At 73.1% G+C, this 56,123-nt stretch carries 48 protein-coding genes and 2 pseudogenes (2 of these 50 cut by a window edge); 24 read left to right on the forward strand and 26 right to left on the reverse strand.

The features are described from left to right. The 3 genes from ACLJWH_RS06060 to ACLJWH_RS06070 all read left to right on the forward strand — a co-directional run. Positions 1-718, forward strand: the 3' portion of a protein-coding gene (locus tag ACLJWH_RS06060; RefSeq protein ID WP_411140536.1) for a dihydrolipoamide acetyltransferase family protein. 551 nt of this gene lie to the left of the window's left edge; 718 of the gene's 1,269 nt are visible here — the last part of the coding sequence; the start codon falls outside the window, past its left edge; its stop codon occupies positions 716-718. Positions 719-792: 74 nt separating this feature from the next. Then, positions 793-1,989 (forward strand): methyltransferase, encoded by a 1,197-nt coding sequence (locus tag ACLJWH_RS06065; protein ID WP_411140537.1) that lies wholly within the window; start codon positions 793-795, stop codon positions 1,987-1,989. A gap of 290 nt (positions 1,990-2,279) precedes the next feature. After that, entirely contained in the window at positions 2,280-2,960 is a 681-nt protein-coding gene (locus ACLJWH_RS06070) for a Crp/Fnr family transcriptional regulator (protein WP_411140538.1), read from the forward strand. Between the two features lie 508 nt (positions 2,961-3,468). On the opposite strand, the gene ACLJWH_RS06075 is transcribed toward ACLJWH_RS06070, so the two are convergent. From ACLJWH_RS06075 to ACLJWH_RS06090, 4 genes are all read right to left on the reverse strand, one after another. Continuing rightward, complete coding sequence (locus tag ACLJWH_RS06075; RefSeq protein ID WP_411140539.1) at positions 3,469-4,353, reverse strand: PhzF family phenazine biosynthesis protein; 885 nt, start codon at positions 4,351-4,353, stop codon at positions 3,469-3,471. Positions 4,354-4,498: 145 nt separating this feature from the next. Then, complete coding sequence (locus tag ACLJWH_RS06080; protein WP_411140540.1) at positions 4,499-4,666, reverse strand: hypothetical protein; 168 nt, start codon at positions 4,664-4,666, stop codon at positions 4,499-4,501. Between the two features lie 149 nt (positions 4,667-4,815). After that, entirely contained in the window at positions 4,816-5,739 is a 924-nt protein-coding gene (locus ACLJWH_RS06085; RefSeq protein WP_411140542.1) for an SDR family oxidoreductase, read from the reverse strand. A gap of 126 nt (positions 5,740-5,865) precedes the next feature. Beyond that, entirely contained in the window at positions 5,866-6,804 is a 939-nt protein-coding gene (locus ACLJWH_RS06090) for a DUF4429 domain-containing protein (RefSeq protein WP_411140543.1), read from the reverse strand. Between the two features lie 245 nt (positions 6,805-7,049). Here ACLJWH_RS06090 and ACLJWH_RS06095 point away from each other — a divergent pair, with 245 nt between their 5' ends. From ACLJWH_RS06095 to ACLJWH_RS06105, 3 genes are all read left to right on the forward strand, one after another. After that, complete coding sequence (locus ACLJWH_RS06095; RefSeq protein WP_411140544.1) at positions 7,050-8,366, forward strand: multidrug effflux MFS transporter; 1,317 nt, start codon at positions 7,050-7,052, stop codon at positions 8,364-8,366. A gap of 56 nt (positions 8,367-8,422) precedes the next feature. Then, complete coding sequence (locus ACLJWH_RS06100; RefSeq protein WP_411140880.1) at positions 8,423-9,499, forward strand: serine hydrolase domain-containing protein; 1,077 nt, start codon at positions 8,423-8,425, stop codon at positions 9,497-9,499. A 151-nt stretch (positions 9,500-9,650) separates the two neighbouring features. Then, a complete protein-coding gene (locus tag ACLJWH_RS06105) occupies positions 9,651-10,607 on the forward strand; it encodes a small ribosomal subunit Rsm22 family protein (RefSeq protein ID WP_411140545.1) in 957 nt (318 codons plus the stop codon). 9 nt (positions 10,608-10,616) lie between these two features. On the opposite strand, the gene ACLJWH_RS06110 is transcribed toward ACLJWH_RS06105, so the two are convergent. Beyond that, entirely contained in the window at positions 10,617-10,805 is a 189-nt protein-coding gene (locus tag ACLJWH_RS06110) for a DUF6243 family protein (protein WP_411140546.1), read from the reverse strand. A gap of 163 nt (positions 10,806-10,968) precedes the next feature. Here ACLJWH_RS06110 and ACLJWH_RS06115 point away from each other — a divergent pair, with 163 nt between their 5' ends. Together ACLJWH_RS06115 and ACLJWH_RS06120 are read left to right on the forward strand one after the other, a co-directional pair. Then, a complete protein-coding gene (locus tag ACLJWH_RS06115) occupies positions 10,969-11,565 on the forward strand; it encodes a TetR/AcrR family transcriptional regulator (protein WP_411140547.1) in 597 nt (198 codons plus the stop codon). Positions 11,566-11,707: 142 nt separating this feature from the next. Continuing rightward, the gene (locus ACLJWH_RS06120; RefSeq protein ID WP_411140548.1) at positions 11,708-12,451 is read left to right on the forward strand and encodes a bifunctional DNA primase/polymerase; all 744 of its coding nucleotides are present in this window, start codon (positions 11,708-11,710) and stop codon (positions 12,449-12,451) included. Positions 12,452-12,560: 109 nt separating this feature from the next. Here ACLJWH_RS06120 and ACLJWH_RS06125 read toward each other — a convergent pair whose 3' ends face one another. From ACLJWH_RS06125 to ACLJWH_RS06155, 7 genes are all read right to left on the reverse strand, one after another. After that, positions 12,561-13,421, reverse strand: coding sequence for a hypothetical protein (locus tag ACLJWH_RS06125; protein ID WP_411140549.1), 861 nt, complete (start codon positions 13,419-13,421; stop codon positions 12,561-12,563). Next, positions 13,408-14,397 carry an iron uptake transporter permease EfeU gene (efeU, locus tag ACLJWH_RS06130; protein WP_411140550.1) on the reverse strand — a complete coding sequence of 330 codons (990 nt, stop codon included), beginning with the start codon at positions 14,395-14,397 and terminating at the stop codon, positions 13,408-13,410. The genes ACLJWH_RS06125 and efeU overlap by 14 nt, the downstream gene beginning before the upstream one ends. Positions 14,398-14,484: 87 nt before the next feature. Beyond that, positions 14,485-15,837 (reverse strand): iron uptake transporter deferrochelatase/peroxidase subunit, encoded by a 1,353-nt coding sequence (gene efeB, locus ACLJWH_RS06135; protein ID WP_411140551.1) that lies wholly within the window; start codon positions 15,835-15,837, stop codon positions 14,485-14,487. A gap of 36 nt (positions 15,838-15,873) precedes the next feature. Next, positions 15,874-17,028 carry an iron uptake system protein EfeO gene (gene efeO, locus ACLJWH_RS06140; protein ID WP_411140552.1) on the reverse strand — a complete coding sequence of 385 codons (1,155 nt, stop codon included), beginning with the start codon at positions 17,026-17,028 and terminating at the stop codon, positions 15,874-15,876. 210 nt (positions 17,029-17,238) lie between these two features. Then, positions 17,239-18,072: a heme ABC transporter ATP-binding protein gene (locus ACLJWH_RS06145; RefSeq protein WP_411140553.1), complete on the reverse strand. Its 834-nt coding sequence runs from the start codon at positions 18,070-18,072 to the stop codon at positions 17,239-17,241. 43 nt (positions 18,073-18,115) lie between these two features. Further along, positions 18,116-19,261 (reverse strand): FecCD family ABC transporter permease, encoded by a 1,146-nt coding sequence (locus ACLJWH_RS06150; protein WP_411140881.1) that lies wholly within the window; start codon positions 19,259-19,261, stop codon positions 18,116-18,118. A gap of 100 nt (positions 19,262-19,361) precedes the next feature. Then, a complete protein-coding gene (locus tag ACLJWH_RS06155) occupies positions 19,362-20,408 on the reverse strand; it encodes a hemin ABC transporter substrate-binding protein (RefSeq protein ID WP_411140554.1) in 1,047 nt (348 codons plus the stop codon). Positions 20,409-20,535: 127 nt separating this feature from the next. Between ACLJWH_RS06155 and ACLJWH_RS06160 the strand changes: the two genes are divergently transcribed. The 3 genes from ACLJWH_RS06160 to ACLJWH_RS06170 all read left to right on the forward strand — a co-directional run bounded on the left by ACLJWH_RS06160 (position 20,536) and on the right by ACLJWH_RS06170 (position 24,846). Next, positions 20,536-22,131, forward strand: coding sequence for an HtaA domain-containing protein (locus ACLJWH_RS06160; RefSeq protein ID WP_411140555.1), 1,596 nt, complete (start codon positions 20,536-20,538; stop codon positions 22,129-22,131). A gap of 162 nt (positions 22,132-22,293) precedes the next feature. Further along, entirely contained in the window at positions 22,294-23,865 is a 1,572-nt protein-coding gene (locus tag ACLJWH_RS06165) for an HtaA domain-containing protein (RefSeq protein ID WP_411140556.1), read from the forward strand. Between the two features lie 330 nt (positions 23,866-24,195). After that, positions 24,196-24,846, forward strand: a complete 651-nt coding sequence (locus ACLJWH_RS06170) for a PhzF family phenazine biosynthesis protein (RefSeq protein WP_411140882.1) — start codon at positions 24,196-24,198, stop codon at positions 24,844-24,846. A gap of 260 nt (positions 24,847-25,106) precedes the next feature. Here ACLJWH_RS06170 and ACLJWH_RS06175 read toward each other — a convergent pair whose 3' ends face one another. Continuing rightward, positions 25,107-25,796 (reverse strand): heme oxygenase (biliverdin-producing), encoded by a 690-nt coding sequence (locus ACLJWH_RS06175; RefSeq protein ID WP_411140557.1) that lies wholly within the window; start codon positions 25,794-25,796, stop codon positions 25,107-25,109. Positions 25,797-25,935: 139 nt separating this feature from the next. Beyond that, positions 25,936-26,793 carry a type I methionyl aminopeptidase gene (map, locus tag ACLJWH_RS06180; RefSeq protein WP_411140558.1) on the reverse strand — a complete coding sequence of 286 codons (858 nt, stop codon included), beginning with the start codon at positions 26,791-26,793 and terminating at the stop codon, positions 25,936-25,938. 67 nt (positions 26,794-26,860) lie between these two features. Between map and ACLJWH_RS06185 the strand changes: the two genes are divergently transcribed. Continuing rightward, complete coding sequence (locus tag ACLJWH_RS06185; protein ID WP_411140559.1) at positions 26,861-27,133, forward strand: hypothetical protein; 273 nt, start codon at positions 26,861-26,863, stop codon at positions 27,131-27,133. Positions 27,134-27,157: 24 nt separating this feature from the next. On the opposite strand, the pseudogene ACLJWH_RS06190 reads toward ACLJWH_RS06185, so the two are convergent. Further along, positions 27,158-27,699 (reverse strand): annotated as a pseudogene (locus ACLJWH_RS06190) (MFS transporter); the annotation flags it as partial. Between the two features lie 4 nt (positions 27,700-27,703). Further along, on the reverse strand, positions 27,704-28,393 hold the full coding sequence (locus ACLJWH_RS06195; protein ID WP_411140560.1) for a hypothetical protein: 690 nt from the start codon (positions 28,391-28,393) through the stop codon (positions 27,704-27,706). Positions 28,394-29,103: 710 nt separating this feature from the next. Here ACLJWH_RS06195 and npdG point away from each other — a divergent pair. Further along, positions 29,104-29,835, forward strand: a complete 732-nt coding sequence (gene npdG / locus ACLJWH_RS06200; RefSeq protein WP_411140561.1) for an NADPH-dependent F420 reductase — start codon at positions 29,104-29,106, stop codon at positions 29,833-29,835. Positions 29,836-30,004: 169 nt separating this feature from the next. Further along, entirely contained in the window at positions 30,005-30,247 is a 243-nt protein-coding gene (locus ACLJWH_RS06205) for a hypothetical protein (RefSeq protein ID WP_411140562.1), read from the forward strand. A 64-nt stretch (positions 30,248-30,311) separates the two neighbouring features. On the opposite strand, the gene ACLJWH_RS06210 is transcribed toward ACLJWH_RS06205, so the two are convergent. Beyond that, positions 30,312-31,130, reverse strand: coding sequence for a site-2 protease family protein (locus ACLJWH_RS06210; protein ID WP_411140563.1), 819 nt, complete (start codon positions 31,128-31,130; stop codon positions 30,312-30,314). Between the two features lie 247 nt (positions 31,131-31,377). Here ACLJWH_RS06210 and ACLJWH_RS06215 point away from each other — a divergent pair, with 247 nt between their 5' ends. Then, positions 31,378-34,965 carry an AfsR/SARP family transcriptional regulator gene (locus tag ACLJWH_RS06215; protein ID WP_411140564.1) on the forward strand — a complete coding sequence of 1,196 codons (3,588 nt, stop codon included), beginning with the start codon at positions 31,378-31,380 and terminating at the stop codon, positions 34,963-34,965. Between the two features lie 92 nt (positions 34,966-35,057). Here ACLJWH_RS06215 and ACLJWH_RS06220 read toward each other — a convergent pair whose 3' ends face one another. From ACLJWH_RS06220 to panB, 3 genes are all read right to left on the reverse strand, one after another. Beyond that, the gene (locus ACLJWH_RS06220; protein ID WP_411140565.1) at positions 35,058-35,888 is read right to left on the reverse strand and encodes an ABC transporter permease; all 831 of its coding nucleotides are present in this window, start codon (positions 35,886-35,888) and stop codon (positions 35,058-35,060) included. Then, positions 35,885-36,922 (reverse strand): ATP-binding cassette domain-containing protein, encoded by a 1,038-nt coding sequence (locus ACLJWH_RS06225; protein ID WP_411140566.1) that lies wholly within the window; start codon positions 36,920-36,922, stop codon positions 35,885-35,887. The genes ACLJWH_RS06220 and ACLJWH_RS06225 overlap by 4 nt, the downstream gene beginning before the upstream one ends. 169 nt (positions 36,923-37,091) lie before the next feature. Next, the gene (gene panB, locus ACLJWH_RS06230) at positions 37,092-38,054 is read right to left on the reverse strand and encodes a 3-methyl-2-oxobutanoate hydroxymethyltransferase (protein ID WP_411140567.1); all 963 of its coding nucleotides are present in this window, start codon (positions 38,052-38,054) and stop codon (positions 37,092-37,094) included. A gap of 153 nt (positions 38,055-38,207) precedes the next feature. Here panB and ACLJWH_RS06235 point away from each other — a divergent pair, with 153 nt between their 5' ends. The 5 genes from ACLJWH_RS06235 to ACLJWH_RS06255 all read left to right on the forward strand — a co-directional run bounded on the left by ACLJWH_RS06235 (position 38,208) and on the right by ACLJWH_RS06255 (position 43,815). Further along, on the forward strand, positions 38,208-39,827 hold the full coding sequence (locus ACLJWH_RS06235; RefSeq protein ID WP_411140568.1) for an MFS transporter: 1,620 nt from the start codon (positions 38,208-38,210) through the stop codon (positions 39,825-39,827). Beyond that, on the forward strand, positions 39,824-40,489 hold the full coding sequence (locus ACLJWH_RS06240; protein WP_411140569.1) for a TetR/AcrR family transcriptional regulator: 666 nt from the start codon (positions 39,824-39,826) through the stop codon (positions 40,487-40,489). The genes ACLJWH_RS06235 and ACLJWH_RS06240 overlap by 4 nt, the downstream gene beginning before the upstream one ends. Positions 40,490-40,897: 408 nt before the next feature. Further along, positions 40,898-41,818 (forward strand): endonuclease/exonuclease/phosphatase family protein, encoded by a 921-nt coding sequence (locus ACLJWH_RS06245; RefSeq protein ID WP_411140883.1) that lies wholly within the window; start codon positions 40,898-40,900, stop codon positions 41,816-41,818. Positions 41,819-42,203: 385 nt separating this feature from the next. Beyond that, entirely contained in the window at positions 42,204-43,439 is a 1,236-nt protein-coding gene (locus tag ACLJWH_RS06250; RefSeq protein WP_411140884.1) for an MFS transporter, read from the forward strand. Between the two features lie 40 nt (positions 43,440-43,479). Then, the gene (locus ACLJWH_RS06255; RefSeq protein ID WP_411140570.1) at positions 43,480-43,815 is read left to right on the forward strand and encodes a UTRA domain-containing protein; all 336 of its coding nucleotides are present in this window, start codon (positions 43,480-43,482) and stop codon (positions 43,813-43,815) included. A gap of 43 nt (positions 43,816-43,858) precedes the next feature. Here ACLJWH_RS06255 and ACLJWH_RS06260 read toward each other — a convergent pair whose 3' ends face one another. From ACLJWH_RS06260 to ACLJWH_RS06270, 3 genes are all read right to left on the reverse strand, one after another. Further along, a complete protein-coding gene (locus ACLJWH_RS06260; protein ID WP_411140571.1) occupies positions 43,859-45,691 on the reverse strand; it encodes an NAD+ synthase in 1,833 nt (610 codons plus the stop codon). A gap of 145 nt (positions 45,692-45,836) precedes the next feature. Beyond that, complete coding sequence (locus ACLJWH_RS06265) at positions 45,837-47,510, reverse strand: multicopper oxidase family protein (RefSeq protein WP_411140572.1); 1,674 nt, start codon at positions 47,508-47,510, stop codon at positions 45,837-45,839. Between the two features lie 91 nt (positions 47,511-47,601). Next, positions 47,602-48,183: a hypothetical protein gene (locus ACLJWH_RS06270; RefSeq protein ID WP_411140573.1), complete on the reverse strand. Its 582-nt coding sequence runs from the start codon at positions 48,181-48,183 to the stop codon at positions 47,602-47,604. Between the two features lie 329 nt (positions 48,184-48,512). Between ACLJWH_RS06270 and ACLJWH_RS06275 the strand changes: the two are divergent. Both ACLJWH_RS06275 and ACLJWH_RS06280 read left to right on the forward strand, forming a co-directional pair. Next, a pseudogene (locus ACLJWH_RS06275) lies at positions 48,513-49,199 on the forward strand (DUF998 domain-containing protein); the annotation flags it as partial. Positions 49,200-49,441: 242 nt separating this feature from the next. Then, complete coding sequence (locus ACLJWH_RS06280; protein ID WP_411140885.1) at positions 49,442-50,284, forward strand: alpha/beta fold hydrolase; 843 nt, start codon at positions 49,442-49,444, stop codon at positions 50,282-50,284. 102 nt (positions 50,285-50,386) lie between these two features. Here ACLJWH_RS06280 and ACLJWH_RS06285 read toward each other — a convergent pair whose 3' ends face one another. Genes ACLJWH_RS06285 through ACLJWH_RS06295 form a run of 3 tightly spaced genes read right to left on the reverse strand, consistent with a single transcriptional unit; the run spans position 50,387 to position 52,328 of the window. Next, complete coding sequence (locus ACLJWH_RS06285) at positions 50,387-51,031, reverse strand: hypothetical protein (RefSeq protein WP_411140574.1); 645 nt, start codon at positions 51,029-51,031, stop codon at positions 50,387-50,389. 26 nt (positions 51,032-51,057) lie between these two features. Further along, entirely contained in the window at positions 51,058-51,996 is a 939-nt protein-coding gene (locus ACLJWH_RS06290) for a WXG100 family type VII secretion target (protein WP_411140575.1), read from the reverse strand. Continuing rightward, a complete protein-coding gene (locus ACLJWH_RS06295; RefSeq protein ID WP_411140576.1) occupies positions 51,993-52,328 on the reverse strand; it encodes a hypothetical protein in 336 nt (111 codons plus the stop codon). Before ACLJWH_RS06295 ends, ACLJWH_RS06290 begins: the two co-directional genes overlap by 4 nt. A 330-nt stretch (positions 52,329-52,658) precedes the next feature. Here ACLJWH_RS06295 and ACLJWH_RS06300 point away from each other — a divergent pair, with 330 nt between their 5' ends. Beyond that, complete coding sequence (locus ACLJWH_RS06300; RefSeq protein WP_052860383.1) at positions 52,659-54,020, forward strand: glutamine synthetase family protein; 1,362 nt, start codon at positions 52,659-52,661, stop codon at positions 54,018-54,020. A gap of 23 nt (positions 54,021-54,043) precedes the next feature. After that, positions 54,044-56,123 carry the 5' portion of a bifunctional [glutamine synthetase] adenylyltransferase/[glutamine synthetase]-adenylyl-L-tyrosine phosphorylase gene (locus ACLJWH_RS06305; protein WP_411140577.1) on the forward strand. Its footprint extends 944 nt past the window's final position, so the window shows 2,080 of its 3,024 coding nt (coding positions 1-2,080); the start codon lies at positions 54,044-54,046; the stop codon falls past the right edge of the window.

The following is a 56,123-nucleotide window of genomic DNA, read 5'->3' on the forward strand; positions in this document are numbered from 1 at the left end:
GAGCGCGCGGGCACCGGCCGGGCCGGCAGCGGAGCGGCGCACGCCCCTGCGGGGAGTGCGCGCGGCCGCGGCGGAGAAATTCAGCCGCAGCCGCCGCGAGATCCCGCACGTCACGTGCTGGGTGGATGCCGATGCCACGGCCCTGCTCGCGGCACGGGAACAACTCGCTCAGGTCCCTGGACCGCGGCTCGGTCTGCTGGCCCTGCTGGCGCGGATATCCGTTGCGGCGCTGGGCCGGTTCCCGCAGTTCAACTCCCGGGTGGATACCCGGGCGGGTGAGATCGTACGGCTGCCGGAGGTCAACCTGGGCTTCGCCGCCCAGTCGGCCCGTGGACTCGTGGTGCCCGTCGTACGCGGAGCGGACCGGATGTCCACCGGCGGACTGGCCGCCGAACTGAGCCGACTCACCGCGGCCGCCCGCGACGGGGCGCTGCGCCCCACTGACCTGACCGGCGGCACGTTCACCCTCAACAACTACGGGGTGTTCGGCGCCGATGGCGCCACCCCGATCCTTGATCACCCACAGGCCGCGATGCTGGGTGCCGGCCGTGTCACGGCCAGACCCTGGGTCCATGAGGGCGGGCTGGCGGTCCGCCAGGTCGTGCAACTGTCCTTCACCTTCGACCACCGGGTGTGCGACGGGGCGGAGGCGGGCGGCTTCCTGAGATTCGTTGCCGACTGTGTGGAATGCCCGACGCTGCTGTTGCGCCACTGCTGACGCGATCACCTCGCGCCCTCCTTGCTGCGCCGTGTTCGAGAAGCGCTCACACACCTTCCGAGAAGGAGTCCGTCATGACCGCATCACCTTCTGTCTCACCCCTGTCCGCCGCCGCCCGGTCCGACGGGGCACGCCACGTCGGCGGCATGTCCTTCAGGGAAGACGACAGCATCCGACCGCTCGTCGACTACTCCAAGCTGTCCGCGGACGGAACCGGCGCATCGAAGATCCGCGCGGCGCACCAGGTGTACGAGCACTTGGTGTCGCTCTGGGCGCCGGCCATCATAGAGGCCGCCCACGACCTGGGCTTCTTCGCCGAACTCGCCACAGGGCCACGCTCGGTGGACGACGTCGCCACCGCACGTACCACCGACCGGCGGGCCACCCGCGTCATGCTTGACGCGCTGTATGCCTACGGCCTGGTCACCAAGTCGCAGGACGGACGCGAGCACCGGTACGCCCTGCCCGAGGCGTATCGCGAAGCCCTTCTGCCGGGAGGGCTCTTCAGCCTGGTCGGGAAGATCGCCCACGACCGGAACGTCGCCTGGAGCGCCTGGAGCAACCTGGCCCGAACGGTCCGTCGGGGTACGCGCGACGAGTCGGGCGACGACCGGGCGAACGGCATTTCCGAGACCGATTACGAGGATCTGGTCACCGGCATCAACTTCTGGGCGCCACCGATCGTGGACGTGCTCGCCAGCACCCTGACCGAGAACGGCTGGAAGGCCGGCGAACCGGTGTCCTTGCTCGATGTCGGCTGCGGAACCGGGCTGTACGGGCAGTTGCTTCTCGAACGCTTCCCGCACTGGCGGGCAAGGGGGATCGACGCCCCGCGGATCGTGCCGCTGGCCGATGCCCAGGCGGCGCGCCTCGGAGTCCAGGACCGGTTCAGTGGCGTGGTCCGGGACATCTGGCAAGGAGGCTGGGGGGAGGACGCCGACCTGATTTTGCTCAACAACATGATCCACTTGCAGACCGAGGAGTCCGGGCAGAAATTGTTGCAGGCGGCAGCCAACGCGCTTTCCGGGGATGGGCTCGTCTGCATCGCGGACCAAGTGGTGATTCCTGATGAGGAAGCACCGCAGAGTCGCTTCGCGATGCTGTTCGCCGCGTCCATGCTCGCGACCGGCGGCGGCGACGCGCATTCACTGGCGACGTGTGACCGATGGTTGGCGGCGGCCGGTCTGGAGCGGGCGGCGGTCCTGGACGCACCGATGCACAAGATTGTCCTCGCACGGCGCATCGGTCAGTCCGGGTTCCCGGCCGCCTGAAAGTCATCTGTCCCTTTCGTGTGGTGGCGTCTGAATCGAACCGGGCGCCACCGCGCGGCTGACGAATAGCGGATCTGGGGATTGCATCCTTCCGGTTCGGCCGGTGACCGCACAATGACCGATCGGTGCCAATGGATCTTGATGTCGAGTTAGTGGAGTGCTAGCATCGTGCAGCTTTTCACGCAGGAGGGTGTAATCGGAGGAATGGATTGCGTATCGTGGTGATGCGAATTCGCTGAATACTGACGCACTCGGTGCGAGTATTCCGGCGGACTGACACGGGGGATGGGATGGGTCAGACGCTTAGTCTATTCGAGCGCGTGAAATTATATTTCGACAGCGAGGGGCTCGTGGCACCTCTGCTTCGACTGGAGAAGAATCAGTTCCTCTACACCTACGGTGCCAAAGACCGAAGCATATACGTGGTGGCCGCAGGCGGGGTGAAAACACTGGGGATCGCCAGCAACGGGAAGACCTGCTTCTTGGACATACACCTTCCTGGCGACCTGCTCGGGGAGTCCTGCCTGGTACACGAGGAGCGGACGGAGTCCGTGGTCGCGATGACGTCGCCCACGCTCCTGCACCGGTTCCCGCGCGAACACTTCTTACAGGCACTGACGAACCAATCACTGCATGAGCAATTCATGCAGCACCTCGCTCTGAATCTGTGCGAACAACAGAAACGGATCTCTCAACTGGTCACCATGGACAGCAAGCAGTGCCTGGCCGAGACGCTGCTCAAGCTTTCCCGGCGGGCCGGCGTAAGGAAGGGGGAGGTGGTCTACATAAAATGCAGAGTGACGCAGGGAGAACTGGCCGAGATGGTGGGGACCACGCGATCCCGCGTAGGATACTTCCTCAAGCAGTTCCGCAGCGAAAGAATCATCTGCTTGACGGAGGATCACCTGCTCGCCATTAATTTGCGAGAAATCGATACCTATCTCCGGGCCGGGCTTCCTTCGCGATGCTGAACTTCCGGAGCCCAGGATTCCCGGCACGCGCCCGCGGCGCCCTGGGAGCCGGTGACGGTGCGAGCGGAGAGCCTCTGCCGCGGTGGCCGGACTCCCACAGTGGGACGGTCGGGACGCGGGCCATTCCGTCCGTCTCCTGTGGAGCGCGGAGACCGACTGCAATTCGCTCCTGCGCCGTTCGTCTCTCGTCCCAGCCTTTGGGCGGTGATGCGGAGGAGTCGGGCCCTCGTCGATCTTCCGATATCCATGCATACGTGTTCACCCCCGTTTCCCGTGTCCCGCGCATGCCGGCCCCGGCGAGCGCCGCAGTGCCTTGGGCACCTTCTCCGATGCCGTCGGAACGAGGCGCTGATCTGCATTCCTCTGCATGCGCCGGCCCGATGGTCCGCACTCCGCAGGGGGCGTGACACACGATGGCCCGGCCGCGGAACCGGCGGTCAGGGCCGAGGGCAACCGTCCGGACCGGCCCGGCGGCGCAGCCGGGCCGGTCCCGCCGGCGGCCGGGCCCTCACCCCGTGATCGCCGTGGCCGTGCCGCCGACGTGGGAGCGGGGGTCGCCGGCGCGGAGTTCGACGGTCAGGCGGCCGGGGCGGCCGAGGTCGTGGCCCTGGTGGAGGGTGAGGGTGGTGGGGGCGGTGACCAGGCCCAGGGTGCGGGCGTACGCGCCGAAGGCGGCCGCTGCCGCGCCGGTCGCCGGGTCCTCGATGACGCCGCCGACGGGAAAGGGGGCGCGGACGTGGAAGACCGATTCGCTCTCCCGCCAGACCAGTTGGAGGGTGGTCAGGTCCAGGCGGCGCATCAGGGTGGCCAGCCGGTCGAAGTCGTAGTCGAGCCGCGCCAGCCGCTCACGGGTGGCGGCGGCCAGGACGAGGTGACGGGCGCCGGCGTACGCGATCCGGGGCGGCAGGGCGGGGTCGAGGTCGGCGGCCGGCCAGTCGAGCGCGGCCAGCGCCTCGGTGACGTCGGCGGGGGAGACGCCGGTGAGGTGCGGCTCGACGCTGGTGAGGGTGGCGCGCAGGGCGGGGCCGTCCTCGGTGACGGTGACCGGGACCGGGCCCGCCAGGGTGGCGAAGACCAGGTCGCCGGGGCCCGTGCGCTCGGCGAGCGCGACCGCCGTGGCCACCGTCGCGTGCCCGCAGAACGGCACCTCGGCGAGCGGGCTGAAGTAGCGGATGGTGAAGGCGCGGCCCGGCTCGCCCAGCCCCTCGGGCGGCGCGGTCAGGAACGCGGTCTCGGAATAGCCGAGCCCGGCCGCGATGGCGAGCTGCGCGGCGTCGTCCAGGCCGGCCGCGTCCAGTACGACGCCGGCCGGGTTGCCGCCCTCGGGGTCGTCGGAGAAGGCGGTGTAGCGCAGGACCTCGGGGGTGCTCCGGGCGGTGTCAATGAGCGTCATGGCCTGCGCAACCGGGAGATCCGGCGGGCTATTCCCGGAGGGGGAGAAGGGCGCCCCGCGCCCCTCGGAAGCGATGCCCCCTTGGTCGCACCACTTGATGCCTCCTTTGGGGGCGCCCTCTTGGAGAGGCCGTGGCGGCTCAACCTCAACCCCGGCCGATGTACGGCATGTTCGTCGCCGTCACCGTCGCGAACCGCACACTGGCCTCCAGGGGCGGCGCGGCCATGTGGACGGCCATGTGGACGGCCGTGCGGGCGACATCGGCCGCGGCCGTGCCCATACCCGTCGCGGCCACTGCCGCGGTCGCGGCCACGACCGCAGCGATGCGGCGAAGGGTTCTGCGCCGGATCGCCTCCCGGCCCGGTGCGGCGGGGCCTCCCCGGCCGTACCGCGTCGCAGGGCGCGAACCGCTCCGCGGTGCGAGTGGTCGGACAACCGCCCCGTACGCCGGGCGCGGCGGGCTCAGCCCCGCCCGATGTACGGCATGTTCGTCGCCATCACCGTCGCGAACTGCACATTGGCCTCCAGCGGCAGCGCGGCCATGTGGACGACCGTGCGGGCGACATCGGCCGCGGCCATCACCGGTTCGGCCGCGGTCCGGCCGTCCGCCTGGCGGATGCCGGTCCGCATCCGGCCGGTCATCGCGGTCGCCGCGTTGCCGATGTCGAGCTGGCCGCAGGCGATCCGGTAGGGACGGCCGTCCAGGGACAGTGACTTGGTCAGGCCGGTCATCGCGTGCTTGGTGGCGGTGTACGCGACGGAGTCCGGCCGCGGGACATGCGCGGAGAGCGAGCCGTTGTTGATGATCCGGCCGCCCTGCGGGTCCTGCGCCTTCATCGTGCGGAACGCGGCCTGGGCGCAGAGGAAGGCGCCGGTGAGGTTGACGTCGACGACCGACTGCCAGTCGTCGTAGGTCAGTTCGTCGAGCGGTGCGGACCGGCCGAACGTGCCCGCGTTGTTGAAGAGCAGGTCCAGTCGGCCGAAGCGGTCGCGGACGGTGGTGAAGAGCGCGTCGACCTCGGCGGGGCGGGTGACGTCGGTCGGCACGCGGATGACGGCGGGGCCGTCCGGGTCGCGGAGCCCCAGCAGCCGGGCGGTCTCGGCCAGGGCTTCGGCGCGCCGGCCGGCCAGGACCACGTCCCAGCCGGCGGCGGCCAGCGCCTGGGCGACCGCCCGCCCGATGCCGGAACCGGCGCCGGTCACCACGGCCACCTTCCCGGCGACGGGCGGCACCCCGTCGTCCGGTGCGTCCTGCCCTGCGTTCTGCCCTGCGCTCTGCCTTGTGTCCGGCTGTGTGTGCCGCGCTTCCTGCGTCGCCTGTGCCGTCCGCGCCGCCGCCCGTCCGTCCGCCGCCTGTCCGTCCTGTCCGTCCGCTGCCTCTCCCATGGCGGCAGCGTAGGGCCTACCGGGAGGCAGACGTGCGGGGAGGACGGACGCGTACGGGAGGTGACGGACGCGTACGGAGAGCGCACCTGCACGCGGGACGCAGAGCCGCCCCCCGGCCGCCCCGCCTCAGTCGCCCGTGCGGAACTGGTCGAGGACGGCTGCCTTCGTGGTGGTGAACTCCTCGTCGGTCAGGATGCCGTCGCGGTGCAGATCGCCCAGTTCGCGCAGTCGGCGCAGCAGGGCGTCGTGGTCCGGGGCGGGGGCCGGTCCGGACGTCCGGGGAGCGGCCGGGGCGGCGGGCGCGAGGCCGGCGGCGGGCGTGCGCGCCGGGGTCTCGGTGAGTGCCGGTCCCGTGCCGCCCGACGGATGCGGCAGCCGGGCCGCCACCGCCGCCGCCAGCAGCGCTGTCGCGCCGCTCTGCTTCTTGAAGCCCCACAACTCGATGGCGTTGGGGTCGTGTTCCGGCTTGAGGATCGGTGTCGCCGGCCCGTGCGGACGGAAGCGCAGGAAGCCGGATTCGAGGCCGACGGCGGGCCGCCACTCCACGCCCGCCAGGTCGGCCAGCGCGAAGTCCCGGGCACCCGCGTGCTTCTTGCTCTCGCTGGTGCTCCAGAGCCAGTCGATGTGCACCCGCTCACCGTCGAAGGTGGCGGTGCCGTCCACCCCGGTGGCCGAGAGCGGTACGGCGGGGCCCGGCAGCAGATAGCGGTCGGTGGGGCCGTCCGGGATCTGCTCGATGGTCAGGGCCTGCCGCACCTCGTCCGCGAAGTACTCGGCGACGCCGGCCCGGCCGGGCTCCACGGCCACCTGGAACGGGTTCGCGTCGTCGGGCAGGCCGCCGCCGGTGACGTGCAGCAGCGGGTCCGCGCCGGCGCGCAGCCGCAGCCGCAGCCGGCCGCCCTTGCGGCCCGGCTCGTACGCGATACCGGCCAGCGCGGCCAGCGGCACCGCGATCTCACCCAGCTCCTGGCGCAGCTTGTGCACCCCGCGGTCGCGCCCCGGCACGATCCGTACCACGTCCGCCTCGAAGGTCCAGTTGCCGTCGCGCCCCATCAGTTCCGCCATGCCCGAATTCTACGGAGCGCCCGGTGCGGACCCCGGCGCCACCGCCCGGTGACCGCACGCCGGCCGGCGGCCCGGGTCCGCCCGTACCACCGGGGCGGCGGGTGCCGGGACCGGGGAGCGGGGCCGGGGCGGAACCACGGGGGAGGGCCCCGGGTCGTAGGTCGAATGACCTGGTCCGGACCGGGCCGCGGGCCATTCCGTGCATGGCACCATGGTGCGGCCATCAATGAACCGTGGAGACACTCATGACGGACTCCGGCGCCGCCGAGACCAAGGACCTGCCCGCGATATCCGAGCGGGGCGCGGCAGCAGCACCGGCCGCGTCCCGCCGCACCAGCCTTCTCGTCACCCTCGTCCTCGGCGGTCTCACGGCCGTCCCGCCGCTCTCCATGGACATGTACCTCCCGGCCCTGCCGGAGGTCACCACCGCGCTGCACAGCCCGGCCGCCACCGTCCAGCTGACGCTGACCACCTGCCTGGCGGGCATGGCCCTGGGCCAGATGATCGTCGGCCCGATGAGCGACAGGTGGGGGCGCCGCCGCCCGCTCCTCGTCGGCATGGTGATCTACGTGCTGGCCACCGCGCTCTGTGCCGTCGCCACCAACGCCGAACTCCTCATCGCCTTCCGCCTGTTGCAGGGGCTGGCGGGCGCGGCCGGGATCGTCATCGCCCGTGCGGTGGTCCGCGATCTGTACGACGGGGTGGCGATGGCCCGGTTCTTCGCCACCCTGATGCTGATCTCCGGGGTGGCGCCGGTCGTCGCTCCGCTGATCGGCGGCCAGATCCTCCAGGTCACCGACTGGCGCGGCGTCTTCGTCGTGCTGACCGTCGTCGGGGTGCTGCTCACCCTCCTGGTCTGGCGCAAGCTGCACGAGACCCTGCCGCCCGAGCGCCGGCACTCCGGCGGCCTCGGCCAGACCCTGCGCACCATGCGCGATCTCCTCGCCGACCGGGCGTTCTCCGGCTACCTCCTCGTCGGCGCCTTCGCCTTCGCCGCCCTCTTCGCGTACATCTCCGCGTCGCCGTTCGTCGTCCAGGAGATCTACGGGGCCTCCCCGCAGGTCTTCAGCCTGCTGTTCGGCATCAACTCCGTCGGGCTGGTCGCGGTCGGCCAGCTCAACGGCAAGGTGCTGGTCGGCCGGGTCAGCCTGGACAAGGTGCTGGGCATCGGCCTGGTGCTGATCGCGGTCGCCGCGGCCGGTCTGCTGCTGATGTCGTCGGGGGTCTTCGGCACGGTCGGCCTGGTGCCGATGGCCGCCGGGCTCTTCGTCCTGATGTCGGCCATGGGCCTGGTGATGCCCAGCACCAACACCCAGGCGCTGCTGCGCACCCCGCACGCGGCCGGTTCCGCCTCCGCGCTGCTGGGCACCTCCACCTTCCTGCTCGGCTCGGTGGCCTCCCCGCTGGTGGGCATCGCGGGCGAGCGGACCGCCGTGCCGATGGCCGTCGTACAGCTCTCCTGCGCTGTTTTGGCGCTGCTGTGCTTCCTGGGAATGTGCCGCCCGTGGCAGCGTAGGGGGGAGACCACCACGGGCACCACGGGCGAGAGGACCAGGCTCTGAACGCACCGAGACTCAGACAGGGCACACCGGCCCAGGCGGGACTCGATCCCGCCTGGCTGGAACGGCTGGTCCGCGGGGTGCGGACGCTGCCCGAGGGCCGTCCGGCGTGGTGCTCGGGCGCCGTCGTACTGGCCGGCCGCGGCCCGGTCGTCGCCGCCGAGGCCGCCGCGGGCTGGGCGCTGCGCTACCGCGGCTACGACCCCGGCCGGGACCGCGGCGTCGAACTGCCGCGGGACCGCTGGGAGCCGATGCGGGTCGGCACCGTCTTCGACCTCGCCTCGCTCAGCAAGCTCTTCACCGCCATCGCCGCGATGCAGCAGACCGAGCGCGGGCGGCTGGATCTCGACGGTGAGGTCCGCGAGCTGCTGCCCGCCTTCGCCGCGGGCATCACCGTCCGCCGGCTGCTCACCCACACCTCCGGGCTCCGCCCCGAGCTGCCGTTCCACAGCCGGCGGGGGCGGGCCGCGCAGCTGGCGCTGCTGTGGGCGGAGGCGGCGGACCCGGCGGGCCGCCCCGGCGGCGCGTACCGCTACTCCGATCTCAACCTCATCACCCTCCAGCTGGTCCTGGAGAAGATCACCGGGCGGCGGCTGGACGCCCTGGTCCGGGAGGGCATCACCGCGCCGCTGGGGATGTCCAGTACGTCCTACGGCCCGCTGGCGCCGCACGGGGTGGCGGCGACCGAGGACCAGCGGCTGCCGTGGGCCAAGGCGGACCGCGGCATGGTGCGCGGCGCGGTGCACGACGAGAACGCCTGGGCGCTGGGCGGCGTCGCCGGCCATGCCGGTCTCTTCTCCACCGCCCAGGATCTGGCCGTCCTGTGCCGCGCGCTGCTCAACGGCGGTGCGTACGGCACCGCCCGGATCCTCGGCCCCGACGCGGTCGCCGCGCTGCTGGACCCGCCGGGCCTGGGCTTCGGCGTCGACCAGCCGTACTTCATGGGCGAGCTGGCGGGGCGGGGCGCGGCCGGCCACACCGGCTTCACCGGCACCAGTCTGGTCCTGGACCGCGCGACGGACACGTTCCTCGTCCTGCTCGCCAACACCGTCCACCCCCGCCGCACCGACGGCGGCAGCGCCCCGCGCGCGGCGGCCGCGACCTGTCTGGCGCACGCGGCGGCCCGCGGCGGCTGAGGGGGAGCGGGCCCGGCGCGCGGGGGCCTGCCCGGCCACGCCGGGTTCCCCCGCGGCGGTACGGCCGGGCCGCACCCCGCCGCGGGTACGGCGCCCGCGCCCGTTCCGCGGCCGGACCGCGCGCCGTACCCCGCCCCGTAAACTCTTCCGAATGCACGACGAACTCCGCGCCGCCCTGGCCGGCCTGCTCGACGGCCTGCCGCCCAAGCAGGCCGCGCAGGCCGTCGACCGGCTGATCGCCAACTACCGGGGCCGTACGCCCACCGACGCCCCGGTGCTCCGGGACCGGGCGGATGTCGCCGCGTACGCCGCCTACCGGATGCCCGCGACCTTCGCGGCGGTGCGGGCCGCGCTGACCGCCTTCGCGGACCGGGTGCCGGACTGGTCCCCGGCCACCCATGTCGACATCGGCGGCGGCACCGGCGCCGCGACCTGGGCCGCCGCGGCCACCTGGGACGGACACCGCAGCACCGTCCTGGACTGGGCGCAGCCCGCCCTCGACCTGGGCCGCGAGCTGGCGGACCGGGTGCTTCCGGAGACCCGGTGGCAGCGGCAGGTCATCGGCGAGGGGCTGACCGTACCGGCCGGCACCGATCTGGTGACCGTCTCGTACGTCCTGGGCGAACTGACCGAGGCGGCCCGCCGGGCGGTGGTGGACGCGGCGGCCGCCGCGCAGGCCGTCGTCCTGATCGAACCGGGCACCCCGGACGGCTACCTCCGCATCCGCGAGGCCCGCGACCGGCTCATCGGTGCCGGTCTGCGGATCGTCGCCCCGTGCCCGCACGGCGGCGCCTGTCCGATCGTCCCCGGCGAGGACTGGTGCCATCTCGCGGCCCGGGTCAGCCGCTCCTCCCTGCACCGTCAGGTCAAGGGCGGCTCCCTCCCGTACGAGGACGAGAAGTTCAGCTACGTGGCCGCCACCGCCCTCCCCGCCGCCCCGTCCCCCGCCCGGATCGTCCGCAAGCCCCAACTCCGCAAGGGCCAGGTCCTGTTGGACCTGTGCACCGCGGAGGAGGGGCTGCGGCGCGACACGGTCACCAAGCGTCACGGCGACCGGTACCGCCAGGCCCGGGACGCCTCCTGGGGCGACGCCTGGCCGCGTTCCTGACCGGCGGGGTCACTCCGCCTTTCCGGTGCGGGCCGCCCGTTTCTCCTGGAGCCTGCGCAGCAGCTCGCGCCGTTGCGCCTGCGGATCGGGGCGTCCGCCGCCGTCACCTCCGGCGGCGCCGCCGCGCAGCGCGCCCCGGGAGAGGGTGCTGCGGGTGCCACCGACGCCGAGCATGCCGCCCGCCTTGTTCTTGCCCATGGGGTCCGTCCCTTCCGTAGCGGTCGAAAAGCCACCGGCGAGACGTTCCGTCTTGCCGGGTGACGGAGATCAGCATGTGGCGAGACGATGCGTATCGTCAAGGGATTTTGGGGGTACATCGAGACGATACGTCTCGCCTCACCCTCTCGATAGAATCCGGCCCATGGCCAACAAGACAGCCCCCGACTCCGCCCGCCGCAGCGAACGCTCCCGCCGTGCGATCTTCGACGCCGCCCTGGCACTGGTCGGCGAGGTCGGCTACGACAAGCTCACGATCGAAGGCATCGCCTCCCGGGCCGGTGTGGGCAAGCAGACCATCTACCGCTGGTGGCCCTCGAAGGCCGCCGTCCTGCTGGACGCGTTCACCGCCGACGCGGACACCTACCAGGGCGATCTCCCGGACACCGGTGACGTGGCCGCGGATCTGAAGTCCGTGCTGCGGGCCACCGTGGACGAGTTCAACGACCCGGCGTTCCAGGCCCCCTACCGCGCGCTCGCGGTGGCCGGGGCGAGCGACGAGGAACTCTCCCGCACCTTCGTCGCCCGGCTGCTGGAGCCCGGTATCGGCTGCTACACCGACCGGCTGCGGATCGCCCGGGAGGCGGGCGAGCTGGCCGCCGGGACCGATCTCCGGCTGGCCGCCGAGATGCTGCTGAGTCCCTTCTCACAGCGCTGGCTGATGCGCACCGGCGAACTGACCTACGCGTTCGTGGACGCCCTGGTCGACCAGGTGCTGCACGGTCTGCGGCCGCGTGGCTGAAAGCGGGCAGGGCTCGCCGGCGATGGCGCGAATTGCCCCTGTTCACCCGCAGCTCGTTCACCCCGGATCCGCACACCGGTCACCCGAGGCGCAGGATGGTGGCAGCATTGATCCCAGACCACCGCTCGAAGTGAGGGGATAGATGGAACGCAAGAGCAGGTTCTCCCAGTGGCTGCGCCGGCCGAAGAACGGATCGGACGACGGCGATACGGACACGGGATCGGCGGCCGCGCGCGGCCGCGAGGACCTGCTGCTGGCAGCGGTCGACGCGGGTTTCCCCGTCGCGCCGGCGGCACACCCCGCCGGCTACGGCTGTTCCTGTGAACGCATCGGCTGTCCGACCCCGGCCCAGCACCCGATCTCCTTCGGCTGGCAGACCGTCGCCACCACCGACCGCGACAAGGTCACCGCCTGGGTCCGCACCCTCCCGCAGGCCAACTTCATCACCGCCACCGGCATCGCCCACGACGTCCTCGACGTCCCCGTCGAAGCGGGCCGCAGCGCGCTCGGCCGGCTGGACGGCGCGGGCGTCGACGTCGGGCCCATCACCCTCGCCGGCGCCGGTTTCGGCGAAGGCCGGATGCTCTTCTTCACCGCCACCCGCGGCACCCCGGACGACGAGGACGAATGGTGGCCCTGTGAGCTGGACTGCCACCCCGAGACCATGGACGAACACCCGGGGCTGCGCTGGCACTGCCGCGGCAGCTACGTCCTCCTGCCGCCCTCGCGGCTGCCGGGCGAGCAGCCCGCGGTGACGTGGCTGCGCGGCCCCGAACTGCCGCTGCCCGACCCGCTGACGCTGCTGGAGTCGCTCACCGACGCCTGCGCGGAGTTCATCGACCGGCAGCCCGACCACGAGACGACGGCCTGGCCCATCGGCCGCTGAACCGTTTCGTGCCCGCCCGGCACCCGTAGACACACCGACGGCGGCGGGCCACCGGACATCCGGTGGCCCGCCGCCGTCGGTGTGCGGAACCGGCGCGTACCGGCCGCGCCTACAGGGCCTTCGCCGAGGTCTTCGCCTCGATGCGGTTCAGCACGGTGACCTTGCCGCCGGACCCCTTGGCGGGCACCTTGACCGCCTGTCCGGAGATCGTGGTGAAGGCCATCTTGTCGGTCTTCTTCGCCGGCCCTTCCAGGATCCCCCGCAGGCCCTCCGGCACCTGGATCGCCGATCCCTGGGCCACCGTCTTGCGCTGGTGGTAGTAGGTCGAGAAGAAGACCAGCGCGCCGCCGTCCTTCGTCCGCAGCGAGACCGGCGGGAAGTCCGCCACCTGGTCCTCCCACTGGATGCGCGCGCCCGGCTGACGGGCGGCCTTGGCGCGCTCCGCCCGCCAGCCGTCGGTCTCCGGACCGGACGCGAAGACGCCGCCCTTGCCGGTGTTGAGATAGTCCGCGTACGTCCGGCTCAGCGCGCCCGGGTCCACCGTCAGCCCCGACGCGCCGCCGGCCGGTACCGCCTCGGCGTAGCCGTCCCGGTCCGTCCGGAACTGCGGGACGTCCTTGGGGGCGAACGTCGCCAGATACACCGCCCGCCACTTCGCGTCGGCGCCGTCCCGGCCGAACACCAGGAACCAGCGGGTGTTCTTGCGGTTGCTGACGGCGTCCGCGAGGAAGTACTTGGGCCAGCCCGCCTGCTTGGGCACGGTGAAGTGCGCGTCCGTGAACGCCAGCGGGACGAAACGGGGGTTGCCCTGCGGGGTGAGGGCGCGGGCCGCCTTGAGCCCGGCCTGGTCGATGGCGAGCAGCGACCCCGCCTCGAAGGCGGGGTTCATCGTCGGATCGAGCTTGCGGTTGGCCGCGTTGAAGCCGTCGGTGAACTGCTGGAGCGCCTTGGCCCCGTCAGCCTTCGACACCGCCGGCAGGATCTCCCGCTCGCCGTGCACCGTCACGCACCCGCTGAGTATCACCAGCGCCGCCGCTGCCGACGTCAGTGTGAGGGGCACCCGGAACGGCGACCTGCGTGTCATGGGGCTGGGGCTCCTTCGGGGCGACCGGGGCGGACGAGGCCGCCGGGGTGGCACGATTCGGCGCAACCCTACCGGGGGCGAAGAAGAACGCGAGGGTGGGGATCAGATACAGCGCCCACACCGTGACCTGAAGGACCGTCGGGTCCGGCTGGAAGTTGAAGACGCCCTTCAGGAGGGTGCCGTACCAGCTGTCCGCCGGGATCTGCTCGCTGATGTCGAACGCCTGGCTGGTCAGCCCCGGCAGGAAGCCGGCCTCCTGGAGGTCGTGGAAGCCGTACGCGAGCACGCCCGCGGCGACCACCACCAGCATCCCGCCCGTCCAGGTGAAGAACTTCGCCAGGTTGATGCGGACCGCGCCGCGGTAGAACAGCCAGCCCAGCAGCACCGCCGTCAGCAGGCCCAGCAGCGCCCCGACCAGCGGCCGGACGCCGTCGTTCGCGGACTGCGCGGCGGTCCAGACGAACAGCGCGGTCTCCAGGCCCTCGCGGCCCACCGACAGGAACGCGGTGATCACCAGCGCCGTCGTGCCCATCGCCAGCGCCGCGTCCAGCTTGCCCTGGAGTTCGCTCTTGAGATGGCGGGCGGTGCGCCGCATCCAGAAGACCATCCACGTCACCAGGCACACCGCGATGATCGACAGCGAGCCGCCGAGCGCCTCCTGCGCCTGGAACGTCAGCGTCTGCGAGCCGAACTGGAGCGCCGCACCGAACGCGAACGACAGCACCACGGCCAGCGCGATACCGATCCAGACCGGACGCAGCGCCTCCCGCCGGCCGGTCTTGACCAGGTAGGCGATGAGGATGCAGACCACGAGGCTGGCTTCCAGGCCCTCGCGCAGACCGATCAGGTAGTTTCCGAACACGTCGGTTCCTTTCCTTCCTTCATGCCGGATCTCGGGGTGTGCCCCGGGGACCGGGTCCCCGGGGCGGTGTCACGGGGGACCACGGAGTCAGGCGAACAGCGCCCGGCCCCACCAGTCGCCGGAGTCCCGGACGCCCGGCGGGATCGCGAAGACCGCTGAACCCACGTGCTGGATGTACTCGTTGAGCGCGTCGTGCCGCGCCAGTTTCTGTTGCAGCGCGACGAAGCCGTGGCGTACGTCCCGCTGGTAGGCGAGGAAGAACAGCCCCGCGTCCAGCCGCCCCAGGCCGTCCGTGCCGTCGGTGAAGGAGTAGCCGCGGCGCAGGATGTGCACCCCGCCGTTGGCGTCCGGGTGCGCGAGCCGGACATGCGCGGTCGGCAGCATCGACGGCAGATGCGGGGTGTCCCGCTCGTTCTTCTTACCGGCCGACGCGCCCTCGCCCTTGTCCCGGCCGAAGATCTCCTCCTGCTCCTTGAGCGAGGTGCGGTCCCAGGTCTCGATGTGCATCCGGATGCGGCGGGCGACGAGGTAGGAGCCGCCGGTCATCCAGTCCGCACCCCGCTTCGCGTCGGCCTTCCCGTCCGCGGCCGAGACCCACACATGCCGGTCCAGCGCGGCCGCGTCGTCGCCCGAGACGTTCCGGGTGCCGTCCTTGAAGCCGAACATGTTGCGCGGCGTCTGCGCGTCCGGCGTCGTCGAGGACGTCTTGCCGAAGCCCAGCTGCGACCACCGGATGGCGACCTTGCCGAAGCCGATCCGGGCCAGGTTGCGGATCGCGTGCACCGCGACCTGCGGATCGTCGGCGCATGCCTGCACGCACAGATCGCCGCCGCTGCGCGCCCGGTCGAGGTTGTCGCCGGGGAACTGCGGCAGCTCGATCAGCGCCTCGGGGCGCCGGTCCTTGATGCCGAACCGGTCCTTGCCGTCCTTCTCGAAGAGCGTCGGGCCGATGCCGAAGGTCAGTGTGAGCCGGGACGGCGGCAGCCCGAGCGCCTCACCGGTGTCGTCCGGCGGCGCCTCGGCGAGCCCGCCCACCGCGCCGTCGCCGACCGCGTCGCCCGCCGTCATCCGCGCCGCCGCCTTCGTCCACTCCTTGAGGAGTGCGATCAGCTCGTCGCGGTCGTCGATGGTGACGTCGAACGCGGCGAAGTGCAGCCGGTCCTGGACGGCGGTGGCGATCCCGGCCTGGTGCGGGCCGCGGAAGGGTACGGCCGCCGAGGACACGTCCGCCACGGCCGGTGCGGCGTCGCCGCCGGTGCGCAGCGCCACGGCCGTACCGCCGGCCGCGACCGCGCCGAGCGCCAGCCCCGCACCGCCCCAGCCCAGCAGCGCGCGCCGCGACGGGACCCGCCCGTCGGCATGCCCGGCGGTGGCGGCCGGCGCGTCTTCGCCCGCCGTGCCGTCCGCCGGCCCGTTGTTCTTCGTACCGTCGCCAGTCATCCTCGTGATCCCTTGTCTCGCTCGTCCCGCGACGGACTACTTGCCGGTGGCCACGGCGGCGGCCAGCTTCGACAGCGGCTCGGCCAGCGCGTTGACGCCGTCCGACAGTTCCTTGCGCGCGTCCTTGCCGACGGTGTCGTACGAGGCGAAGCCGTCCGCGGAACCGCTGTCCCGGTGCTTGTCCAGCTGGGCGCGGATCGCCGCGAACTGCTTGTCCAGCTCCTTGGCCAGCGCCGGGTCGCTCTTGGCGACGACCGGCTTGAGCAGCTCGTAGGCGTGCTGCGCGCCCTCCACGTTGGCGTGGAAGTCGAGCAGGTCGGTGTGGCTGTAGCGCTCTTCCTCACCGGTGACCTTGCCGGTGGCGACCTCGTCCAGCAGCTCCTTGGCGCCGTTGGCCATGCTGGTCGGGGTGATCTCGGCGGTGCCGACCCGCTTCTGCCAGTCCTCCAGGTCGGTGATGAGCTGCGCGGCCAGCTTCTTGTCGTCCTCGGAGATCTTCTTCTCCTCCCACAACGACTTCTCCAGCCGGTGCCAGCCGGTCCACTTCTGCCCGTCTTCCAGGCCGTCGGCCCGCACATCGACCTTCGGGTCGATATCGCCGAACGACTCGGCGACCGGCTCGGTCCGCTCCCAGCCGACCCGCGAGAGCGCGTACGTCCGCTGGGCGGCCGCCACGTCACCGGCCTTGACGGCGTCGGCGAACTTCCGCGCCGCGGGGAGGGTCTGGTCGGCCTGCTCCTGGACGTACTTGCGGTACGCGGCGACCGCGGCGTCCAGCCGGGGGTCGCGCTTGGCCTCCGCGCCCTTGCCGCTGGCGGTCACCTTCTGCCGGATGCCGTCGCCCTTCATCCCGGGCTTGCAGGCGACCTCGTAGGTGCCGGCCTTGATCTCGGCGGTGATCTCCGCCTTGGTGCCGGGGCCGATGTTCTCCCGCTCGGTGACGATCCGGTCGCCGGGCGCGTAGACGTAGACCTCGGTGACCTTGGAGCCCTTGTTCTGCACGGAGAACTGGACGTGCCCGGCGGGGAACGACGTCGCGGAGACCTCGCAGCCGGTGTCCGTCGCGGTCACCTCGATCACACCCTTGCCGTCGGCCCCCTTGGCGTCGCTCTTCTGGGCACAGCCCGAGACGGCGGTGAGGGTCGCGGCCACCGCGACGGCGGCGACGGTGGTGGAGCGAAGCGCTCGCATGGGGGTTCTCCAGGCTGGCTCGGGCGGTCCGGAAACGGAGGATCGGAAACCGGATGTCGGGTATGAGTTACTAAGGCAGCCCTAACTTATCCGAGGCTTACCTCATTTCTGCCCACGTTTCCCCGTGATCCGGCTCTCACGCACTACGGCACCGTCACGAATCGGCGGCGGCCCGGTCGCGGTCGGGTCATGGGCAGGTCAAGGTAAGGGTCATGCCTCGCGGTGAGGCATGACCAGCGGAATACCGGTCCGCGGATGCCCGAACACCTCGACCGGCTGCCGGTAGACCCGGGAGAGCAGCTCCGCCGTGAAGACCTCGGCGGGCGGCCCCTGCGCGGCGAGCACCCCGTCGTGCAGCACCGCCGCCCGGTCCGCGTACGCCGCGGCGAGCCCCAGATCGTGCAGCACGGCCACCACGGCGTCCCCGGCCGCCGCCCGCTCCCGGCAGATCCCCAGCACCAGCTCCTGATGGCGCAGGTCCAGCGCGGCGGTCGGCTCGTCGAGCAGCAGCAGCGGGGCGCGCTGCGCCAGCACCCGGGCCAGCGCCACCCGGGCCCGCTCGCCGCCGGACAGCGCGGAGAACGGCCGCCCGGCGAAACCGGCCACCTCGGTCGCGGCCATCGCCGCGGCCACCGCGCCCTCGTCCGCGTCCGCGTCCGGCGTCCCGGCCCACGGCGCCCGGCCCATCCGGACGACCTCCGCCACCGTGAACGGGAAGGACAGTGCGGCGGACTGCGGCAGCACGGACCGGCGCAGCGCCAGTTCGGGCGCCGACCAGTCGCCGGCCGGGCGGCCGTCGATGCGCACCGCGCCCGCGGCGGCCGGCAGATCGGCGGCGAGCGCGGCCAGCAGGGTCGACTTCCCCGCGCCGTTCGGCCCGACGAGCGCCAGCACCTCACCGGCCCGCACCGTCAGCTCCACCCCGCGCAGCACCGTGCGGCCGCCCAGCCGCACCGTCAGCGCCTCGGCCCGCGCGTACGGCTGCCCGGCGGCCGTTCCCCGGGGCAGCCGCCTGCCCCGCCCGGCGAACAGCTTCCCGATCATCGACGGCCTCCGGTGGGGGTGTGCGGGCGGGCGGTACGCGGGCTCATGCCCAGCCGCCCTGTTTGCGGCGGGTCCTGCGCAGCAGCCAGAAGAAGAACGGGCTGCCGAAGAGCGCGGTCAGCACGCCGAGCGGGAGTTCGGCGGGCTGCGCGACCGTACGGGCCGCGAGATCGGCGACGACCAGGACCAGCGCGCCGCCGAGCGCGCTGCCCGGAATCAGGAAGCGGTGCCCGGGGCCCGCCGCCATCCGCAGCAGATGCGGCACCAGCAGCCCGACGAAGGTGATGACACCGGCCACGGCGACCGCCGCGGCGGTCAGCAGCGCGACGACCAGCACCAGGGCCATCCGCAGCCGTTCGACCTCCACCCCCAGATGCCGGGCGGGCCGCTCGCCGAGCGCCAGCAGATCCAGCCGGCGCGCGTAGAGCGGCGCCACCGCCAGCCCGGCGAGCGCGCACGGCAGTACGGCCAGCACCTTCGGCCAGGTTGCCTGGGAGAGCGAACCGAGCTGCCAGAAGGTGATCTGGGAGAGCTGCGCGGTGTCCGCGAAGAAGAGGAACAGGCCGATCAGCGCCCCCGCGAACGCGTTCACCGCGATACCGGTGAGGATCAGGGTCACGACCTCGGTACGGCCGCCGGAGCGGGCCAGCGCGTAGACGATCAGCACGGTGAGCAGCCCCGCGGCGAACGCGCAGGCCGGCACCGTCCAGTTGCCGAGGAAGGTCAGCCCGAGCGCGAGGGCGCCGACCGCGCCCACCGCCGCGCCGGACGAGATCCCGATGACGCCGGGTTCGGCCAGCGGATTGCCGAACACGCCCTGCATCAGCGCGCCCGCGCACCCCAGCGATCCACCGACGAGCACCGCCAGCACCACCCGCGGCAGCCGCACCTGCCACAGCACGCTCTCCCCGACCCGGTCCAGCGCACCGCCGCCCAGGCGCAGTTGATGCAGCAGTGAACCGACGACATCGCCGAGCGGGATCTCGTACGCGCCGGTCCCGGCGGACAGCAGCGCGGCCAGCAGCAGGGCGAGCGCGAGACCCAGGGTGAGGGAAGCGGTGCGGGTGGCGGTCCGGCGGGGGTGGGGCGCAGGAGGGGCTGCGGGGTCTATGGGAGCTGCGGGAGCAGTGGGTTCTGAGGGATCGGTGGCGCGCGTGGCGTCGTCCGTCCCCGGGGGGTCCGGCGCCATGCCGGCCCGCCCGATGCCGTCCGGCGCCATGCCGTCCGGCGCGGCGCCGTCCCGCATCGGGTGGCCCCGCACCGTTTTCGCACGCGGAAGTGTCGACATATCACTTCCCCTTGGCGTGGAGCTGGGTGACGAGTGAGCGCAGCACCTGGTCCGTGCGCGGGCCGAAGTTGAGCAGCACCCCGTCGTCGACGGAGATCACCCGGCGGTCCATACCGGCCGGCGTCTCGGCCACACCGGGGATCTTCACCAGGCCGTCCACGCCGCCGACCGATTCGAGTCCCTTGGACATGACGAGGATGACGTCCGGCGCGGCCTTGGCCAGCGCCTCGCTCGTGATGGGGGTGAAGTCCTTCTTCAGACCGGACGCCTTGCCCGCGTCGATACCGCCGGCCGCCCCGATCAGCGAGTCGGCGCCGGAGCCCGCACCGCCGAGCAGGTAGACGGAGGCGGAACCGCGCAGATAGAGGAACGCCACCCGCGGCCGGTCCGCCGGAGTGCCGCCGTGCGGGATGCCGCGGCGCACGTCCGCCATGCGCTGGTCGGTTCGCGTGACCAGCGCCTGCCCGGCCTTCGGCACGCCGAGCGCCGTCGCGACCGCGGTGATCCTGGTGTCGACGTCGGCCAGTCCGGTGGCGGGGCGCAGCACGACCAGCGGGATGCCCGCCGCGCGGATCTGGTCGATGGCCTCGGCGGGTCCGGTGGTGGTCTCCGCGAGCACCACATCGGGCTTGAGCGAGAGCACGCTCTCCGCCGAGACGTCGTGCGCGCGGGTCACCACGGGCAGCTCCTTCGCCTGGTCGAAGGTGGCGGTGACATCGCGGGCCACGACCCGGTCGCCGAGCCCCAGGGTGAAGACGATCTCCGAGAGGGAACCGGTCAGCGGCACGATCCGGCCGGTCTTGCGGACCGTCACCCGGTGGCCGTCGGCGGACGGTACGGCCACCGGCAGCGTGGGCTCGGGCGCTGCCCCCGGCAGCGGTTCGACCCGGTCCGCGGCCGGTTTCGCCGCCTTCGGGGCGGCGGGCGGCGAGGCCCCGTCCGCACCGCCCGAGCAGCCGGCGAGGGCCAGCGCGAGCGCCGCCGCGCCGATCGTCGCGGCGGCGCGGGTGGCAAGGCGCCGGATCGGCCCCCCGAGGGTCGCTGTCACTGTCCCGCCTTTCTCTGTACGCCGGTTGGCCGGGCCGGTGGTCCCGCGGTGAGCGCGAGGTACCGTTCCGACCCGACGTAGCTTAGGTTAGCCTTACCTAAATAACCAGCCCTGGAAGGGGTACCCCATGCTGTCGTTCAGACCGGCCCGCGGCCTCGCCGTGCCGGGCCGCACGCCCGGCCCGGCACGGAGCCCGCTCGCGGCCCGCGTCCGGGCGCTGTGCCACGGACTGCGCCGCGGACTGGTCCGGGTGCTCGCCGTCGCCCTCGGCGTGGCCCTGCCCGCCGGCGCGTTGACCGTGCTGCTGCCGGCGGCCGGTGCGCAGGCGGCGGCCCGTACGGTCGCCGGCGGACGGCTGGACTGGGCGGTCAAATCCTCCTTCCAGTCCTATGTCACCGGCCCTGTCGCGCACGGCAGTTGGAACCTGACCGGTGGCGCCGCCACCGTCGGCGCCGGCCGCTTCCGCTTCCACTCCGCGGCCGGCGGCTACGACCCGGACAGCGGCGCGCTGACCGCCGGTTTCTCCGGCGGTGTGCACTTCACCGGCCACCGGAAACCGGACGGCTCCTACGAACTCGACCTCACCATCAGCCGCCCCGAGGTCGTCATCTCCGGCGGCCGGGGCACCCTCTACGCCGATATGACCAGCAAGGAGAAGGGCACCGGCAGGGTCACCACGGCCTCGCGGGTGCCGCTCGCCTCCCTCGGCGTCGGCGGCCTCGACACCCGCGGCGGCGGCAGTCCCCTCGCCCTGGACAACCTCCCGGCGACGCTCACCCCCCAGGGCGCGAGCGCCTTCGCGGGCTACTACCCGGCGGGCACCCCGCTCGATCCGGTCAGCCTGTCCGCCGATGTCCGCGCGCCGGGGACGCCGGGCGACGACGCCTCCGGCGACCCGAAGTCCGGTGCCGAGGACGGCGAGAAGCAGGACGGCGAGGAGGGGGACCGCGACGGGGCGATCGTGGACGCGGCCCTCGACTGGGGCGTCCGCCGCACCTTCCGCGAGTACGTCACCGGCTCCATCGCCCGGGGCCGCTGGCAGCTGAGCGACGGGGCCCAGGACGGCGGCGCGCTCTTCCGCTTCCCGCGCGGCAAGGGCTCCTACGACGCCGCGGGGCACACCCTCGACGCCGCCTTCACCGGCACGCTCCGCTTCACCGGCACCCACCTCGACCTCGCCCTGAACGCGGTCACCGTGACCGTACGGGACGGCCGGGGCACGCTCACCGCGGACGTCACCACCGGCGGAGCGGGTGGCGCGGACGGAAAGCAGGTCGCCCGCAGGACACCCCTGGCCACCTTCGACGCGGGCCAACTCAAGCCCGCGGACGGCCTGATCGCCGTCAAGGAGGCCCCGGCCAGGCTCACCGAGGAGGGCGCGAAGGCGTTCGGCGGGATCTACCCGGCGGGCACCGCCATGGACCCGGTCTCGCTCTCCGTCGCCGTCAGGGAAGGCGTCCGCCTCCCCGCGCTCCCCGACCTCGGCACCGCCCCGACCGCCGCGGCCACCCCGAAGCAGCGGGAGGCCGAGCCCGCCGCTGCTTCCTCTCCCGCCACCTCCGCCACTTCCTCCGCCGTGCTGCCGCTGTCCCTGGCGGGCGGCGCCGTCCTCATCGCCGCCGCTGCCGCCTTCCTGGTGCTGCGCGCCCGCCGCCGCAGGGCCGCCGCCGACACACCGCCCGCACCGTCCGCACCGTCCGCACCGTCCGCGCCCCAGGGCTGACCCGCCCCTCGACGTCCCCACCGCCCGGCTGATCCGTCCGGTCCGTCCGGTCCGTCCGGACCGTCCAGTCCATCCGGTCCGGCTGATCCCTTCGAGTCGTTCCACCGGCCAACCGGCCTACCCGCCAACCGGCCAACCCATCAACCAAGGAGACCCACCACCATGCCCGCCATACGCCGCTCGCTCACCCTCGCCGCCGCGCTCGCCACGACCGCCGCGCTCGGCCTGCCCGCCGTCGCCATCGCCGCCGACGGCCGCACCGCCGCACCACGGCTCGACCTCAAGGACGGCCGGCTCGACTGGGGGGTGAAGGAGTCGTTCCGTAAGTACGTGACGGGCATCGCACACGGCACGATCGAGACCGTGGGCGGCGCCCAACAGGCCGCGGGCAACGGTCCGTTCACCTTCTCCGGCGGTACCGGAAGCTACGACACCGCCACCCACTCCGTCGCCACCACCTTCCAGGGCGGTGTCCGCTTCAGCTCCACCGCGCACGGCTTCGACATCAAGATCGCCGACCTCAAGCTCTCCACCAAGGGCACCGGCGGCGCCATCACCGCGGATGTCACCGCGGCCGGCAAGACCGAGGACGATGTGCCGCTCGCCTCGCTCGACCTCTCCGGCGTACGGCCGGGCAGTGGCGCGGGTGGCGCGATGACCTTCGCGGGCATCCCGACGAAACTGACCGCCGAGGGCGCGAAGGCGTTCAACGGCATGTACAAGGAGGGCCAGGAACTCGATCCGGCCATCCTCTCCGTCACACCGGCCACCACCCCGGCCCCCAAGCCCGACGCCACCCAGCCGCCCACCACCGGGCCGTCAGCCGAGCCGACCACCGAACCCGGCGACAAGTCCGGCGACAAGCCCGGGGAAAAGGGCGGTGGTGAGTCGGCCGAGAAGCCCGGCACCGGCAAGCCCGCCGGGAAGCCCGGCACCGACAAGTCCGCCGGCCGGCCCGGCCCGGACGCATCGTCCGCCGTCGCCGTCGGCACCATCGTCGACGGCACCCTCGACTGGGGCGTCAAGAAGTCCTTCCGCGAGTACGTGACCGGCCCCATCGGCGGCGGTAGGGCCGAACTCGGCGGCGGCGCCGCGACGTCCGGCGCCGGCTACCGCTTCCCCAAGGGCCATGGCTCGGTCGACGCCGGGAAGTCCGCCCTGGCCGCCGACTTCAACGGCTCGGTCCGTTTCCTGGCGCACTCCGGCGCGCTGGACCTGAAGTTCGGCAACCTCAAGGTGAAGGTCAGCGGCACCAAGGGCACCCTCGTGGCGGACGTCTCCGCCAAGTCCCGGGCGTCCGGCAAGGTCACCACCACCCGGGCCATGCCGGTCGCCGACCTCGCCGTCCCCGCCGGCGCACTCACCCCGGTGAAGAACGTCGTCACCCTCGACAAGGTGCCCGCGACGCTCACCGCAGCCGGTGCCACGGCCTTCGACAACATGTACCCGGCGGGCCGGGCGCTCGACCCGGTGACGCTCGCGGTCTCCCTCGACGCGAACGCCCAGCTCCCGGCCGGCGGCAGCGGCTCCGGCGCGGGCACGTCCGGCGGCTCCGGTGCGTCCGGCGGCTCCGGAACCGGTGCCGCGAGCTTCAGCGGCGGCAACGGCGCCGGCGGTGCGCTCGCCGCCACCGGCTCCGCGGTCCCCACCGAAGCCCTGATCGGCACCGCCGCCGCCCTGGTCGTCGCGGGCAGCGCCGCGGCCTACGCCACCCGCCGCCGCGCCATCCGCTGACTCCGGCGCCTACCCCCTCCCGCCCTCACCCGGCCACCCCGTAAGGGACATGGCGAGCACCGGGCTCCCGTGGCCCGGTCGCCGCTCTCCGGCCCCGCGCCCTTACGGGGTGCCCCCTCCCGACAGCCGGACGCGCCTGGCAGCCGGACACCCCCGGCAGGCCGTGCGATTGAATGGCCGACAGGCGGTCGGACGGACCGCTGGACGGGCGGACGGGCGGATGAGCGGACGGGCGGGCAGATGACCGAATTCGATGTGCACCCGGAGCCTGTGGAGCATCCGGAACACCCGGCGAACCCGGCAGAACCCGCGAAACACCCGGAGCACCAAGTGCTCCGGGTGTTCTGCGGTCCCGGTGGGAGCGGCGGCAACGCGCTGGGCGTCGTCCTGGACGGAGCGGCCGTTCCCGGCAGGGCCGAGCGCGCCGCGCTCGCCGCCGAACTCGGCTTCAGCGAGACCGTGTTCCTCGACGACGCCGCGCGCGGCACGGTGGACATCCACACCCCGAGCGTCCGACTTCCCTTCGCCGGGCATCCGCTGGTCGGCCTGGCCTGGCTGCTGCGCGGCCTCGGCCGTCCGCCGCGGACGCTGCGGCCACCGGCCGGTGAGGTGGCGGTGACCTACGACGGGGAGATCACCTGGGTGCGCGGGCGGGCGGCGTGGGTGACCGCGCGCCGCACCGAGCGCTACGCCTCGGTCGCCGACGTCGACGCGCTGCCCGCGCCGCCGCCGGGGGAGGGCTGGCTCTATGCCTGGGCCTGGCAGGACGAGGCCGCCGGGGTGGTCCGTGCGCGGGCCTTCCCGCGCCGGGGCGACGCCATCGTGGAGGACGAGGCGACCGGCGCCGCCGCACTGCTGCTGACCCATGAACTGGGCCGCCCCCTGGACATCCGCCAGGGAACGGGCTCACAGATCCTCACCCGCCCCCACCCGGACGGCACCATCGAGGTCGGCGGCCGGGTACGCGCCGATACGCCGTAGCCACCGATACGCCCCAGCGGCCGGTACGCCCGGCGCGAGGCGCCCCCGCGTCCGCACGCCGCAGCCCATGACCAGCTACGGCGTACGGGCTACGGCGTACGAACCGTGCGGGGCGCGCCTGTGCGGGAACCGCCCGCGCAGGGAGCGCCGACCCCGGGCCATGTCCCCCCCCCGGACCCCGGACCCCGGACCCCGGACCCCGGACCGCGGGCCCCGACCCCACAGCCCCGGCCCGCTCGGCCCGTCGGCTCCCGCCCCGCCTACGCGCTCAGCGGGAACTGTTCACCGAGCTCCTGGAAGACCGCGCTGTTCAGCGCGAACGCGCGCTTGCACTCGTCGACCACCCGCTGCTTCTCCAGGTCGTCGACCGGCAGTGCGTCCAGCAGCTCGCGGTATTCGCGCTTGAAGGCGGCGGGATTGCCGATGCCTTCGAAGACGTAGAACCGCACGCCGTCGCCCTTGCGGGCGAAGCCCCAGGTCTTCTCCGCCGTGCCGCGGATGATCTGGCCGCCGGAGAGGTCGCCCAGATAGCGGGTGTAGTGGTGGGCGACATAGCCGGCCGGCCAGTCCCGGGCGCAGGCGGTGATCCGGTCGGCGTACGCGGCGGTGGCCGCCAGCGGCTCCAGACCGTCCCGCCAGGACGAGCCGCCCAGATGGGTGAGGTCACGCTCCAGAGCGGCGGTGCGGGCCAGCTCCGGGCGGATGAAGGGGCCCGCGACCGGGTCCTGGGCGAGCGCCGCGGAGGCCCCCTCCAGTGCGCGGTAGACGAACCACAGCTGCTCCGTGTAGCGCCGGTAGGCCGGAACGCCGAGTCTGCCGCCGAGGAGATCGCTCATGAAGGAGGAGTTCTCGGCCTCGGTGTGCTGCTCGTGCGACGCGGTACGGATGACCGTCGAGAACGGCGTGGACGGCGCCGACGGCGCGGGCGGGGTCGGGCTGGGCGCTTCCAAGGCGGACCTCCGGGGACCGAGGGGGAGCGGACGGGAACAGGCTGATTCCGCTAGAACTTAGGCTTACCTAACTACTTAGGCTTACCTAAGTCAACCTGTTCCCGACGCCCTGTCGGTAAAAAGCCTACCCCTGGACAGATCAGGGAAGCGTGAGGATTTCGGCGCCCGTCTCCGTCACGACGAGCGTGTGCTCGAACTGCGCGGTGCGCTTGCGGTCCTTGGTCACGACCGTCCAGCCGTCGTCCCACATGTCGTAGTCGTGGCTGCCCAGCGTCAGCATCGGCTCGATCGTGAAGGTCATACCGGGCTTGATGTCGGTGGTGTGGTGCGGGCTGTCGTAGTGCGGGACGATCAGGCCGGAGTGGAAGGACGAGTTGATGCCGTGGCCGGTGAAGTCCCGGACCACGCCGTAGCCGAACCGCTTGGCGTAGGACTCGATGACCCGGCCGATGATGTTGATCTGCCGGCCCGGCTTGACCGCCTTGATCGCGCGGTTGAGCGCCTCGCGGGTGCGCTCCACCAGCAGTGCCGACTCCTCGTCCACCTCGCCGCACAGGTAGGTGGCGTTGTTGTCGCCGTGCACACCGTTGATGTAGGCGGTGACGTCCAGGTTCACGATGTCGCCGTCCTTGAGGACGGTCGAGTCCGGGATGCCGTGGCAGATGACCTCGTTGAGCGAGGAGCACAGGGACTTGGGGAAGCCGCGGTAGCCGAGCGTGGAGGGGTAGGCGCCGTGGTCGCACATGAACTCGTGGGCGACCCGGTCCAGTTCATCGGTGGTCACGCCCGGCGCGATGTGCTTGGCGGCCTCCGCCATCGCCTGCGCGGCGATCCGGCCGGCGATCCGCATCCGCTCGATCGTTTCGGCGTCCTGCACCTCGGGCCCCGTATAAGGGGTGGGCGCGTCCTTCCCGACGTACTCGGGGCGCGGGATGGAGGCGGGGACGGGGCGGGCGGGGGAGATGCTCCCCGGGACAAGAAGCGACTGGCCAGACATGCCAGCGAGTGTATCCGCGGGCCATCGGGCAGGATGGCGGCACAGGAGTCCCCCACAGGAGGCGGCAATGGCGCTGTTCAAGAGGCGTACGGTCGGCAAACCCGGCGAATGGTTCTACTGCCTCCGCCACCAGACGGTCGAGGAGGGCCCCGAGTGCCGGGCCGCCGACCGCTTCGGCCCGTACGCCACCCGCGAGGAGGCGGCGCACGCGATGGAGACGGCGCGCGAGCGCAACCTGGAGTGGGAGACCGACCCCCGCTGGCACGACAAGGGCAAGGCCGCGGACGGCGGCAAGGGCCCGGACGAGAGCGGCGGCCCGGACGAGGGCGCGGGCCGGTAGCGGGACCGGCGGACGTCCCCGCGCTCAGGCCGGGGCCGGTCCGGCGTCCGGGTCGTCCCGGGCGGTGTCCGCCGCCCGGTCGTCCGGCCCGGCGGAGCGTCGCTCGCGCATCCGGGGCGCGTGCCCGTCGGTCCGCTCGTCGTACGCCCTCAGCTTCGGCAGTGCCGGCGCCGGTGGCCCGCGCGCCGCGAGGCAGCGCACCCCGCCCGCCCCGATCGACGTGCGGACGCCCGTCGGCGCCGCCATGCCTCCGACCCGGACCTGGCCCAGCTGCGGGCCCACCGGGTACGACAGCAGCTCGATCCCGGCCGGCCGCGCAACTCGTCCGGGATCGTCCGGTTCCACCTGGCCGAGCGGAAGATGCCGCTGATCATGTCGCAGGCGTCGGCCGGCGTCAGAGAGAGCAGCACCAGCCAGACGTCGCGCAGCTGCCCGGCGGTGCACACGGCCGGCCCCCACACCCCGGCCGCCGGCACGACGGCGCGGCCCTGCCGGCGCACCCGCGACATCCAGCCGCTGGTCAGGCTCACCAGGAAGGACCCGGCCGGCAGCGCCGCGTACATCAGGGGCTCACCAGCGTGGCGGCGGCGGTGCGGTCAGCTCGTCGGCGAGCCGGGCCAGCCGGTCGCGGAAGCGGCGGCGCCCGGGGGCGGACCGGCCTGGCGGCTGCCCGGGGAGCGATGCGGGTCCGCCGTGCTCCCCGGCGGCCGTGCTGACCAGATGCTGAAGCGTGTCATGGTCGGGGCCGGGCCTGGAGCCGGGGCCGATACCGGTGCCGGGACCTGCGGGTCCGGCGGGCCCGAGGGCGGTCGGCGGGGCGGCGAGCGCGTCATGGGCCAGCGCGTGCAGCTCACGGTCGCCGCCGTCCAGCGCGAGCACCGTCGCGCCGCCGCGCCGGGCGTCGTGCACCCGCTCCAGCAGCCCGGCCCCCGGCTGCTCCGGCGTGACGACCAGCAGCGTCGTGCCGCGCCCGGCCGCCGCCAGCCGGCCGAGCCCCACCGACAGATGGGCCGGCACCCCGGCGCGTACGTGGTGCCGCACCAGCGTCGGCGACAGCTCCGGCAGCCCCGACCAGGCGGCCTCGTCGTCGAGGTGCGCGGCCAGGTGCCAGGGCTCGTACGTGGCGCTGCCGACCAGCAGCAGCCCGCCGCCGTGCCGGGTGACCCCGGCGCGCAGCGTTCCGGCGAAGCGGCGGCTGGCCTGCACCCATTCGGTGCCGGCGAGGATTTCGCGCAGCAGCGCGACCTGTGACGCATCCATGGCCCCGCATCCTGCCGCGGCACCACCCCGCCCGGTGATCGCTCCCACCGGCGTCACCCGTTCGGGAGACGGCGCGGCAATCCGGCCGGGGCCGGCCTCCTGGATCAGCTGTGCGGACCACCGGCCGCCGCTCCGCCAACTGGCGCTCCGCCGTTCCTGGGCAGTGAGCGGGAGTGAGTCCGCGCACTGGCACGCCCCGAACGGTCCTGGGCGCACTGGTCGTCCGCTTTCGCAATCGGGCGGCGACACGGATCGCGTCCGTGGTCCGGTCCCGGAAGGGCGGAGTCCCTCACGACCTGGCCATGTGGATGTGGCCGGAGGCGACGGGGAGGCCCTGAACCATCTCGCTGGCGGCAAAGGGGCCCCGCACGCCGGCACCACACCCGGCGTCCCAGGCCGCCCAGCGACCCTGGCCCGCCCCGCCCCGGAGGCCGCGAGCCAGCGAGCCCGCGAGCCGACCATCACAGGATCGAGCTGATCCGGCCTCATGCGTGCTCCCTGGCGAGCAGTTGCAACCCCCGCACGGTGGGCGGCACGTTCCCGTCCGGGGGTGCCGCCGCCGGTGCCGCTGACGCTGCTTCAGCGGCACCGGCGGGCGGGTCCCGCCGAGGGCGGCGGGCAGGCGTGACCGTGGGGGCAGGAGTGCGAGTGGCGCGGGTGTGCCGACGGCGCCAGGATGCCGCCGGTGAAGGCGTGACAGTATCGCTGTCATGACTACTCCTGACGCTGCTCAGCCCGTGAACATCGCGACCGTCGCCAAGGCCGCCCTCAAGCGCGATCCCTGGGACCTGCCGGACGTCTCCGGCCTCGTCGTCGGCGTCCTCGGCGGCACCGGTGACCAGGGGCGTGGCCTGGCCTACCGGTTCGCCAAGGCCGGCCAGAAGGTGATCATCGGCTCCCGGGCCGCCGAGCGCGCGCAGACCGCGGCCGGGGAACTCGGTCTGGACATCGAGGGCGCGGCCAACGCCGACTGCGCCCGGCGCAGCGATGTCGTGATCGTCGCCGTGCCCTGGGAGGGCCACGCCGAGACCCTGGAGTCCCTCCGCGCGGAGCTGGCCGGCAAGCTCGTCATCGACTGCGTCAACCCGCTCGGCTTCGACAAGAAGGGCGCCTTCGCGCTCAAGCCGGCCGAGGGCAGCGCCGCCGAGCAGGCCGCGGCCCTGCTCCCCGAGTCCCGGGTCACCGCCGCCTTCCACCACCTGTCCGCGGTACTGCTCCAGGACCCGCAGACCGCGGAGATCAACACCGATGTGATGGTGCTCGGCGAGGCCCGCGCGGACACCGACGTGGTGCAGGCGCTGGCCGCCCGCATCCCCGGTATGCGCGGCGTCTTCGCGGGCCGGCTGCGCAACGCCCACCAGGTCGAGTCGCTGGTCGCGAACCTGGTCTCGGTCAACCGCCGCTACAAGGCACACGCCGGGCTCCGGGTCACGGACGTCTGAGGCAGTCACGGACGTCCGAGCCGGTTACCCACGTACGGGCCCGGCACGCCGGAGGCCGGTCGCGGACGGCGGGGCCGGGCCGTGGCGCCGCACGGGCCCGCGTGGGGCACGAACGGGGCATGGGGGACACTGGGGAGGACCGCGCCACCCCCGACAGGAGCCGACCCCCATGCCCTCCGTGCCCTCGTCCCGCCCGGCCCCGCGTCTCGCCGTCTGGGCCGCCGTCGTGTGCGTCCTCGCCGTCGCCGCGGCCGTCGTCTCCTTCGTACGGGGCAGCTGGCTCGGCGTCGTATGGATCCTGATGGCCAGTATCTCCAGCAACATGGCGTGGTTCTACGTACGCAAGGCGAAGCTGGACCGGGCGGCGCAGGCGGACCAGTCGGCGCAGTCCGGCGCGGCGGCGTCCGGCTGACGCCGCCGGGTGCGCCGCGGCACCGCCCGCCGGATGTGCGCCGCGACACCCGCCCGCCGGTGCGCTACGACAGCGCCTGGCCGATGCCGGTGACCAGCGGGATCTGCGGTTCGCCCTGCCAGAAGCGGAACAGCTCCCGGCCCCAGTAGCTGTCCCAGTTCGAGACGCCCAGCGCGCGCAGGATCGCGTCCACCAGGTCGAAGAACACCTGGTTGATCTCCGGCACCCACAGCAGCCCGAAGACCGCCAGCAGCCCGAACGGCGCGAACGGCTCCACCTGGCGCCGCAGCCGGTGCGACAGCCACGGCTCGATCACGCCGTAGCCGTCCAGCCCCGGCACCGGCAGGAAGTTCAAGATCGCCGCCGTCACCTGCAACAGCGCCAGGAACGCCAGCGCGTAGCGGAACGCGGCGGGCACCCCGGCCAGCTGGTGGAGCCAGAAGGGCGCGGTCACCACCGCGGCGAACAGGATGTTCGTCAGCGGCCCGGCCGCCGAGATCAGGCTGTGCCGCCAGCGCCCCCGGATGCGGCTCCGCTCGATGAACACCGCGCCGCCCGGCAGCCCGAAACCACCCAGGATCACGAAGAGCACCGGCAGCACGATGCTCAGCAGCGCATGCGTGTATTTCAGGGGGTTCAGCGTCAGATAGCCCTTGGCCTCCACCGAGATGTCGCCGCTGTGCAGCGCGGTGCGGGCGTGCGCGTACTCGTGCAGACAGAGCGACACCACCCAGCCGGACACCACGAACAAGAACACCGCGAAGCCGGTGCCCGCCGCGAGCGCCCCGCTCCACACGGCCCATCCCGATACCGCCAGGACGGCGACGAGCGCGAGGAAGACCGGGCTGATGCGCCGGTCGGCGCGCCGGATTGCTGTGGTCATCGTCTGCGGCTCCCGGAGGTCTGGTGGTGGGCAGCCATGACCGTATCCACGGAACGGCGCCCGGTGCACGGAAAAGCCCGTGTGCGGAAAACGAGGCGCGGTGCTCCCGGGGTTCCGGGCAGGCTGGACCCAGGGGCGGATTTCCGGGTACGGCCGGAGCCTCGGCGGAGCCGATTCAGGGACATTTCAGGGATATGGGAAGGGTGACCGGGCAGTGGGCGGCACAGCCGTGAACGACAATGGGCCGGTGCGCTACGGAATTCTCGGCACCACCCAGGCCGGCCGGGCCGACGGAACCCCCGTCGCCCTCGGCGGCGCACGCCTGCGCGCCCTGCTCACCGCCCTCGCGCTGCGGCCCGGCCGGGCGCTGCCCCCGGACGTACTGATCGCCGACATCTGGGGCATGGACCCGCCCGCCGACGCGGCCGGTGCGCTCCAGGCCCTGGTCGCCCGGCTGCGCCGGGCCCTGGGCCGCGCCGCGGTCGCCTCCGTCGACGGCGGCTACCGCCTGTGCGCCGAGCCGGACGCCGTCGACCTGCACCGCTTCGAACGGCTCGCGGCGGAGGGCGGCCGGGCACTCGCCGCCGCGGATCCGGCCCGCGCCGCCGCCCTCCTCGACGACGCGCTGGCGCTCTGGCGCGGTCCGGCCCTCGCCGACCTGCCCGACGCCCGCGTCGAGGCGGCCCGCGCCGAGACCCGCCGGCTGGACGCGCAGCGCACCCGGCTCGCCGCCGACCTCGCCCTCGGCCGGGCGGGCCAGGCGCTGCCCACGCTGGCCGCGCTCTGCCAGGACCACCCGCTGGACGAGCCGCTCCAGGCCCTGCGGCTGCGCGCGCTGCGCGACGCGGGCCGCACCGCCGAGGCGCTCGCCGCCTACGAGGAGATACGTACCGTCATCGCCGACCGCCTCGGCGCCGACCCCGGCCCCGAGCTCCGCGCCCTGCACGCGGAACTGCTCCGCCCCGCGCCGGTACGGGACGCGGCGCCGGTCCGGAGCGCGGCCACACCGCCGGGACCGGCTACCGGACCGGGGCCGGCGGCACCGGCCGGAACGGCCCCGGGAACCCCCACCGGCGCGCCCCACCAGGCCGCACCGTCCCCTTCCGGCACCCCGGCCCCCACCGGTACCCCCACCGCGTACCCCGCCCCCGCCCCGGCCGCCCCCGACGGAACCTCCGCCACGGACGCCGCCAACGGCACCACCACCCCGGGAGCGCCCGCCACTCCCGCCGCCCCCACCCGTCCCGCGGCTGACCCCCGCGCCTCCCGAACCCTCCTCAGCTCGCTCGTTCCCGCCCGCCCCGGCAATCTCCGGGCCCGCCTCACCTCCTTCGTCGGCCGGGACACCGACCTGGCGGCGCTCCGCGCCGACCTGGCCGCGCACCGGCTGGTGACCCTGCTGGGGCCCGGCGGGGCCGGGAAGACGCGGCTGTCGCAGGAGGGCGCCGAAAGCGCGGTGGCCGCCGCGCCGGAAGCCTGGCCGCACGGCGTCTGGCTGGCCGAACTCGCCCCGCTCGACGATCCGCAGACCGTGCCCGAGGCGGTGCTCACCGCGCTCGGCGGCCGGGAGACCGTCGTCCGCAGCAGCGCCGTCGAGGGCCTGCGCGCCGCCGCCGACCCGACCGCCCTGGACCCGCTCGCCCGGCTCGCCGAGCTCTGCGCCGACCGCCGGATGCTGCTGGTCCTCGACAACTGCGAGCATCTGATCGGCGCCGCCGCCGCGCTCGCCGAGCGGCTGCTCGCCGACTGCCCCGGGGTGACGGTGCTGGCGACCAGCCGCGAACCGCTGGCCGTACCGGGCGAGGTGCTGCGCCCCGTCGAACCGCTGCCCGACCCCGTCGCGCTGCGGCTGCTCGCCGACCGCGGCGCCGCCGCCCGCCCCGGCTTCCGCGTCGAGGACGACCGGGCCGCCTGCGCCGAGATCTGCCGCCGGCTGGACGGTCTCCCGCTGGCCATCGAACTCGCCGCCGCCCGGCTGCGGCTGCTCTCCCCGCGGCAGATCGCCGACCGGCTCGACGACCGCTTCCGGCTGCTGACCAGCGGCAGCCGGACCCTGCTGCCCCGGCAGCAGACGCTGCGCGCGGTCGTGGACTGGTCCTGGGAGCTGACCGACGAACCCGAGCGCGCCGTGCTGCGCCGGCTGTCCGTCTTCGCCGGCGGCTGCGATCTGACCGCCGCCGAGGAGGTCTGCGCGGGCGGCGGCGTCGACGGGCGCGAGGTGGCCGGGCTGCTCGGCTCACTGATCGACAAATCGCTGGTGGTGGCGGCGCCCGCGCCGGACGGACAGATGCGCTACCGGCTGCTGGAGACCGTGGGGGAGTACGCGGGCGAGCGGCTGGACGAGGCCGGGGAACGGGCCGACGCCGAGCGCCGCCATCTCGTCGCCTACCGCGAACTCGCCCGCACCGCCGACCCGTTGCTGCGCGGCCCCGGCCAGCGCGGCTGGCTGGAGCGGCTGGGGCTGGAACACGACAACCTGCGGACCGCGCTGCGCCGCGCCATCGCCGCCCGCGACGAGCACGAGGCGCTCTGCCTGGTGCTGTCGATGCAGTGGTTCTGGTGGCTGCGCGATCTGCGCAGCGAGGCCCGCCAGTGGTCGGAGGCGGTCGGCGCGCTCGGCCCCGACCCCTTCGAACCGCCCGTCGGACCCGCCCCCGACCTGTACGAATCGCCCATCGACCGGCCGCCGCCGCTGGCCCCCGAGCAGCTCCAGGAGGCCCGCCGGGAGGTCCGGCTGGTCGCCCTGTCCAGCCTGGAGAGCGATGTCGAGGCGCTGCGGTCGCCGCGGTCGTCGCGGCAGGTGGCGGGCATTCTCGCCGCCTACCGCAGCGGTATGCCGCAGACCTGCAAGGTGCCGGGCGTCCTGTGGTTCTACGCGGTGATGCTCAACGGCTCGTTCGACGGCATGGTGGACGAGGTCGGGAAGGCGGTGCACGCCTGCCGCGAGTTCGGTTACGAATGGGAGCTCGCCTTCGTCCTGCAACTGCGCTCCAAGCTGCTCAACGACCACCCCGGCGGACTGGAGCAGGCGGCCCGGGACGCCGACGAATCGCTGCGGATCTTCGTCCGGCTCGGGGACACCTGGGGTGCGGCCGAGGCGCTGGCGGGGCGCGGCGAATCCCGGGAGAAGCGCGGTGAGTACGAGCTGGCGAAGGAGGACTACCGGGCGGCGATGGTCCACGCCGAGGACCTGGGCGCCCACGGCCAGACCCTGATGCTGCGCACCCGGCTGGCCGGTGTGCTGATCGAGGAGGGCCGGGGGGAGGCCGGTGAGCGGCTGCTGCGCGAGGTGCTGGCGGAGGCCAGGGACCAGCACAGCGGCCGCGAAGCGACGCCCTTCGCGCATCTGTCGCTCGCGATGTGGCTGTCGGTCTCGGGGCGTACGGCGGAGGCCCGCGGCGAACTGCTCGCGGTGCGGGAGGTGTTCGGTCCGCACGCCCCGGAGCTGTTCCGGGGGGTCCTGGAGACCTTGCTGATCTCGGTGGATCTGGACGAGGGTCGCGGCGACGATCTGCTGGCGCGGTTCCGCTCGGCGGCGGCCCTGGTGCGGGGCACGATGGCGCGGGTGGTGGCGCCGGACCTGCCGGTGGTCCATCTCCTCACCGGAGCACGGCTGCTGATGGCCGTCCACGGCGAGCGTGGCGGGCGGGACGCGGCCCGGCTGGTGGGCGCGTACGACGCGCTGGTGAGCATCCAGGTACCGACACTGATGGTCCGTGGCGACCGGGCGCGCGCCGAGGCGGCGGCGCGGGCGGTGCTCGACGACGCCGCGTACGCACGCGCGTACGCCGAAGGCGGTGGCCTCTCCTTGGAGGAGGCCACCGCCCTCATCTGACGCGAGCCGGGCGAAGGGATACGCGTCAGGTCTGTGGCGCGTGGAGACGCGTCAGGTCCGTGCCGTCCGGTGCTTGCTTTGGGCGCCGGACATCAGGTCTTGTTGCGGAACTTGGCGACCGCCAGCGGCATCGTCACGGCCGTGATGGCGACCGCCCAGCCCAGCGTGATCAGCGTGGGGTGCGCGACGGCACCGTGTCCGTTGATCAGCGCGCGGGCCGCGTCGGCCAGGTTGGAGAGCGGGTTGACCTTGGTGAACCCCTCCAGCCAGCCGGGCATCGACTGCGTCGGCGCGAAGATCGACGAGCCGAACTGGAGCGGCATCAGCACCAGCATCGCCACGCCCTGCACCGCCTGCGGGGTCTTCATGGTGAGCCCCAGCAGGATGAAGATCCACATCAGGGCCGCGCCGAACACCGTGGACAGCACGATCGCGCCGAGGAATTCGAGGAAGCCGCCCCGGATCTCCAGGCCGAGCAGGAAGCCCATGCCGAGCAGGATCGCGGTGGCGATCAGCATCCGGCCGACCTCGACGACGATCTTGGCTATCAGGACCGAGGACCGGGCGATGGGCATCGTCCGGAAGCGGTCCATGACGCCCTTGCGGAAGTCCTCGTTGACGCCGGTGCCCACCGCCATGGCGATGTTCATGCCCATCATCGCCATCATGCCGGGCACCAGGTACTGGACGTACTCCTGCTGGTTGCCCTTGCCCGCGATGGCGCCGCCGAAGACGTACACGAACAGCAGGATGAAGATGACCGGCATCAGCAGGGCGTCGAACATCGACTCCGGGTCCTGCTTGATCTGGAGGGCGTTGCGCCGCACCAGCGCGCCGATGTGCCGCAGATTGGCGCGTACGCCGATCCGGCCCTCGTCGGCGCGGGCCTTCACCGGCGGCGCCGTCACTGTCGCGGCACTCATGCCGATACCTCCGCGTACTGCTGGTCCTGGGTGTCGCCGGCGTCCGCGCCGGCCCCCGCCTCGGAGGTCTTCTGGCCGGTGATGGCCAGGAACACCTCGTCCAGGCTGGGCAGATGGGTGCTGATCGAGGCGAGCTCGAAGCCCTGCCGGGCGAGCACGCCGACCACGGCGGTCAGCTGCTCGTCGCTGATGATCGGGACGTTGACCACGCCGTCGGCGCGGTCCGCGGTGGCCCCCGCGATGCCGTCCAGACCGGCCTGCGCGATGGCACCGGTCATCCGCTCCAGCTCGCCGGGGTCCGTCGGCCGGATCTGGAGCGTCCGGCCGCCGACCTTGGCCTTCAGCTCGTCCACCCGGCCCTCGGCGATCACCTGGCCGCGGTCGATGACCGTCAGCTCGTTCGCCAGCTGCTCGGCCTCTTCCATGTACTGGGTGGTGAGCAGCACCGTCGCGCCCTCGCGCACCATCCGCTGCACCTCGGCCCACACCTCGTTGCGGGTACGGGGGTCGAGGCCGGTCGTCGGCTCGTCCAGATAGAGCACCGCGGGCTGCCCGATCATGGAGGCGGCCAGGTCCAGCCGGCGGCGCATACCGCCGGAGTACTTGGCGGCGGGCCGCTTGGCGGCCTCGGTCAGCGAGAACCGCTCCAGCATCTCGTCCGCGCGCCTGCGGGCGTCCTTGCGGGACAGATCGAGCAGCCGCCCGATCATGTAGAGGTTCTCCCGGCCGGAGAGTTTTTCGTCGACCGAGGCGTACTGCCCGGTCAGGCCGATCGTGCGGCGCAGCGCGCGGGGCTGGCGCACCACGTCGTAGCCGGCCACGAAGGCGCTGCCGGCGTCGGGTACGAGGAGGGTGGACAGGCAGCGTACGAGGGTCGTCTTGCCGGCGCCGTTGGGGCCGAGCACGCCGAGCACGGTGCCTTCCCGCACGTCCAGGTCCACACCGTCGACGGCTTTGACCTCGCCGAAGTGCTTGACCAGACCGCGCACCTCCACGGCGTTTCCGCCCTTGGTGGTTATCGTCTGTCGCGTCATGCCCTCAAAGGTGCCAGCCGCCACCGACAACGCACCGACAGGCCGCCGACACCGCGCCCGGCCCACCGACAGACGGGCCGGGCGCGGTCCCGTACGGGAGCCCGGGGCCGGGGACCGTACGGGGCCGCCCCGGCCCGGCGGAACCTCCGGGAAAGCCCCGGTGACATCCCTAGTGGAAGCTGTGCTCCTCGGCCGGGAAGGCGCCGCCGACGACCTCCTCGGCGAACGCCTGCGCCGCCCCGCCGAGCAGTTCGCGCAGCTGGAGGTACTTCTTGACGAAGCGGGGTACCCGGCCGCCGGTCAGGCCCGCCATATCGGTCCACACCAGCACCTGGGCGTCACACTCCGGGCCCGCGCCGATGCCGACGGTCGGGATGTGCAGCGCGCGGGTGACCTCGGCGGCCAGTGCGGCCGGCACCGCCTCCAGGACGACCGCGAACGCCCCCGCGTGCTGGACCGCCTTGGCGTCCCGCAGCAACTGCTGGGCCGCCTCCTCACCGCGGCCCTGGACGGGGTAGCCGCCGAAGGCGTTGACGGACTGCGGGGTCAGACCGATGTGCGCCATCACCGGGATACCGGCCGAGACCAGCAGCTCCACCTGGTGCGCGGAGCGCTCGCCGCCCTCCAGTTTGACGGCGCCCACCCCCGCTTCCTTGACCAGCCGGGTGGCGTTGCGCAGCGCCTGCGCCGGCCCTTCCTGATAGCTGCCGAACGGCAGGTCGCCGACGACGAGGGTGCGTCGGGTGCCGCGGACGACCGCGGCGGACAGCATCGTGATCTCGTCCATCGTGACCGGCACGGTGGACTCGTAGCCGAGGTGGCAGTTGCCCATCGAGTCGCCGACGAGCAGGACGGGGATGCCGGCCTCGTCGAAGACACCGGCGGTCATCGCGTCATAGGCGGTGAGCATCGGCCACTTCTCGCCGCGCCGCTTGGCGGCGGCGATATCGCGGACCGTGATGCGGCGCGAACCCTTGCCCCCGTACAGCGTCTTGCTGCTGTCGGCCACGGGCGGTGCGGCGGGCTTCTCGGCGGACTGAGCAGCGGACTGTTCGGCGGGCTCCGAAGCGGACTGCGCGGCGGGCGGTACGGACCCCTCGGCCGGTTTCCGGGCAGGCGAAAGCTGCGTCATGGTGACGGCTCCTGTTCCTCATCTCGAAGCGCCCTCACGGCGTCTCCGGACTCGGTCCCATGCTGGCACGGTGCGCGGGCGGAGCGGAAGGGGCGGCCATCCCCCCGTCGGCGATACGGAACGGGTCCGTATCGGAAAGCGTAAGGTGCCTCCATGGCCTCCTCTCCCTCCGCCCCGGGCATACCCGCCGCCCGTCAGGTCCCCGACCACATCCACCGCCGCCGCTGGGCGATCCTGTCGGTCCTGATGCTCAGCCTGCTGATAGTGGTGCTGGACAACTCCATCCTCAACGTCGCGATGAAGACGATCGCGACCCCGGCCCCCGTCGGCCTCGGCGCCACCCAGAGCGAGCTGGAGTGGGGGATCAACTCCTACACCCTCGTCTTCGCCGGGCTGCTGTTCACCTCGGGGCTGCTCGGCGACCGGCTCGGCCGTAAAAAGGTGCTCCTCTTCGGCCTGGTGGTCTTCGGCACCGGTTCGGTGCTCGCCGCGTTCTCCGGATCGCCCGCCGAACTGATCGCCTTCCGCGCGGTGATGGGCCTGGGCGGCGCCTTCGTGATGCCCTCCACCCTGGCCATCCTGATGAACGTCTTCGAGCGGGACGAGCAGCCCCGGGCCATCGGCATCTGGGCCGGCGGCGTCGGCCTGGCCATCGCGATCGGGCCGATCGCCGGCGGTCTGCTGCTCGACCACTTCTGGTGGGGCTCGGTCTTCCTCGTCAACGTCCCGATAGTGCTGATCGCGCTGACCGCGATGATCCTGCTGGTGCCCGACTCCAAGGACCCCAGCCCCGGCCGGCTGGACCCGTTCGGCGTGCTGCTCTCCGTCGTCGGCCTCGTCCTGCTGGTCTACGGGATCATCAAGGGCGGCCAGCTCGCCGACTTCACCGATCCGCAGGTGCTCGGCACGGTCCTCGGCGGCCTCGCCGTACTGGGCGGCTTCGTCGTCCACCAGAAGCGCAGCAGCCACCCGTCCATCGACATCGGCTACTTCCGCAAGCCCGCCTTCTCGGCCGCCGTGGCCGCCATCGCGCTGGTCTTCTTCGCGCTGATGGGCGTCACGTTCTTCACCGTCTTCTACATCCAGAGCGTGCGCGGCTACACCCCGCTCCAGGCCGGTCTGCTGATCCTGCCGCTGGCCGCCGCCCAGATGATCTTCTCGCCGCGGGCCCGGCTGGTCGTCGCCCGGTTCGGCGCCCGTGCGGTGTGCACCGTCGGGATGCTGCTGGTCGCCGTCACCATGACCGGCATGCTGCTGCTGGACACCGACACCCCGATCTGGGTCCTGGAGGTGCTGTTCTTCGTGCAGGGCACCGGTATGGCGCACATCATGCCGCCGGTCACCGTCTCGATCATGCAGTCGCTGCCGCGCGAGAAGGCCGGTTCCGGCTCCGCCCTCAACAACACCTTCCGGCAGGTCGGCGGCACCCTGGGCGTCGCCGTCCTCGGCTCGCTGCTGTCCACGACCTACCGCGACGGCATCCAGGGCACGCTCGACGCGCTGCCCGGCGTGCCGGCCGACGTCCGGCACGCGGCCGGCGAGTCCATCGAGGCGACCCTCGGCCTCGCCGGCAGGCTCGGCCCGGCCGGCCGTACGCTGGCCGACTCCGCGGAGGCCGCCTTCATCCACGCCATGCACGTCACCGCGCTCGGCTCGGCGGCCGTCGCGGTGCTCGGCGCCGTGGTGGTCGCGGTGTTCCTGCCGGGCCGGACGGCACCGGCACCCCGTGCGGCGGTGCCGCACGAACAGCGAAAGGCGGACGCAGAGCGATGAACCGGACGGCGGGAGACCCCGAGGCGGCGACGGCCGGTGTACGGCCGGCACCGGCGGCCTGCGAACGCCGCGGCCGGCCGCGCAGTGCCGCGGCCGACACCGCCATCATCGAGGCCGTACTGCGCATGATCGAGGACGGTGCCTCCATCGCCGAACTGTCGATGGAACGCATCGCCCGCGAGGCGGGCGTGGGCAAGGCCACGGTCTACCGCCGCTGGCCGGGCAAGAGCGCCCTGATGCTCGATGTGATGCGGTCCCTGGAGGCCCGGTGCCCGAAGCTCGACGGTGACTCGGTACGCGACGACCTCGTCGCGCTGCTCGAATTCCTTCGCCTGGGCGGGCTGGCCAAGCGCAACTCCGCCGTGTTGCGCACCGTCGTCAGCCACGTCAAGGCGCAGCCCGCGCTGTGGGCGGAGTACCACGACACGGTCATCCGGGACCGCCACGAGGCGCTGCTCGCGGTGCTGCGCCGCGGCCGCGAGTCCGGGGAGATCCGCGCCGACCACGACATCGAGGCGATCGCCGACCTCTTCGTCGGCCCGATGCTGGCCCGCGCCATCCTCCACGAGTGGAAGGAACTCCCCGAGGGGCTCGCGGAGGACATCGTCGACATGGTCCTGGACGGCGTCCGCCCAAGGGCCCGAGCGGAGGCGGCGGGCTGACGGGCCGGCGGGCCGGCAGGCCGACGGAGCCGACGGACCCGGGGGCCACGGGCGGCCCTGCTTCGGCCGCACCCCTCGCCCACTTGCCCCTTTTTCTTGCATCCGCCCCTTTCCTCCCTCCCGGATGCCCGTCCGATGACGGGACCATGCCCGTTCTGTGACAGCTGTCTCCGGCGGCCGCCGGGCCGGAACCCCGGGATGTCAGCGCGCCGTCCTCACTTTTAAGAAGGCGCTTTACGGACCATCGCCTAGGGTCGGTGATCACAGGCGAGGCGCGGCGCGGCGGAGCACGGCAGTGAGGACAGCGGTATGGCGCAGGCATTCATGACGGAACCGGGGCAGGGCCAGGACCCTGGCCGGGCCGGGTCCCGGGCCGGGCGCCTGCTGAACTGGTGGCGCCCCGAGGGGATGTGGCGGCGCGGCATCGTGCTGGCCGTACTCGCCGTGCTGCTCGGCCTGCTGATGATCCTGCACGCACAGCTCCCCAACACGGTGGGAAACCTGGGCAGTCTGCTGGAGACGTTCCTGCCGTGGCTGGCGCTCGGCATCCCGCTGCTGCTGGTCGCCGCGGTGCTGCGCCGCTCGGCGACCGCGATCGTCGCGCTGCTGCTGCCGGCCGTCGTCTGGGTCAGCCTCTTCGGCGGGCTGGTCACCGACAAGAAGGGCACCGGCGGCAACCTCACCGTCGCCACGCACAACGTCGACGCCGACAACCCCGACCCGACGGGCACCGCCAAGGACATCGTGGCGTCCGGCGCCGACGTGGTGGCGCTGGAGGAGCTGGCCAGCACCGCGCTGCCCAAGTACAAGGAGGCACTGGCGAAGGCGTACCCGTACAGCACTGTGCAGGGCACCGTCGGCCTCTGGAGCAAGCACCCGCTGTCCGACGCGGCGCCGGTGGACATCCGGATGGGCTGGACCCGGGCGCTGCGTGCCACCGTCACCGCCGCCGACGGCCAGAAGTTCGCCGTCTACGTCGCGCATCTGCCGTCCGTCCGCGTCAAGCTCAAGGCGGGCTTCACCGCCAACCAGCGCGACGGCAGCGCCGCGCTGCTGGGCGAGGCGATCAAGGCCGAGCCGCTGAAGAAGGTGGTGCTGCTCGGCGACCTCAACGGCACCATGAACGACCGGTCGCTGGCCCCGGTCACCGCGCAGATGCGCTCCGCGCAGGGCGCGGCGGGCGACGGCTTCGGCTTCACCTGGCCGGCGGCCTTCCCGATGGCCCGTATCGACCAGATCATGATGAAGGGCATGGACCCGGTCTCGGCCTGGACCCTGCCGGCCACCGGCAGCGACCACCTGCCCGTCGCCGCCTCGATCAAAATCTGACCCGGGACGGTGGAGGCGCCGGATCGCCAGGGTCACCGGGGGCGGTCACGGGGCCGGACGGAGCGGACGTCCGGCCCCGTGACCGCCCCCGGTGACGTCCACCCGCGACATACCCTTCTGTAACACCCCGTTCTCGGGCCGGAATACTACGGCTGAGAGTCTTTGTTCCGTATCAGAACTTATCGACTCAGAACTTGTCGACGTGCAACGGAACGTCCGGAACATCCGGAACGCCCAGGGCGGCGCCACCGGCAGCGTCCAGGACTGTGCCCTGGACAACGCCCCGGACGGCGTCCGGAGCGAAGAACGGCGTTCCCGGCACGAAGACGTACGGACTCTCCTGCCCGCGTGCGCCGCCGCACGCACCGTCCCCGAAAGGTCCTTCATGCCCTTGGCTCTGCTCGCGCTCGCGATCTCGGCCTTCGGTATCGGCACCACGGAGTTCGTGATGATGGGCCTGCTGCCCCATGTCGCGGACGATCTGGGCACCTCGGTGCCCACCGCCGGCTACCTCGTCTCCGCCTACGCCCTCGGTGTCGTCATCGGCGCCCCGCTGCTGACCGTCCTGGGCTCCCGCATCCCGCGCAGGCGGATGCTCGTCCTGCTGATGGCGGTCTTCACGGTCGGCAATCTCGCCTCCGCCCTGGCGCCCGGGTTCGGGCTGCTGATCGTCGGCCGGCTGCTGGCCGGGCTCCCGCACGGCGCGTTCTTCGGCGTCGGCGCGGTGGTCGCCGCCCGGCTGGTACGGGAGGGCCGGCAGGCCCGCGCGATCGCCACGATGTTCCTCGGCCTGACCATCGCCAACGTCGTCGGGGTACCCGCCGCGACGCTGCTCGGCCAGCATCTCGGCTGGCGCGCGACCTTCCTCGTCGTGGCCGCCATCGGCCTCGTCGCGATGGCCGCCCTCGCCCGGCTGATCCCACCGCTGCCGGCCGGGGCGCGCACCGGTCCGGGCCGCGAACTGCGCGCCCTGGGCAACCGTCAGGTGCTGCTCGGCCTGCTCACCACCGTCTTCGGCTTCGCCGGGGTCTTTGCCCTCTACAGCTACCTCGCCTCGATGATGACGGAGGTCACCGGCTTCGCCGAGACCTCCGTCCCGCTCGTCCTGGCCCTCTTCGGTATCGGGATGACCCTCGGCGCGCTCGCCGCGGGACCGCTCACCGACCGGGCACTGCGGCCCACCCTGTACGGATCGCTGGCGGCGCTCGCCGTCGTCCTCGCCGTCTTCCCCCTCGCCGCCCAGGTGAAATGGGCGGCCCTGGCCGGCGTCGTCGTCATCGGCGCCGTCGGCTTCCTGACCACCACCCCGCTGCAGATGCTCGTCATGAACAAGGCCCCACAGGCCCCCACCCTGGCCGCCGCCGCCAACCAGTCCGCCTTCAACCTCGCCAACGCGGGCGGCGCCTGGGCCGGCGGCCTGGCCCTGTCGGCCGGCTGGGGCTGGACCTCTCCCGCCCCGGTGGGCGCGGCCCTGGCCGCCCTCGGCCTCGCCGTCGCGGTCACGGCGGGTCTGCTGGACCGCGACACCGGCGAGACGTCGCGCATCGTCGCGCGCAGCGATGACGGGGACGTGGACCTGTCCCCGGACGCGGACGCGGTGTCGGCCGAACGCGTCGGCTGAGCCCCAGGCGGGGGAGCCGCGCACGGGGCCGCCCCGTGTCATGACCGGGGCCGGGGGCCGGGGGAGTGCACCGGCGGCCGGACTTCCCCGATCGGCCGGACTCGTCGCCGGATCTCCGGTCACCCGGCCGGATACCGGCCCCGGCGGGAGCTACGCCCGCCTGACGGAACTCGGACACGAGCCGGTTCACCTCCGTGAGGAAGTCCGTTCCCGTATGCCGACGTCCGATGAGGCCACCCGGCTCGCCCTGCCCAGCGGGACGCCGGTCCTTCTCATCCGCCGTACCGCCGTCACGCGGGACGGCGGCGCCGTCGAGGCCGACGAGATGGTGCTGGACGCGCATTCCCGCATCCTGGAGTACGGCTTCGGCGCCTGACCGGCACCGGGTGAATGCGGCCGGCGGCCTTGGGGGCCGCCCCTCAGTCCCCCTCCCGCCAGTGATTGGTGATCGGCAGCCGCCGGTCCTTGCCGAAGCCCTTGGCGGAGATCTTGGTGCCGGGCGGGTACTGGCGGCGCTTGTACTCGGCGCGGTCGACCATGCGCAGGACCCGGGTGACGAGCTCCTCGGGGAAGCCCTCGGCGACGATCTCCTCGCGGCCCCGGTCGCGGTCGACGTACAGCTCCAGGACGCGGTCCAGGACGTCGTAGTCGGGCAGGGAGTCGGTGTCCACCTGGCCGGGGCGCAGTTCCGCGCTCGGGGGTTTGGCGATCGTGTGCTCCGGGATGGGCGGGGTCCGGCCGCGGTCGGCCGCCGACCGGTTGCGCCAGCGGGCGAGCTGGTAGACGACGGTCTTGTAGACGTCCTTGATCGGGCCGTAGCCGCCCACCGAATCGCCGTAGAGGGTCGAGTAGCCGCACGCCAGCTCGGACTTGTTGCCGGGCGCGAGGACGAGGTGCCCCTCCTGGTTGGAGATCGCCATCAGAGTCGTGCCGCGCAGCCGCGACTGGAGGTTCTCCTCGGCGAGGCCGGTCAGCTCCAGCGCCGCCATGTACGCGTCGAACATCGGGGCGATCGGCACCGTACGGAAGGCGAGGCCCGTACGGCGGGCCAGTTCGGCGGCGTCGGTCAGGGAGTGCTCCGACGAGTAGCGGGAGGGCATGGCCACCGCGTGTACCCGCTCGGGGCCCAGCGCATCGCAGGCGAGGGCGGCGACCAGCGCGGAGTCGATCCCGCCGGACAGCCCGAGCACCACGCTGCGGAAGCCGTTCTTGGTGACATAGGCGCGCAGCCCGACGACCAGCGCGGTGTAGATCTCCTCGGTGTCCGGCAGCCTCGCCCCGGTGTCCGCCGGCTGCCCGGCCCCGTCGCCGAGGGGCTGCGGAGGACAGGCGGGCCGGTCGGGCGAGGGACCGGGGGAGAGCGTGACGGGGGGCCGCGGCGGATACGCGGGCAGCGGGTCGGGGGAGAGCGTGATGTGGTCCACGCGCAGGCCGTCGTCGAGGACACCGGAGGGCGGTTCGGGCGCGGCGGCCGGGAGTTCGAGGTCGAGCAGCAGACAGCCTTCGGTGAACTGCGGCGCCCGCGCGATCACCCCGCCGTCCCGGTCGACGACGATGGAGTCGCCGTCGAAGACCAGCTCGTCCTGCCCGCCGGTCATCGCCAGGTAGGCGGTGGTGCAGCCGGCCTGCCGGGCCCGTTTGCGGACCAGCTCCAGCCGGGTGTCGTCCTTGTCCCGTTCGTACGGTGAGGCGTTGACCGACAGCAGCAGCCCGGCCCCCGCGCTGCGCGCCGCGGGCACCCGGCCGCCCTCCTGCCACAGGTCCTCGCAGATGGCGAGCGCCACGTCCACGCCGTGGACCCGTACGACGGGCAGCGTGTCGCCGGGGACGAAGTACCGGAACTCGTCGAAGACGCCGTAGTTGGGGAGGTGGTGCTTGGCGAAGCTGAGCGCGATCCGGCCCCGGTGCAGTACCGCGGCGGCGTTCTGCGGGGCGCCGGCCGGCCGGCCGTAGCGCGGCAGGTCCTGCGGACAGCGGTCCAGATAGCCGACGACCACCGGGAGTTCCCCCAGCCCCTCCGCCGCCAGCCGGCCGGCCAGCGCCCGCAGCGCGGCCCGGCTCGCCTCGACGAAGGAGGGGCGCAGCGCGAGGTCCTCGACGGGATAGCCGGTCAGCGCCATCTCCGGGAACGCGACGAGGTGCGCCCCCTGTCCGGCGGCGTACCGGGTCCAGTGGACGATCGTCCCGGCGTTCCGGCCGATATCGCCGACGCAGGAGTCGATCTGATGCAGGGCGAGACGAAGTGGAGGCACCCTGTCAGTGTAATCGTCTTTCTGACGCAATGGGGGTCCGGCGCCCCGGTCCGGCCCTCCGGACCCGGCCCCTGGACCCGGCTCCCGTCGGTGCGGGAGCCGGTCGGGGCCGGGCCCGGAGGCGGTCGCCACGCCTGCCGCCCCGCTACTGCTTCCGGTAGCCGAGGACCGTCATCATTCCCGACTCCGAGTGGTAGACGTTGTGGCAGTGGATCATCCACAGACCGGGGTTGTCGGCGTCGAAGTCGACACTGACGGTGCGGCCCGGCAGCACGATGGTGGTGTCCTTGCGGGGGCCGCCGCCGGGCAGCGCGAAGGTGTGGCCGTGCAGATGCATCGGATGCCACATCGTGGTGCGGTTGCGGAAGGAGAGCCGGACCCGCTCACCGGCCTTGACCGGGTGCCGTTGGGACGGTGTGTACGGCTTCTTGTCGATCGCCCAGTCGTACGCCGCCATGGACCCCGTGAGGTCGAGTGCGAGGGTGCGGTCGGGGCGCCGGACGCTCGTCCGTACGGCCTCGGCGGCCTTCAGGCGGTCCGCGGTGAGCAGCCGGCCGTCCAGCTCACCGGGGCGGGCGGCCGGGCCGGGCGCCGTGCCGCCGCCGGTGCGCAGCACGGCCAGCCCGGACCGCTTCTTGCCCTCGGCGAGCGCGGTGAGCGGGAAGACGCCGTCCTTGGCCGTGACCAGGACGTCGTAGCGCTCGCCCATGCCCAGCAGCAGCGCGTCGGTCCCGGCGTGCTCGACGGGAAAGCCGTCGGTGTGGGTCACGGTCATGGTGTGGCCGCCGAGCGCGACACGGTAGGCGGTGTCGCCGCCCGCGTTGATGAGCCGGATCCGGATCCGGTCGCCCGGTGCGGCGCGGAACGTCTGCGGATCGTCGGCGGCGCGGCCGTTGACGAGGTGGTACGGGTAGTCCACATCCCCGGCATCGCCGCCCAGCCACTTGCTGGTGGCGCCCATCAGCATCCGCGGCGGGCCGCCGGGGCGGGACGTACCACCGGACGAGGGCACGGCGCGGCCGCCCATGCCGTGCGCCCCGTGGTCCGTACCGCCCGCACTCTTCCCGCCCCCCTCGCCCATGTCCATGCCGCCTTCGCCCATGTCCATGCCGCCGTGATCCATACCGCCGTGGCCGCCGCCCATGCCCTTGCGGAGCTCGGCCAGCACCGCGTCCGGGGTGCTGCCGTCCACCCCGTCGAGCCAGTCGTCCAGCACGACGACCCACTCCTTGTCGTACGCGAGCGGCTCCTTGGGGTCCTCGACGATCAGCGGGGCGTACAGCCCACGGTCCTGCTGCACGCCGGAGTGCGGATGGAACCAGTACGTGCCGGGGTGCGCGACCGCGAACCGGTAGGTGAAGGAGGCGCCGGCCGGGACCGGACGCTGGGTCAGATCCGGGACGCCGTCCATGTCGTTGCGGAGCGCCAGTCCGTGCCAGTGCAGGGAGGTGGCCTGCGGGAGGTGGTTGGCGAGGGTCAGCGCGAGGGTGTCGCCCGCCGTGACGCGGACCTCCTTGCCGGGCAGTTCACCGCCGTACGACCAGGAGTTGACGGCGCGGCCGCCGAGGTCCAGCCGGTCCGGGGTGGCGGTGAGCGCGACCTTCCGTACGGAGCCCGCGCCCCGCTTCCGCTCGGCCGCGGCGACCTCCGGGCCGTCCGGGGAGACATATCCGGCCGGGGTGGCGCCGGGGCCGGGGGAGTGGTTCTTGCCGTCGTGCGGGCCGGACCCGGCGTCTTCGGTGGAGCAGGCGGCCAGCAGACCGCTGCCGGCGACGGCGAGACCCGCGCCGAGCAGGGCGCGGCGGGAGTGAGTAGCCATGGTGAAGCACCTCATGAGGGTGTCGGTGGTGGTGTGGCGGAAGGGGCACGGGGCCGTGGACGCGCGCAGGCGTCGGCGGCCGGGTGCGCTCCTACACGCGCAGCACCGACAGTCGGGCGAGGAGCTTGTGGCGCGGTGGCGGCGGCAGCGGCCGCAGACCGCGCAGCAGACGGGCCCGGAGGGCGGCCGACACACCCGTCTCCGCCTGCCCGAGCAGCAGGCCGACGCCGAGCAGGACCAGTAGCGCCGTCGCCCAGACGGAGAGCACGGCCCGGCAGACCGTGCCGGGGTCCATCGCGCCGCCGCCGCTGACCCCGTCGGAGACGGCGAGCGCGGTCGGGTACGCCGGCGGGTGTGCCGCTGTGGTGATCGGCTTCGGTGTGGTCGTCGCCTCCGTGGCGAGGGGCCCCGACGCGGCGACCGGCCCCGCCGGCACGGGCGCCGCCGGACGGTCCGCCGGCCGCGCAGCCATCGGCATCGGCACCGGCGCCGTCATCGGCCCGGTCATCGCCCTCGGCTCCGGTGCCGGGCGGCCCGCCGCGGTGAGGGTCTCGTGTCCGCCGTGCCCGTCCGTCGGATGCCCGAAGGTGTGCATCGCGACGATCCCGGCGATCAGCGCCGCGAACAGCAGCAGCCGACCGCACCACGCGGCGGCCTTCCCCTGCTCACACATGGCGGACCTCTCGGCGGGACGTACGGACCGGCGGGCGTCACGGGCCCACGGACGAACGGACTCGCGGGCGTACGGACGGCATACGTACGGACGGCATACGGACGCACGGGCCCGCGGACTTTGGTGCGCCCCGCGACTCCGGCGCACCCTACCCCCGCGGGGTATCGGCCTCCGAGGGTGGGCCCCCGACGGCCGCGCCGCGCGGCGATGCGGCGCTCTTTGTGCCGCTATCACCGCATTGGCGTCGGCGGTCTGCCTATCCTGGGCCTCTCGCGCCACCGGCGTTCCCGGCGCTCTGCGTGCCCCGCCGGGTCCACCCGACCACCAGGATGTCCGTGACCCCGACCAGCCCCCTCCCCACCCGCCGCCGGGCGGCCGCCGTACTGCTGCTGCTCGGCGCCCTCGCCTACACCGCCTGGGTCCTGGAGGTGGTGGTCTCCACCGGCCTCAACCCGGTGGAGGCGTACGTCAGCGAGCTGGCCGCCGTCGATCAGCCGCTCGGCGGGCTGTTCCGCGCCACCGACCTGGTCGCCGGGCTGCTCGTACTGGCCGGTGCGGTGACCGCGCTGTTCACCCTGGAGCGCCGGCCGTGGGCGACGGCGGGCTGGGCCGCGCTCGCGCTCTTCGGCGCGGCCACCGCCCTCGACTCCCGGCTGCCGCTGAGCTGCGCGCCGACCAGCGACCCGGCGTGCGCGGCCCGGGAGACCGCGGGCCTGGTGCCGGCCACCCACACCGCGCACGCCATCAGCAGTTCGCTCGCCATGGTCGGCGCGCTCGGCGCCATAGTCCTGCTGACCGTCGCCGCCCGCCGCTACGACCGGTGGCCGGCGCTCGCCCGCTACGGGCCGCCGCTGGTACTGGCCGAATTCGCCGCCACGGGCTGGACGCTGGTCTCGGTCGCGGCCTTCACCGCGGGCCAGGGCACCTGGGCCCTCGGCGTCGGCCAGCGCCTCCAGGTCCTGCTGGTCGCCCTCTACATCGCGATACTCGCCGGGTGCGTGGCACGGAACGGGCGTGCGCTGGGCGGCGGGGGTGCGACCGGGGAGCGTACGGCGGGGGCAGGGGCGCCGGGCCGGGCGGACCGGGCGGCCCGTACGGAACCCGGGCAGCCCCCGGCCCCGGCCTCCGGCGACATCCCCGCACCACCTCCCGGCCGCGACCCGGGAGCGGGCCGATGAGCCGCGCCGGCCGCACCCGTCACGCCGGCCGCACCCGTCACGCCGGCCGCACCAGCCGCGTCGGCCGCGCGCCCGGCCGGATGCTGCGGGTGGGCGGCGTGCCGCTGCACGTCCTGAGCGAGGGCGCCGGCCCGGTGTGCGTGCTCACCGGCGGGCTCGGCCTGGCCTGGTACGACTGGGACGCGGTCGCGGCGCTGCTCGCCCCGCACCGTACCGTCGTCCGCTTCGACCGGCCCGGCCTGGGCCTGAGCGCCCCCGCGCCGGAGCCGCCCACGGTCGCCGCCGAGGCGGACCGGATCGCCCAACTCCTCGATGTGCTCGGCCACTTCGGGCCCGCCGCCGTCGTCGGCCACTCGCTCGGCGGGTTCCACGCCGAGGCGTTCGCCCGCCGGTATCCGGACCGCTGCGCCGGCCTCGTCCTGGTCGACACCAGCGTCGAGGAGGACCCGCGGCCGCTGCTGCCGCGCGCGGTCCGTACCGCCTGGGCGGGCGGCCTGGCGGGCGCGCTGTCCGCCGCGGGCGTGCCGCGCGCCCTCGGCCCGGCCGCCCGCCGCCTGGTCACCCGCGCCGCGACCCTCGGCAACCATCCGCCGCACCCCTGGGAGCGCGCCGGGTACCGCACCAGCCGGGTGCTGCGCGCCTGCGCCCTGGAGCACGCGACCTACGGCTATCAGGCCGCCGAACTCGCCGCGCTCCGTCCGGGCCACCCGCTGCCCGCCGTACCGGTGACGGTCCTGGCGGCGTACGACGGCAGCGAGACGGCGCGCGAACTGCGCTGGCTGGAGCGGCAGCGGGCACTCGCCGCGGAACTGGGCGGCCGGTTCACGGTCGCCGCCCCCGCCGGGCACCTGGTGATGGCCGACGCACCGGAAACGGTCGCCCGCGCCGTCCTGGAGCAGGGCCGACCAGGTCAGCGGGGCTGACCGCACCGGCGGGGCCGACCGCTCCGCGACGTGGCGGCCGGGACCACGACGCGACGGCGCCCCTCGGCCCGGACGTGTCCCGGGACCAAGGGGGCGCCGGGCTCACCCCGCCGACAGCAGACGGCCGAGCAACGGCCCCTCGCGCAGGTCATCGGCCTTCAGGGCCAGCCAGGAGCCGTCGGCGAAGGCGATGTCCGCCCGTCCCTTGTGGCGCGGCGGAGGCGGCTCGCGCCGCAGGGCGTACTGCCCGCGCGGCACCTCACCGAGCAGCTCGGCCGCGTGCTGGTCCGGCATGGCCGGATCGCTCAGCAGCAGCAGTCGCTGATCGGTGAAGGCCAGTGCGAGACGCTCGTTGTCGTAGCCCGGGATGTCACTCGTGCCCGTGCGGGTGGTGACGGCGAACCAGCCCGCGGCGCTCTCCCAGCCCCCTTCCCAGACGCGCCCCCGGAAGATCCGGCGCAGCCCGCGCCAGGTGTGATGCGCCCCCGCCTCCAGCAGACCGCCGGGGATGGAGCACACCCACATGACGGCGGCCACCGGGATGAAGATCCGTTCCCATCCCCGGAACCGCGCCTTCTGCACCGCCTCCGGCTTGGGCCTGCAGTGGCGTTTCGGGATGGTCTCGGGCGCCAGCGGGTCGAGCTTCACGGACAGTGCGCCGTACAGCACCTCACCCGGCCGCAGCAGACCGGCGGTGTGCGTGATGAGCCAGGCGTCCCGCTCCGGGACGACGGGTGTGGGGTGCATGTCCGTCTCTCTGTCGGCCCCGGCGGTCAGCCGAAGGTGTCCTCGATGCTGCCCTTGGGGACGCGGTACGGCGCGGGTTCCGGCGGGCGGCCGCCGTCCATCGCCTCCTTGCCGAAGTGCTCGGCCGCCTCTTCGGCCTTGCCCTTGTAGTCACCGGTGAGGCCGGTGACGGCGTTGACGAGGGGATCCGTGCCGTGGCCGCGGATCTGGCTCGTGACCGCCCTGTGGGCGGCCCAGTCCCTGAACGTCTGCTTGCGTTTGCCCATGATCCCGCCCGCCTTGCGCAGCGTGGCCGCGACCTCGCGCGCCTCTTTGAACGATGTCGCTCCGCTCTTGAACTCCTTGACGGCCTTCATCAGGTCCCGCAGCGTCTTGGCCAGTGTCGTGGAGACCTTCTCCACCCGGGCGAGGAAGACCGCCACCTCCGCCTCGGCGACCAGTCCGTCCACCACCGTGGCCAGGCCGAGCGTCAGGATGTCGGTGATCACCATCGCGGCCAGCGACATCGCCGCCCACTCGATCGCCTCGCGGATGATCGCGACGATCGCGTCCTCGGCGAACTTGCACTCCGCGGCGGCCTGGCTCAGGATCTGCGCCGTCCGGCCCATGTCCTTGCCGGTGTCGTCGAGCGCGTCGACGATCTGGCCCATCCCGCGGCCGAAGCCGTCCGACGCGTCGCCCTCCCAGTGCTCGGGGAGCGAGCGTGCCGCCGACCGCAGTTCCTCGGCCACCTTGTGCAGCGCCTCGCCCTGTGCCCGCCACTCCTGGGCCGCGGCGGTCAGCTGCGTCGGCATGCCGGTGACCTTTTCGAGCTCGTCCATCAGCCCGATCTTGTCCAGGAACCACCGGATCGCGTCGTCGAGCCCGGCGTCGATGCCGTGCTCCTCGCTGCTGTGGATCTCCTGGATGTCGGGGAGCTGCTCGATCTCCTTGTCGACCCAGGCGTACGCGGCCGTCACGCTCATACCGGCACGCTCCCGCCGCCCGCGCCGCTCCCGCCGAAGCCCTCCTGGAGGGCGTACTCGTTGGCGACGTAGGCGCCGGCCATCGCGCGCAGGCTCTCCGCCGCGCTCTGGAGGATGCCCGTCAGGTCGTGGATGTTCTGCTGTGCCGCCGTGGCGTGCTCGTTGTAGGAGGTGTGCAGCTCGTCGGATTCCGGCAGTTTGCCGAAGGCGCCCGACGGTATCTCCACATGTGCCAGCGCCAGCGCGATCCGCGGGATCGCCTCCTGCTGCTGTTCGGTGGCGCCCGCACAGCTGAACAGCGCGTCCGGATTGGTCTGGAATCCCTGTCCCATGCCCCGTTGTCCCCCTCGGCCGGGCCCGTCCGGGCCGCGCAGCCCGTGGCCCGCCCCCAGGCTAGGGATCTCATGACACGGACCCGTCAATGAGCGGTCAACGGAGCCTCAGGTACCCCCCAAGTCTGGCCCAAGCCTCCGTCTGCGGCCATCCGGGGGCGCTGAGAGTGTCCGGCGGGGGAAGGATTGCCGTGGGGGTAACGGGCCGACGGTTCTGATTCCGGCCAAGGGTGCGTAATGTGACGGTAACCCCCTCACGTGATACTGGTGTGCCACACGTGTTTTTCCTGCGCGTGGACGGGCCGAATGACCTGCAAGGATTGGTGACCCATGGACAAGCAGCAGGAATTTGTGCTCCGAACGCTGGAGGAGCGCGATATCCGCTTCGTACGGCTGTGGTTCACCGATGTTCTCGGGTTCCTCAAGTCCGTGGCGGTCGCCCCGGCGGAGCTTGAACAGGCATTTGACGAGGGCATCGGCTTCGACGGCTCCGCGATCGAGGGATTCGCCCGAGTGTACGAATCCGACATGATCGCCAAGCCGGACCCCGGCACCTTCCAGATCCTGCCGTGGCGCGCCGAGGCCCCCGGCACCGCCCGGATGTTCTGCGACATCCTGATGCCGGACGGTTCCCCCTCCTACGCCGACCCGCGCTATGTCCTCAAGCGCATCCTGGCCAAGACCTCCGACCTCGGGTTCACCTTCTACACCCACCCCGAGATCGAGTTCTTCCTGCTCAAGGACAAGCCCGTGGACGGCCAGCGGCCGACCCCCGGCGACTCCTCGGGCTACTTCGACCACACCCCGCAGAACGTCGGGATGGACTTCCGCCGGCAGGCCATCACGATGCTGGAGTCGATGGGCATCTCGGTGGAGTTCAGCCACCACGAAGGCGCCCCCGGCCAGCAGGAGATCGACCTGCGGTACGCCGACGCGCTGTCCACCGCCGACAACATCATGACCTTCCGGCTCGTGATGAAGCAGGTCGCGCTGGAACAGGGCGTACAGGCCACGTTCATGCCCAAGCCGTTCTCCGAGTACCCCGGCTCCGGGATGCACACCCACCTCTCGCTCTTCGAGGGCGACCGCAACGCGTTCCACGAGTCCGGCGCCGAGTACCAACTCTCCAAGGTGGGACGGTCGTTCATCGCCGGACTGCTGCGCCACGCCGGCGAGATCTCCGCCGTCACCAACCAGTGGGTCAACTCCTACAAGCGCATCTGGGGCGGCGCCAACCGCACCGCGGGCGCCGGCGGCGAGGCCCCCTCGTACATCTGCTGGGGCCACAACAACCGCTCCGCGCTCATCCGCGTCCCGATGTACAAGCCCGGCAAGATGGGCTCCACCCGCGTCGAGGTCCGCTCGATCGACTCGGGCGCCAACCCGTATCTGACGTACGCGGTACTGCTCGCCGCCGGCCTCAAGGGCATCGAGGCGGGGTACGAGCTGCCGCCCGGCGCCGACGACGACGTCTGGGCGCTCTCCGACGCCGAGCGCCGCGCCATGGGCATCGAACCGCTGCCGCAGAACCTCGGCGAGGCCATCGACCTCATGGAGCGCAGCGAACTGGTCGCCGAAACCCTCGGCGAGCACGTCTTCGACTTCTTCCTGCGCAACAAGAAGCAGGAGTGGGAGGAGTACCGCTCCGAGGTCACCGCGTTCGAGCTGCGCAAGATGCTGCCGGTTCTCTGAGCCCCCCCGAGAGGCGGCCCGCCATGGCACTACCCGCTCCGCAGGGACGGCGGAGCAGCGCCTTCACCCGGCTGCTGAGGCACGGTTTCACCCAGCCCTCGGCGGCCGGACTGCTGCTCGATGCCCCCGAACTCGCCCCCGTACGCGATGACTCGGTGCTGCTCGAAGCGCTCGGTGCCACCGCGGACCCCGATCTGGCGCTGCTCGGCCTGGTCCGTCTGGTGGAGGCCCAGGACCCGGACGACCAGCAGGAGCTGCTGAGCACCGTCGTCGCGGCGAAACCGCTGCGCGACCGGCTGCTGGGAGTGCTGGGCGCCTCCGAGGCGCTCGGCGACCACCTCGCCCGGCACCCGCACGACTGGCGGTCGCTGGTCACCTACGAGTCGGCCGATCTGCACCCCGGCACCGCGGAGTTCGAGGAGGCGCTCGCCGAGGGCATCTGGGGCGAACGGGGCGCGGACCGCACCCGCGCGGACGCGCTGCGGGCCGCCTACCGCAGGTGTCTGCTGGGCATCGCGGCCCGCGATGTGTGCGGCACCACCGATGTCGCCGAGACCGCGGCGGAACTGGCGGACCTGGCCACCGCCACGGTGCGCGCCGCCCTGGAGATCTCCCGCGAGGAGCAGCCGGGCGACGCGGCCGTCTGCCGGCTGTCCGTCATCGGCATGGGCAAATGCGGCGGCCGCGAGCTGAACTACGTCTCGGACGTCGACGTCATCTTCGTCGCCGAGCCGAAGGAGGGGGTGGAGGAGGCCGCGGCGCTCCGGTCCGCCACCCGGATAGCCTCCCGGATGATGCGGGTCTGCTCGGACATCACCGCCGAGGGCACCATCTGGCCGGTGGACGCCAATCTGCGCCCCGAGGGCCGCAACGGCCCGCTCGTCCGCACCCTGAGCAGCCACCTCGCCTACTACCAGCGCTGGGCCAAGACCTGGGAGTTCCAGGCGCTGCTCAAGGCCCGCCCGATGGCCGGCGATCCGGAGCTGGGACGCGCGTATGCCGAGGCGCTCTCCCCGATGGTCTGGCAGGCCGCCGAGCGGGACAACTTCGTCGCCGACGTCCGGCAGATGCGCCGCCGGGTCGTCGAGAACATCCCCGCCGACCGGGTCGACCGGGAACTCAAGCTCGGCCCCGGCGGGCTGCGCGACGTCGAATTCGCCGTCCAGCTCCTCCAGTTGGTGCACGGCCGCAGCGATGCGACGCTGCGCAGCGCCACCACCCTGGAGGCGCTCGGCGCGCTCGCGGCCGGCGGCTACGTCGGGCGCCAGGACGCCGCCGCGCTGGACGCCGCCTACCGTTTCCTGCGCACCCTGGAGCACCGCATCCAGCTCTACCGGATGCGCCGTACACATCTGATGCCCGAGGGCGACGCCGATCTGCGCCGGCTGGCCCGCTCGCTGGGCATGCGCACCGAGGCGGTGGACACCCTCCGCAGGGAGTGGAAGTGGCACGCCCGCGAGGTGCGCCGCCTCCACGAGAAACTGTTCTACCGGCCGCTGTTGGACGCCGTCGCCCATCTCGACCCCGGCGAGACCCGGCTGTCCGCCAAGGCCGCGGGCCACCGCCTCGAAGCGCTGGGCTACGCGGACCCGGTGGCCGCGCTGCGTCATCTGGAGGCACTGGCCTCAGGTGTCACCCGCAAGGCCGCGATTCAGCGTACGCTGCTGCCCGTGCTGCTCTCCTGGTTCGCGGACTCCGCCGACCCGGACGCCGGACTGCTCAACTTCCGCAAGGTTTCCGACGCGCTCGGCAAGACCCCCTGGTATCTGCGCCTGCTGCGCGACGAGGGCGCCGCCGCCGAGAACCTCGCCCGGGTGCTCTCCGCCGGACGGCTCGCCCCCGATCTGCTGCTGCGCGCCCCCGAGGCGGTCGCCCTGCTCGGCGCCCCCGACGGCCTGCGGCCGCGCGGCCGGGCCGCCCTGGAGCAGGAGGTGCTGGCCGCGGTCGGCCGCGCGGACGGCGCCGAGGCGGCGGTCGCGGCGGCCCGCGGGGTGCGCCGCCGGGAGCTGTTCCGCACCGCCGCCGCCGACCTGATCGGCGCGTACGGCACGGAGGGCAGCCCGGCGGAGAAGGACCACGGGCACGCCATCGACGTCGTCGGCT

This window comes from Streptomyces sp. x-80, from assembly GCF_046549095.1.
Lineage (GTDB): Bacteria > Actinomycetota > Actinomycetes > Streptomycetales > Streptomycetaceae > Streptomyces > Streptomyces celluloflavus.

What these genes read in the sequence shown, in the direction of transcription:
- ACLJWH_RS06065 (WP_411140537.1), top strand. Translation starts at nt 793, where the DNA reads ATGACCGCATCACCTTCTGTCTCACCCCTGTCCGCCGCCGCCCGGTCC.
- ACLJWH_RS06070 (WP_411140538.1), top strand. Translation starts at nt 2,280, where the DNA reads ATGGGTCAGACGCTTAGTCTATTCGAGCGCGTGAAATTATATTTCGAC.
- ACLJWH_RS06075 (WP_411140539.1), bottom strand. Translation starts at nt 4,353, where the DNA reads ATGACGCTCATTGACACCGCCCGGAGCACCCCCGAGGTCCTGCGCTAC.
- ACLJWH_RS06085 (WP_411140542.1), bottom strand. Translation starts at nt 5,739, where the DNA reads ATGGGAGAGGCAGCGGACGGACAGGACGGACAGGCGGCGGACGGACGG.
- ACLJWH_RS06090 (WP_411140543.1), bottom strand. Translation starts at nt 6,804, where the DNA reads ATGGCGGAACTGATGGGGCGCGACGGCAACTGGACCTTCGAGGCGGAC.
- ACLJWH_RS06095 (WP_411140544.1), top strand. Translation starts at nt 7,050, where the DNA reads ATGACGGACTCCGGCGCCGCCGAGACCAAGGACCTGCCCGCGATATCC.
- ACLJWH_RS06105 (WP_411140545.1), top strand. Translation starts at nt 9,651, where the DNA reads ATGCACGACGAACTCCGCGCCGCCCTGGCCGGCCTGCTCGACGGCCTG.
- ACLJWH_RS06110 (WP_411140546.1), bottom strand. Translation starts at nt 10,805, where the DNA reads ATGGGCAAGAACAAGGCGGGCGGCATGCTCGGCGTCGGTGGCACCCGC.
- ACLJWH_RS06115 (WP_411140547.1), top strand. Translation starts at nt 10,969, where the DNA reads ATGGCCAACAAGACAGCCCCCGACTCCGCCCGCCGCAGCGAACGCTCC.
- ACLJWH_RS06120 (WP_411140548.1), top strand. Translation starts at nt 11,708, where the DNA reads ATGGAACGCAAGAGCAGGTTCTCCCAGTGGCTGCGCCGGCCGAAGAAC.
- efeB (WP_411140551.1), bottom strand. Translation starts at nt 15,837, where the DNA reads ATGACTGGCGACGGTACGAAGAACAACGGGCCGGCGGACGGCACGGCG.
- efeO (WP_411140552.1), bottom strand. Translation starts at nt 17,028, where the DNA reads ATGCGAGCGCTTCGCTCCACCACCGTCGCCGCCGTCGCGGTGGCCGCG.
- ACLJWH_RS06145 (WP_411140553.1), bottom strand. Translation starts at nt 18,072, where the DNA reads ATGATCGGGAAGCTGTTCGCCGGGCGGGGCAGGCGGCTGCCCCGGGGA.
- ACLJWH_RS06150 (WP_411140881.1), bottom strand. Translation starts at nt 19,261, where the DNA reads ATGGCGCCGGACCCCCCGGGGACGGACGACGCCACGCGCGCCACCGAT.
- ACLJWH_RS06160 (WP_411140555.1), top strand. Translation starts at nt 20,536, where the DNA reads ATGCTGTCGTTCAGACCGGCCCGCGGCCTCGCCGTGCCGGGCCGCACG.
- ACLJWH_RS06165 (WP_411140556.1), top strand. Translation starts at nt 22,294, where the DNA reads ATGCCCGCCATACGCCGCTCGCTCACCCTCGCCGCCGCGCTCGCCACG.
- map (WP_411140558.1), bottom strand. Translation starts at nt 26,793, where the DNA reads ATGTCTGGCCAGTCGCTTCTTGTCCCGGGGAGCATCTCCCCCGCCCGC.
- ACLJWH_RS06185 (WP_411140559.1), top strand. Translation starts at nt 26,861, where the DNA reads ATGGCGCTGTTCAAGAGGCGTACGGTCGGCAAACCCGGCGAATGGTTC.
- ACLJWH_RS06195 (WP_411140560.1), bottom strand. Translation starts at nt 28,393, where the DNA reads ATGGATGCGTCACAGGTCGCGCTGCTGCGCGAAATCCTCGCCGGCACC.
- npdG (WP_411140561.1), top strand. Translation starts at nt 29,104, where the DNA reads ATGACTACTCCTGACGCTGCTCAGCCCGTGAACATCGCGACCGTCGCC.
- ACLJWH_RS06205 (WP_411140562.1), top strand. Translation starts at nt 30,005, where the DNA reads ATGCCCTCCGTGCCCTCGTCCCGCCCGGCCCCGCGTCTCGCCGTCTGG.
- ACLJWH_RS06210 (WP_411140563.1), bottom strand. Translation starts at nt 31,130, where the DNA reads ATGACCACAGCAATCCGGCGCGCCGACCGGCGCATCAGCCCGGTCTTC.
- ACLJWH_RS06220 (WP_411140565.1), bottom strand. Translation starts at nt 35,888, where the DNA reads ATGAGTGCCGCGACAGTGACGGCGCCGCCGGTGAAGGCCCGCGCCGAC.
- ACLJWH_RS06225 (WP_411140566.1), bottom strand. Translation starts at nt 36,922, where the DNA reads ATGACGCGACAGACGATAACCACCAAGGGCGGAAACGCCGTGGAGGTG.
- panB (WP_411140567.1), bottom strand. Translation starts at nt 38,054, where the DNA reads ATGACGCAGCTTTCGCCTGCCCGGAAACCGGCCGAGGGGTCCGTACCG.
- ACLJWH_RS06235 (WP_411140568.1), top strand. Translation starts at nt 38,208, where the DNA reads ATGGCCTCCTCTCCCTCCGCCCCGGGCATACCCGCCGCCCGTCAGGTC.
- ACLJWH_RS06240 (WP_411140569.1), top strand. Translation starts at nt 39,824, where the DNA reads ATGAACCGGACGGCGGGAGACCCCGAGGCGGCGACGGCCGGTGTACGG.
- ACLJWH_RS06245 (WP_411140883.1), top strand. Translation starts at nt 40,898, where the DNA reads ATGTGGCGGCGCGGCATCGTGCTGGCCGTACTCGCCGTGCTGCTCGGC.
- ACLJWH_RS06250 (WP_411140884.1), top strand. Translation starts at nt 42,204, where the DNA reads ATGCCCTTGGCTCTGCTCGCGCTCGCGATCTCGGCCTTCGGTATCGGC.
- ACLJWH_RS06255 (WP_411140570.1), top strand. Translation starts at nt 43,480, where the DNA reads ATGACCGGGGCCGGGGGCCGGGGGAGTGCACCGGCGGCCGGACTTCCC.
- ACLJWH_RS06265 (WP_411140572.1), bottom strand. Translation starts at nt 47,510, where the DNA reads ATGGCTACTCACTCCCGCCGCGCCCTGCTCGGCGCGGGTCTCGCCGTC.
- ACLJWH_RS06270 (WP_411140573.1), bottom strand. Translation starts at nt 48,183, where the DNA reads ATGTGTGAGCAGGGGAAGGCCGCCGCGTGGTGCGGTCGGCTGCTGCTG.
- ACLJWH_RS06280 (WP_411140885.1), top strand. Translation starts at nt 49,442, where the DNA reads ATGCTGCGGGTGGGCGGCGTGCCGCTGCACGTCCTGAGCGAGGGCGCC.
- ACLJWH_RS06285 (WP_411140574.1), bottom strand. Translation starts at nt 51,031, where the DNA reads ATGCACCCCACACCCGTCGTCCCGGAGCGGGACGCCTGGCTCATCACG.
- ACLJWH_RS06290 (WP_411140575.1), bottom strand. Translation starts at nt 51,996, where the DNA reads ATGAGCGTGACGGCCGCGTACGCCTGGGTCGACAAGGAGATCGAGCAG.
- ACLJWH_RS06295 (WP_411140576.1), bottom strand. Translation starts at nt 52,328, where the DNA reads ATGGGACAGGGATTCCAGACCAATCCGGACGCGCTGTTCAGCTGTGCG.
- ACLJWH_RS06300 (WP_052860383.1), top strand. Translation starts at nt 52,659, where the DNA reads ATGGACAAGCAGCAGGAATTTGTGCTCCGAACGCTGGAGGAGCGCGAT.